The sequence below is a fragment of the Acinetobacter sp. YH12251 genome, from assembly GCF_013417465.1.
GTDB classification, from domain to species: domain Bacteria; phylum Pseudomonadota; class Gammaproteobacteria; order Pseudomonadales; family Moraxellaceae; genus Acinetobacter; species Acinetobacter amyesii.
On sequence record NZ_VPDZ01000017.1, the window covers coordinates 1 to 57,671 of the forward strand.

Below are 57,671 nucleotides of genomic sequence, written 5' to 3' on the forward strand. Positions count from 1 at the left end.
TTAAGCACAGAAGGATTTGATCTTCTATGCTCAATTTAGTTGGTCTACCTTTAGCAGGAACATGCATTTTCAGTTGTTCAACCATTAAATCAAAGGTTGACCATGATATGCCGGTGTATCGCTTAAACTGTGTTTCAGAAAGCTTCTTTGAATCGATATAATTCATCCGCAGATTATGCATGAATATTTAAAATTCTTCGGTACAAATAATCAGCAAGAGACTGTTCGTTTTTTGATTTATGAAAGAGGCTTTATAGTTATACCATTAAAAAATTACTAGATTAAACAAACAATGAGAATGCATATTTTTTTAAATTCCTTACTTACGATGTATTGTTCAATTTCAATATTTATGGTCATTTTTATATATTTTTTATCTAATTGGCAAATATGGAAAAAACATTTTACATTCATTGGCTTAATATCATTTTTAATACTGGCAATTTGTTTTTACTTTAAATATAACGAAAAATTGAATGATGATGATATTTTGTTCAAGCAGTTACCAATGAAAGTACGGTTACCAATAAGTACTTCAAATCTACTATTTTTAAACCTAAATTTGGGTTTTATCTTATTTATATTGGCAGTGCTTACAATAGTAATTACAGCTAATATATGGTTTATTACACTTTGTATTTTTATTATTTGGAATGCAATAATTTATCATCCTCATATTTGGTTTGTAGATTCTATTGATTTAAAACAAGATATAAAAAATAAAACAAATGAATTTGAGAGTGTAAGACAGGAGAAAGGTGATTTTGAATATTTTAATGATGGTTTCACTTACACTACAACTGGGCCTGAAATAAGCACTAAAACTATATTATGGAAAAATATTCAAAGTATAGATGTCGTACGCCAAGATCTTGGAACCATTGATGAGATTCAGCTCTATATATTGTGTTCAAATACAATCATTTATATTACCGAAAATACACCGGGTTATTACTATTTCATTGATCAACTGCATCAGAATTTTCCAGAAATAGATGAAATTTGGCAAATTTCAATCATTGCAGATGATTCAGGGCAACCATTCAATATTTTAAAAAAAGGCAATGGTCTCTGATATGAAAAGCTATTTAGCCATCTATGACATTGGCGCATAATTTGCTTGCTTCTACCTAATTTTTTTACTGTTTGATATAACAAATTAGGAAGTTGAAGTGACTACAGGCTACTTACGTGGACAAGACTTAATTGACCAGATCCAACAACAGGATTATTCCAGAGACCTAATTGGATATCATGGCGATGTACCTCAAGTCGTATGGCCTAATCAGGCACGTATCGCAGTGCAGTTCGTGTTGAACTATGAAGAAGGTGGAGAAAACCACATCGAACATGGGGATGCAGGATCAGAACAATTCTTATCCGATATTATTGGAGCGGCCAGTTTTCCTGCCAAACATATGTCGATGGACTCGATGTATGAATATGGCTCCAGAGTCGGTTTTTGGCGGATTCATGAAGAATTTAAAAAACGTGATTTACCCATGACAGTCTTTGGCGTTGGTATGGCTTTAGCACGCAATCCTTATATCGTCGATGCGATCAAACAAGCCAACTATGATGTCGTTTCACATGGTCAACGCTGGTTACATTATCAAGATATGCCGATAGAGCTGGAACGTCAGCACATGGATCAGGCGATTAGTGTGCATGAAGCTTTATTTGGAAAGACGCCTATTGGCTGGTACACAGGGCGTGACAGTCCCAACACACGTCAGCTATTGGCTGAATTTCCGCAAATTAAATATGACTGCGATCACTATGGTGATGATTTACCTTTTTGGAGTCATTTGACGAATGAAAGTGGTCAAACCCGTCCACATTTAATTATTCCTTATACACTCGAAAGCAATGATATGAAGTTTTGTTCACCGGGTGGTTTCAACAGTGGTGAACAATTTTATCAATACCTTAAAGACGCTTTTGATGTGCTATATGCAGAAGGTGAAAGCGCGCCAAAAATGTTATCGATTGGGATGCATTGTCGTATTTTAGGGCGACCAGGCCGTTTTAAAGCACTACAACGATTCTTAGATTATGTGCAATCACATGAAAAAGTCTGGATCTGTCGCCGTGGTGATATCGCGGAACATTGGTATACACATCATGCAGTCTAAAAAAATATTTGGATAAAGAGGAGTTTAGCTCCTCTTTTTTTAGGCCTGTACTTCGGTAACTGATATCATAGACCTAGGTTGGCACTGATATTGCAAAACTAAATTTGAACAATCATTCAATAATTTTAGGCGATTTTATAGTGCAACTTGTTGAATTTAATAAAGCATCCGAAGCAGATGTAAAAACTTTTTTAAAGCACTGTGTGCAAATTGAAGGCTGGGCAGAACACATTGTGGCGCAGCGCCCTTATACCTCTGTCACGCATATCACAGAGCAAGCAGTAAAAGCTGCAAATGCTTGGACTTGGGATGAAATCAAAAATGCTCTAGATAACCATCCACGGATTGGTGAAAAAAAGGCACAGGCTGAATTAAGTAGTTTGGAGCAACAATTTTCTAATCGAGAACAGTCTGAAATTTCAGCAGATGAAGAAACTCAATTTGCATTGCTCAAAGGCAATATGGCGTATGAGAAAAAGTACGGTTATCTCTTTTTAATCAAAGCTTCAGGCCTCAGTAGTGAAGATGTACTGCAGGCGCTGCAATATCGATTATTGAATGATCCTGAAACCGAAAAACGAATTGTTCATCATCAATTGGCTGAAATTGCCTTATTAAGATTAAAACAGGAGCTTAGCATATGATTAGCTCACATATTTTAGATACCAATCTGGGTAAACCTGCAGTGAACGTCAGCATTCAATTATTTAATGCACACGGAGAGTTGCTAGGTTCAGCCCAAACCAATGCTGATGGTCGCGTTAATGATTTTGCGCTGAAGGACTTTACAGCAGGGGCTTATAGCCTTGAATTTGCGACAGCTGAATATTTTCAAACTTTAAATACAGAAACCTTTTTTCCAAAAGCTGTGATTCATTTTTATGTAAAAGATTCCTCACAGCATTTTCATATTCCATTACTCATCAGCCCATTTGCATATTCAACGTATCGTGGCAGCTAAGAGCAAAGTTAAAAAATAAGGGATATAAAAATGGCAGAACAAGATAAAACAGTTTCACCAGAACATGAATATTTAGGCGCAGGGAAAAGCCTTGCCTATGGTCTACAGCATGTATTAACCATGTATGGCGGTATTATCGCTCCGCCATTGATTATTGGTACAGCCGCGGGACTTGAACCTGCGCAAATCGGTTTATTGATTGCGGCAGCGCTTTTTGTGGGTGGCTTGGCGACCATACTACAAACCGTAGGTGTAAAATATATCGGTGCAAAATTACCCTTAGTTCAAGGGGTTTCATTTGCAGGTGTGGCGACGATGATTGCCATAGTAACCGCAGGCGGTGGCCTTTCTGCTGTTTATGGCGCGGTGATTGTTGCATCCCTAATAGGATTTTTCCTAGCACCTTATTTTTCAAAAATTATTCGTTTTTTCCCACCGATTGTGACTGGCTGTGTGATCACTGTGATTGGTCTTTCATTGCTGCCTGTAGCGGTACGCTGGATGATGGGGGGGAACAATAAAGCACCAGACTGGGGAAGTGCTGAGAACATCAGCTTGGCATTTTTGACTTTGGGTATTGTGATTGCGCTGAACTTAACCCGTAATGCAACCATCCGACGTTTATCTATTTTGTTAGCCATCGTTTTCGGTACAGTGCTCGCTTATGCCTTTGGCTTTGGAGATTTTTCTAAAGTTGCAAATGGTAACTGGATTCAATTTCCAAGCTTCTTTGCTTTCGGTATGCCAACTTTTGAGTTAAGTGCCATTATTGCCATGCTGATCGTGACTTTAGTCATTATGACTGAAACGACGGCAGACATTATTGCTGTCGGTGAAATTGTTGGTACTAAAGTAGATGCTGAGCGTATTACCAATGGCTTACGCGCTGATATGCTATCTAGTGCAGCAGCACCAATCTTCGGTTCATTCATGCAAAGTGCTTTTGCACAAAATGTCGGTTTAGTAGCGATTACAGGCGTGAAAAGTCGCTTTGTTGTCGCAGCGGGTGGGATGATCTTGGTCGTATTAGGCGTTCTGCCAATTATGGGGCGACTGATTGCAGCGATTCCAGTCCCTGTCTTAGGCGGTGCAGGTTTAGTTTTGTTTGGAACAGTTGCGGCAAGTGGTATTCGTACCTTGGCGAAAATTGACTATAACGAGCAAAAGAATCTCATCATAGTTGCGACTGCGATTGCAGCAGGAATGATTCCAATTATCGATCATTCTTTCTATGCAAACTTCCCGAAATGGGTGCAAACACTCTTTCATTCAGGCATTAGTTCGACTTGTTTGATGGCGATTATTTTAAATATTGTGTTCAATCATCTGAATTTATTTAAAAATAAAGAAGTGACTATGAGCAAAGATCAGGTTAAAAAACCAAGCATGGCGATAGATGTGCAACATTAATCATGGCAGATTTTAAGTCTTAAACCTCACGATGATTCATAAAATAAAAACTTTATAGTTTAAAAAAGCCCTCGAAGTAGAGGGCTTTTTTATTGCGATATTTTTTAATTAAACTATATCAATAGGTTAAATAAAGAATGTATTAACAGATGGTTAAGTGATTTTTAGTCTATTTAACTGTAAGTATTTAAGCTAAAAATACATTAATTTGAAATGTGAATAGGCGTTGGGAACTGAAACACATCACAATTATGCCCAGCGCCAATACGATCGATAACGGCAAAGCTACTCGGTGCTTCGAGTGTTAGGAGAGGATGATGCCATGTTCCTGCACGATAATTGACTCCTTGGCTACCATCAGTAATGAAAGCATATAGCTGTGTAAGATCGGGACTGTGATCATCTAACGCAGGTGCAACAACCACTAAAAAAGCCTGTGCTTGCATTGGAATAAAAGCTTGCGAGCCGTTGGGATGACGCTCCAACATCGAAATCGTAAAAGGCAACTCAGTAGTTTTGATATTTCTAAAGAGGCTAATTCCAGCAACCGCATCACCTGAAATTTCTGTTTCTACGAGGGCATGATATCGCTCTGTATGTGCGTCATTGATGTGGAAAAAATCATGTCCAGTCGTACAAATAACCTCACCAAAAGGCGCAAAGCCTTCAATACTTAGAGCTTGTATTTTTATGCTGTGTGTCATGTTTAGATATCTTATAGGGCATTTAATTAAAAAAAATTGAAACCATACACATAGGAAGCACGAAGGCTTCCTATTTGATTAACACTGCAATTAAGGATGTATTTTTCCCCATAACCGTATGCGACTAATCCCCCCGTCAGGAATCATATTGATGCGGATATGCGATATTTTTTCATGCTTTAAAATCTCACTAACGAAGCTATGAATATGATCCATCTGCATGTCTTGTGCGTCGAGCAAAAACGGCCAGAACATACTTTGCGGAATCAGTTGAGGGTCAGTGGCATCTTCTACATAAATCGCTTGTATGGAAACCTGCGCAGGGAAGTTGCCTTTAAAATGGGCAGTATCAATATCAATTTTCTCTATTGCACCAGATTGGCCCAAAGCCAAAATGCACCAGTCAAAACCTGGTGCACGGCGACGTTTAGTTTCCCAACCATCTCCCATATTGATGCCGCGACCAGGGTTAATTATGTTTCGTGGATGTCCAAAATGAGCATCACTATAAGCAATAACACGTCCACCATTTTCTAGTGCAACGAGGTCTAATGTGCTCATACTGTCTTGAATTTGAACCTGAACTTCACCATAGACTTTAAATCGTGCAATACCGCCGTCTGGATATATATTTAAACGCACATGGGTAAAAACCTGATCAGTTGAGACCTTCAATATATGGTGTTGGCTCGGGCCCAATACGGTATTGCCTAAGATATTGACCCATGCTGCCTGTGCTAGTTCACCACTCGGTGCAAAGCAGGCTTCAACTGATGCGGAAGCTGGATAATTCCCAGTAAAGAATGTTGTATCAATATCTAAGGCTTGAATTCGGCCAGCAACACCGAGTTGGATAATTGCCCAATCATAACCTGCATGGCGTTTACGACGCGTTTCCCAACCATCCATCCATTTGCCATGCTCATCAAATTTATCTTCGACAAAGATAGGTGCATTAAATTGAAGCATGCGTTTTGCTTCTGCAAAAAAATCATCTGAACATTCAAGTATTTTTGCACCAATACGGTCATCTGCTAAATTTGTAAGTGTCTGTAATTGTGCAGGAATATCAAAACTTGGTGCGAGTAAAGTCGCCATATATAAAATCCATTCACTATTTTCATTTAAAACATATGCATTTTGTTTTTAGTGTTAAAAATTTAACATTTGATAAAAACTAGCATTTACACGTGTTTAGAAGCACAGCCTGTGCCAACTTTAGAATTTTTTATTGTTTGTTTGAAAAAATGGCATGCTTTTCGCTTTTTAGGAGAAAGATATTTAAAAAAACACAGGGGAGTTATAGATGGACATTACAATTATTGGTGCAGGTATGGCGGGCCTAACGACTGGGATCGCTTTGAAAAAATTTGGACACCAAGTAACCATCTATGAACAGGCAGAACAAATTTTACCTGTTGGAGCCGCCATTTCTTTATGGTCTAACGGTGTCAAATGTTTGAACTATTTGGGGCTAACCGAACAAGTCGAAAAGCTCGGTGGCAAGATGGATCATTTAGCCTATATCGATGGCTTAACGGGCGATGTTATGACGCAGTTTAGTCTGTTTCCTTTAATCGAAGAAGTTGGACAGCGACCTTATCCCGTTTCACGTGCTGACTTACAAAATATGCTTATGGATGAATTTGGTCGTGAGAATATTCATCTAGGCAAAAAAATGGTGAGCTTCTCAGAACAAGATGATCAAGTGATCACACATTTTGCTGACGGAAGTGAGGTTCTGGCTGATTTATTGGTTGGCGCCGATGGTACACATTCATTGACACGGGCGTATGTATTGGGGGAACAAGTTGAGCGCCGCTATGCAGGTTATGTCAATTGGAACGGTTTAGTCGATATTTCAGAAGAATTTGCTGCGGCAGATCAATGGACGACATTTGTAGGAGAAGGTAAACGTGTTTCGCTGATGCCCGTTGCCGACAATCGATTCTATTTCTTCTTTGATGTCCCTTTAGCAGCAGGCTTAGAAAATGACCGAACACAATATAAGGCTTTATTTAAAGAATACTTTAAGGGCTGGTGTGAACCGGTTCAAAAGCTAATTGATGCTGTAGATGCCCAAAAAACCAATCGGGTAGAAATTCATGATATTGAACCTTTTGCAGATTTCTACAAAGGTCGTGTGGTGATTGTGGGTGATGCAGCACACAGCACAACGCCGGATATTGGACAAGGCGGCTGCCAAGCAATGGAAGACGCAATATATTTAGCCCGTTCTTTGCAAATCAATACTTTAGGGTTGCAAGATTCATTGCGTCGTTATCAAAATAAACGTAATGAACGTGCCAATGAATTGGTTCTGCGAGCGCGTAAGCGTTGTGATGTAACCCATATGAAAGATGTAAGCGTAACGCGCGAATGGTATGCAGAACTGCGTAAGGAACAAGGCAATCATATTATGAAAGGTATTATCAGTAATATTGTAGGTAATCCATTGGATTAAAAAAATAAACTAATAAAACTTTAGCTTTCAGCAGCCAGTACGGGTTATTCGCACTGGCATTTTTTTTTCAAAAAATTAAGTGACAAAAAAAGCCTAAATAATGGTTTTAGGGGTTCAAAGATTTTAAATTGATCTTAATTTCTTCCATTTTTTCCACCAAAAGATTAATCATGATCTGAGAAATTCGAGAGGTTTGGCGCTTCGATGCGACACATAAAGCGATGGTCAAACTGTGTAAGCCTTTTTCACGGATTGGTTTAAAAATAATCTTATTATTCTCAAGCAGTGGCAAAGCATCCATGTATGACATCAAACTGATGCCTAATTGTTGCTGAACCAATGACAATATCATTCTAATGTCATTACATTCGATCTTTTGAATCGGACTAAACTTATGATGTTTATATAAAGTCTGTACATATTCACTAATAATGAGTGGTTCACTCGGTAAAATATGCCGTTCATTTAACGTATCTGAAAGATAAATTTTATCCATTCCACCCAGGGTATGATGCGGCGACATCACAAAGCCTAACGGAATTTCTATAAAGGATAAAATCTCTAATTGGCTATGGCTTTTGGGATTTAAGATAATGCCAAAATCTAATTCTGCATCGACGATTTTTCTGGATATATCATCACTGCTATTCATGTTGATGTTGAGGTTGATCCACGGATAAGTTTCAGCCATCTTTTGAATGCAGTCGACGACAAAACTGTCATTCAAAGCCGCAATAAAGCCCATTTCAATGTTTCCACGGTTTAAACCTTGGATTTCATCAAATCGAGTTCGTGTCAGTTGATATTCTTTTTGCCATTTTAATAAATCGGCATACAGTAATTCACCTGCAAGCGTCAGTTTTAAGCCCTGAGGTAATCGTTCAAATAGGGCAACCCCCAGTTCTTCCTCTGCCAAAACGATTTGTCGATGTACTGCCGAAACTGAAATAAAAAGTTGTTCAGCAGCTTTGCGTAGACTCCCAGTGCGTGCAACCGCCATAAAATATTCAGAAAATCTAGAAAAGGTAATCGACATACAGGCTTCAATCTCTATCGCGTGATCAGCGAATCATAATGTTATGTATTTTAAGCGATATTCATGCCAGCTTTATCAAATCAAGCAGTATTCAACACTTAATGTTCTAAAAAACAGAACAATCTATGCAAATCATTCTAATAGACAGAAATGTGTTTGGATTTTAATTTCGACTTAGAAAATAAGGATTTAGTAAATTTTGATGATGCTAAATGCTGAAGAAATATTGAAAATGTCGAGATGAACTATGAATGCCATTCCAGTACTCAATTTATTTACCCAACCTCAGTGCAGTACATTTGATGCTAACGACTGGAATATTTTGGCGCAGCATTGGTATCCCGTTGCACGTGTAGAAGATGTTTCGACTGAACCGCAACAAGTGCAATTACTCGATGTAAAAATGGCGTTATATCAAACTGAAAGTGGAAAAATTCATTTGGTTCGTGACATTTGTCCACATCGAGGGGTGCCATTAACTAAAGGCTGGGTCAAGGGTGAAGACATTATTTGTCCATATCATGGTTTACATTATAACGGCGCAGGAAAGTGTGTAAAAATTCCCGCACAGCCAGAGCTGACTCAAATTTCAGAGCGTTTTTCATTAACTAAATTTCCAGTTGTATTGAAATATGGATTGGTGTGGACCAGTTTATTTAACCGAGACGAATCTACGGCCAATTTTCCAGATTTAGACACGTGGGATACCGAGCAGCACCAATCGATATTGCCACCTTATGTAGATATTGGTGGTTCAAGTGGGCGTCAGCTCGAAGGCTTTATTGATGTTGCACATTTCGCATGGGTGCATCATGAGAGCTTTGCAGACCGTGAAAATCCTAAAGTACAAAAATATTCCACAGTACGTACGGACTATGGACTACATACAGAATATCTCAGTGATGTGAGTAATTATCCGCATGACTTACAACATTTAGCGCCAGAAGATTTTTTATGGAAAAGAGCATTTGATGTCTATCCACCATTTTCAGCAATTTTAACCATCGATTTTCCTGAAAATGGGGTGTTGAAAATCTTAAATGCCTGTTGTCCTGTATCGCATAATAAAACCCGTTTATTTGTGCCTTTAACTCGTAATTTTGATACCACTGGCGATTTGCAAGCGGTCTATGATTTTAATGCACAAATTTTTGCTGAAGATCAGGACATGGTGGAAAGTCAAAAACCTGAGGAATTGCCACTGGATATCAGTATGGAGGCGCATTTCGAAGCAGATCGCTCATCCACAACGTATCGTCGCATATTAGCCGAATGGGGGCTAAGCAAACGTTATACGGTTTAATTTTATAGTCGAATAATTTCATTCTAGGTTTTCATACAAAAAAGCGACTCAATCGAGCCGCTTTTTGAATTTGTACACTAAGGATTAGTTTACACGTATCCATGTTTGGCTGCGTCCAAGCGCAGATACACCAATATAGCCACGACCATTTAAGGTCTTACCGTCATTCGACATTTTGGCATTGAAGCTATAGGTTTTACCATTTTTCGGGTCAGTAATTTTACCGCCATCATAGGTATTTTTACCGGTATTTTTCAAACCATTCACGATTTGTACACCGAGTAATGGTTTATTGTGGAATTTACCAACACATTTTTGGCAGTTTTCTGCTTCACCCGTGGTGAGTACATCAACGATTTTTGCAGATAAAACGCCATTTGAGGTTTCGTTAAATTGAACTACAGATAAAGGTTTTTTGGTTTGGTCATCGATGGTTTTCCATTTAGTACCATGCAATGGATCAGCAGCCAATGCTAAGCTAGACACCAGTGATAAACCGATTAGGCTAAGAGTTGTTTTTATCATTTTAGAACCTCTATTGAACATAGTAAGAGATGTGCATCCCTGATCTTCCAAAAGGTGGATACACAAGACTTGGAAAATTACAAAGCATCAGCCTTGCTGTCTTCAAGGGCTATATTCACAAAAAAATAAGTATATATTGTGGATTTTATATACTGATTTTGAATATCTAGAATCTGGATCGTGTAGAAAAATAGAATAAATGTTGAGCTTTGTTTATAACATTTGGGGTTTGTATCACTTTTATAAATATCAAACGCAGTTTGAATTAAAAGAATTGGAGCTACAATCCGTAAAAAGTATTAGCTAAAAAGCTCATTAAAGCTTTTAATTTTTTGCTCTAATCATGTCGAATTACATTAATTTGTTTGAAGAAATAACGCTAAATAGCTATGTATAGCATTCATATTTTAGAATTAAATAAAATCATTTCATTCATAGATTAGAACTCGTTAAGCTTGTGCTATGAATAATACGAAAATGCGGCTTGATCACTGAACTGGATTAAGTGTGTATAGGAATAACGATGAAAAATTTTAACAACAAAGTCGCAGCCATTACTGGAGCAGGTTCAGGTATTGGACAGCAATTAGCCATTCAACTGGCTCAATCAGGTGCGCATCTAGCATTAAGTGATCGGAACCTTGACGGTCTTGCACAAACGGCTGAAATGATTAAGCACACCGGTGTGAAAATAACTCAGACCCAGTTAGATGTATCTGATCGTGCCGCTGTCGAGCAATGGGCGGCTGCAACCCAAGCTGAATTTGGTCAGGTCAATTTGATCTTTAATAATGCGGGTGTCGCGCTAGCCAGTACAGTAGAAGGTATGCATTATGATGAAATTGAGTGGATTATGAATATCAATTTCTGGGGCGTGGTGTATGGGACAAAAGCATTTTTACCGTACTTAAGACAAAGTGGCGATGGACATATTGTGAATATTTCCAGCTTATTTGGTTTGACAGCTCAACCGACTCAAAGTGCCTATAATGCAACTAAGTTTGCAGTCCGTGGTTTTACAGAATCTTTACGTCAAGAATTAGATTTGGAAAATGTCGGAGTGAGCGCTACCTGCGTGCATCCGGGTGGAATTCGAACCAATATTGCAAATAGCGCACGTATGAGTGACAGTATTCGCGCGTTGGGTATGAATCCAGATAGAGCCACGAAAGCCTTTAATAAAGTGCTGAAAACACCGCCTGAAGTTGCAGCAAAAGTGATTTTAGATGCAGTGAAACAGAATAAACGTCGTGTTTTAATCGGCAATGACGCCAAAATCATTGATTTAATTCAGCGGATTGCACCTACACGTTATGCCCAAGCCATAGATCTGCTCAGTGGTAAGAAAAAACGTAAATAATTCAAAGATCAATAACAAGGGATGATGCAACATGATCCCTTTTTTTGATTCTGTATTGTCAAAATATTTATTTGAAAATGTATTTCTAATATGAATTTAGCAGTATTAAAGAAGATGCACTTTTGAAATCACAAAAATTTAGCATAAGTTCAATTGATTAAAAATTTTGAACTATTTAGAAGTAAAATATGAGAAAAAATGATATTTAAATAAAAAATGAACATTTCACCACAAAATATAAGACTATTTTAGCTTGCTAACAGAATTGTATTAAAAACGTCCTAAGGATTGGACTACACAGGTGACTTAAATGGAATTAAGACATTTAAAATATTTTGTCATGGTTGCACAAGAACTTAATTTTAGCCAAGCGGCCTTAAAACTTTATACGGCTCAGCCTTCTCTTAGCCAACAAATCAAAGACCTCGAAGAGTTTATTGGCGTACAGTTATTTATTCGCTCTAAACGTAAAGTTGAACTAACCGATGAAGGAATTGTTTTTTTGGAACATGCCAAAAATATTTTGGAATGTGCCGATAAAGCAGTAGCGATGACGCGCCAAGTCAAAAAAGCCAAAGACCAAAAAATCACCATTGGCTTTGTACCAGTTGCAGAAATGAAAATTTTCCCTTTTATTATTCCGAAACTCACAGAGATGTTTCCTGACTTAAAGGTTGAACTTTTAAGCTTAAATGACACTCAAATCATCAGTGATTTACATAATGGACGTATTGATATCGCCATTTCTAGGGTAGATGTTAATAACCATGAAATTTCGAGTCAGTTAATTTTTGAAGAGCCTTTAATTTTCTTGATGAATAATCAGCATCCATTTGCAAATCAAAATAAAATATCCGTCAAATCTTTAGAAGAAATTGATTTTATTATTCCTGCTGAGGAAGTGTCGTCAGTTCTACATCACAAGATTTTAAAATTTGCAGAAGACAAAAAGATCAACTTAAAAATCATCCAGCGCGCCAGTAATATTTTATTCAACATTAATTCAATCAATATCACGCAGTCATGTACGATTTTACCGAGTTATATTGCTGATATTGCTTATGAAAACATTATTGTCAAAAAGTTAGATACGGACCTTCCAACTATCAACTTATATATGAGTAAGCGCAGTACAAATACATCACCTAGTGTGCAAGCATTTATTAATTTAATTAACGATTTTTTTCATTTGAAGTTTGATTGAAGTTTATCATTTAGTTAAGTGATTCTATTCAATAAATAATCTTCTCAGGGGGGTAAAAACCTTTAGATTTACGCTGCTGATAAAGTTTATGTTGGTTCAAATTAGATGGTTTTTTTTAAACTAAGGCTAGGTGGCGATTACTTCATCATAAAAATTGAATCTGTGCGTTGCTATGCTTATTTGCCTAAAGGGTTCGCTGGATTGCCAAAGTTGTAGAGCTTTTATTGACTGCTGTGGGATTAGATGTTCAATAAGCTTTTGAAATCGCTCATCGAGAATTGCCTGAATTAACCGAAGTCTAAATGAAAGCATTTTATTTTTGATTAAACAAAGAAGATGTAATTTTCCATCTTCTTTGTATTAGCAATGCGTTTGGATATTATGAACTTTTAGAATCTTGAGTCGTTGTCATCGGCGCTTGTGTAGTTACACGGTTGGTCAAAATGATATGTGCCGCAACACCGATACAAATCCCCCAAAAAACTGAGCTTAGCCCTAAAAAATGCATACCTGAGGCTGTCGCTAAAAAGGTGATCAGCGCTGCATCACGGTTGGCCTCATTTTTCATTGCAACCGACATATTTGTTCCAATCGCACCTAATAACGCTAGACCTGCAAGTGCGGCGACCAACTCTTTAGGTAATAGGCTAAATAACATGACAATGCTCCCTGCAAATAAGCCGCCTAAAATATAAAAAATACCATTGGCAATACCGGCTATATAGCGTTTTTCTTTAAGTTCATGTGCATCTTTGCCCATACACATGGCTGCAGTAATAGACGCTAAAACAATGGTAATGCCTCCGACACATGCGACAACGAGCGAGGCAATACTGGTTGCTGTGATAATCGGCTTGGCTGGCGTGTCATATCCACTGAGTTTCATGATCGCCATCCCCGGAAGGAATTGACCACTCAGACTGACTAAGATTAAGGGAATCGCCAAATTTAAAGTTGAGTTCCAAGTCCAAATTGGGGCAATAAACTGCGGTATAGCGAGTTGAAAATTCACATTAACAGGATTGATTTTCCCTAATGTAAAACTCAGGACAACACCAGTTAGCAAGACCCAAATCATCGCGTAGCGTGGCGATAGTCTTTTAGAAATCAGAAAGACCAATAACATGCCAAAGACAATGATCGGCATACTATCTGTAGCAGTGAACAGTCCAAGCCCAAACTGAAATAAAATACCTGCCATCATTCCCGCAGCGACATCTTGAGGAATCCATTTTAGGAGTTTGTCAAAATAGCCGGTGATTCCAATCAAAAATATAACGATAGCAGACGTGATATAAGCCGCTATGGCTTCATTCAGCGAAATATTCGGAAAGAGGGTGACTAAAAGAGCCGTACCGGGCGCTGACCACGCGGTAATCACCGGGGTTTTATATTTAATAGAGAGATAAATACCCGCCAGTGCCGCGCCAATAGAAATCCCCCAAATCCATGAAATCATCATGGCTGGGGAAACTTGGGCTTTTTGTGCGGCTTGGAAAAAAATAATCAATGGGCCTGAATAGGAGATCAGCACGGCTAAAAATCCTGCAACCGTCGCTGAGATCGACCAATCTTCTTTTAATGTTTTTAACAGGGGTGCCATCGCTTTTGCCTCCATGCGACTATGTCAATGAGCCTGTTGAATTTAACCAATGACGGTATAGCGTTAACCTTGATCTCCACCACCAACAGGGACGACTGTTCCTGTCATATAAGATGAATCATCGGATGCCAAAAATAGGATGGCATTGACTTGTTCCTGAATTGTGCCATAGCGCCCCAAGAATGTACGGTCAATGGTTTGATCGACCACGTCTTGCATCCATTGTTTTTCATGATCTGACAATGGGTTGGCGTTTCTTGGTACTTTCCGTGGTGGTGCTTCTGTGCCACCTGTGGCTACGGCATTGACTCGAATACCATCTTTTGCATGCTCAAAAGCGAGTGCAGCGGTTAAGCCATTGACCCCACCTTTTGACGCTGAATATGGCACACGGTTAATACCACGGGTTGCAATAGAAGATACATTTACAATCGTCCCTTGCTGATTTTTAATCATTTCAGGTAACACGGCTCGGCAGCACCACATAGTTGGAAATAATGAACGATTAACTTCCTTAACGATTTCTTCTTCTGAAAACTCTTGGAAGGGCTTCATCCAAATCGCACCTCCGACGTTATTGATCAAGATATCAATTCGGCCATATTTTTTAATGGCTTGGGTAGCAACTGATTGAGCGCCTGCATATGTTTCAAGATTGGCTTTAACAATAATGGCATCGCCATTATGGGCTTGAATATCGTTCAGCGTATCTTCAACAAAATCTGAGAGATCTGCCAATACCACTTGAGCGCCTTCCCGTGCCACTTGTAGTGCGACTCCACGACCGATACCTTGAGCGGCACCGGTTACAATCACAACTTTATTGCTAAATCTGGCTTGTTCTGACATTAAACTATTCTCCCTTAATTCGCTGAGAATTTTTCAAACAAGAAGTTTGCAGGTTTAACGCCTTCTGTATCTAACCAGCCACGTACAGCTTCAACCATCGGCACAGGACCACAGAGATAAATATCTACATCGCCGTTGTTTAACCAATCTTTTTCAACATGACTGGTCACATAGCCTTTACGTTCATGCTGTGACTCAGGGTGAGCGACCACAGTACGGTATTCGAACCAAGGGAGTTTGCTTTGTAATTCATCGAGCTTGTCTTTTGCCACGATGTCAAAGTCATTGGTTACGCCAAATACAAGACGAACAGGTTGTTCAGAACCTTTTTCTTCAAGCACTTGTAACATGGACATAAACGGCGCAATACCTGTACCACCTGCAAGCATGACCACAGGGCGGACGACATTACGCAGATAAAAACTACCAAAAGGACCTTTGAAGGTCATTTTGTCGCCGGCTTTCGCATTGGCACTCAGGAAGGTACTCATTTTTCCTTCAGGGACATTACGAACCACGAAGCCTGTTAAACGATTGCCCGGCTTTGAACTAAACGAATACGAACGAGTTTCTTCAGTCCCCGGAATGCCGACATTGACGTATTGACCTGCCAAGAAGTTAATGTCAGGTTGATCTTCATCCAGTTGAATATCAAAGGTAATCGTAGAATCCGACATATTTTTAACACGAGACAATGTGCCTTGAAACTCATGAATTTCAGTTTTACACACGTCAGATGATGCACTGATTTGGAAAACCGCATCTGAACTTGGACGACATTGGCAAGCTAAAATATAACCTTGCTCAGCTTCTTCGGGGGTTAAAGCGTCTTCGATATAAGATTCTTCAGGCATGTCGTAAGTACCTGACTCACAAAATGCACGGCATGTCCCGCATGCGCCATCACGGCAATCTAGAGGGATATTGATTTTTTGACGATAGGCTGCGTCGGATAAGGTTTCACCTTGAGCAACACTAATAAAACGAGTAACGCCATCTTCAAATTGAAGTGCAACATTATGGTTTGACATGGCTGAATATCCTTTTGAAAATCTGGTATAACGTGTCCTTTCAGCCAAATATCCTTCTGGCTGAAAGTTAAACCTTGCTTAGTGAAATAAGCTTTTAGAGGTGATAAATATCAATAACTTGGTTGATATAATCGTTTTTAAGAACTACATATTTGCTGAGGATTTTTGGCTGCTCACCTGAAAAATCAATTTCATAACGTGACATGCCAAAGTAGCTATAGTTGGTTTTGTAGCGGAAACTTAAGGTGTTCCAGTTAAAACGCACCGTTACTTTGTCGCCATCACGTTCAATAATCTCGACGTTATTAATGTTATGGCTGGTTCGTGTATCCGGCATCGTGGCAGATGAACGCTCAGTTTTAATGCGGAAGACACGGTCTTCTAAACCTTGACGGTCTGGATAATAAATCAAAGAAATCTCAGACTGCGGATCTTCCGTTAGGCGGTCATCGTCATCCCAAGCAGGCATCCAAAATGATGCAGATGGGGCATAGCACTCTAGCCATTCATCCCACTTTTCATCATCTAAAAAACGCGCTTCGCGGTAGAGGAACTGAGATACAGCTTCAATGCTTACGCTGTCTAAATGTGCAGTTGCATTCATGCGACATCTCCTTGTTCATTTGCGACTTGTTGTGCCAATTCTTTTTCTTCAGCGATGGCATGTTTCATGGTTTTTAACCAATATTGATGCTGAGCAAGGTAAAGACCTTCATCTTCGGTTTTGATGCCACTTAATAGTGGTTTTAGACCAATTTCATTGGCTGCATCATCCGGTCCATGAATCCAGTGTTTTGAACCACGGCACATGTCGTTCCATTCCAGTTCAATCCCTGCATAACCTGCTTGGCAGGCACGGAATTCTTCTAAATCATCGGGTGTTGCCATGCCTGAGGCATTAAAGAAGTCTTCATATTGACGAATACGACGTGTACGTGCTTCTGGCTCTTCACCGACAGGGGCGATACAGTAAATGGTGACTTCAGTTTTATTGACAGAAATCGGGCGTAAAACTCGAATTTGTGAACCGAATTGATCCATCAAATAGACGTTTGGATAAAGACATAGGTTACGTGAACGCTCGATCATCCATTTCGACATCGGTGCGCCGAATTTTTCGGTATATTCATCGGCTTTGCTAAAGTTTGGACGGTCTTCTGGGTTTGCCCATTGGGTCCATAACAACATGTGACCACTGTCAAAACCATAAGAACCACCACCTTGCTTGCCCCAAGAACCCGCACTCATAGCACGAATATTATCTGCCGCTTGTGCTTCTTTACGGTGCTGAGTGGTCGCTGCATAGTTCCAATGCACGGCTGATACGTGATAGCCATCTGCGCCATTTTCAGCTGTAAGTTTCCAGTTACCTTCATAGGTATAGGTAGATGAACCACGTAAAACTTCCAAACCGTTTTTCGACTGACCTTCGATCATGTCGATAATTTTGGTGGTTTCACCTAAGAATTCTTCAAGGCTTGGCACATCAGGATTTAAGCTACCAAATAAAAAGCCTTTATAACTTTCAAAGCGCGCGACTTTTTTCAAGTCATGTGAACCATCTTGGTTAAAGCAATCTGAATAACCAGCTTCAGCAGGGTCTTTAACTTTGAGCAATTTACCTGAGTTATTAAAAGTCCAACCATGGAATGGACAGGTGTAGGTTGCTTTGTTGCCTTTTTTATAACGACATAACTGTGCGCCACGGTGTGAGCAGGCATTGATCATGGCATTCAGTTCACCATTACGGTTACGTGCAATGATGATCGGCTGGCGACCGATATGAGTCGTGTAATAATCATTGTTATTTGGAATTTGGCTTTCATGTGCCAAATACACCCAGTTACCTTCAAAAATGTATTTCATTTCAAGATCAAACAACGCTTGATCGGTAAATACTGAGCGGTGCAGTTTAAATTCACCAGTGTCAAAATTATCGACAAGAAGTTCATCAATACGATCTAGATGGCTGGTGTTAATTACAGGAATACGTGGCATGTCCATTCTCCGACTGTCCAATGAGGGGATAGTCACCGAGTTGTCAGACTTAGATGAGACAGCTCGGCTTCCTTAGATTGAGTAATTAAGCGCTAGCGCGTCGACGATCTACTTCAGTATTTGGTGCAGCAGCTTGTTCTTTAACTAACTCAACATTAAAGCTAATGTGCTTAAACGGTTGGTTTAGACCACGACGTGCAATTTCAGCTTCGTCTGTGATATCAACAGCAGTTGCCACCAGACCATCACGAGTTGCAAAGGCAAAGTCGTCCCAAAGGTATTTATCACCTTCGATGTTGAATTGAGTAGTTAGCTTGCGGTAACCCGGTGCAGAGATAAAATAATGTACATGTGATGGACGGTTACCATGACGGCCTAGTTTGTCTAAAACAAATTGAGTTGTACCTTCTGGAGGGCAGCCATAACCAACGGGCATCGTAGTTTGTGCAACATATTTACCGTCTTGGTCAGAAAGAATCGTACGGCGAAGGTTAAAGTCAGATTGAGACTTATCAAAGAAAGAATAGTTACCTAGGCTGTTGGCATGCCAAATTTCAACTTTAGCGCCTTCAATGATGTTGCCTTCGGTATCTGTTACCGTACCTTCAATAAACAGAGTTGGAATTTTATCGGTTTCCGTACCATCATCCATACGAGCAAAGCCCACTGATTCAGGTGCGCCAGCCACATATAAAGGGCCTTCAATGGTACGTGGTGTACCACCTGTAATACCTGCTTTCGCATCAGCTTCATCGGCACGTAAATCTAGATAGTGCTCTAAACCTAAACCAGCGGCTAAAAGACCTAATTCGTTCGCTTGACCCGCGTCTGTAAAATACTCTAGACCTTTCCATAGTTCAGTTTGAGTAATATCTAGATCTTCAATCGCTTGGAATAAATCACCCAATAAACGTACCACAACTTGCTGTACACGTTGGTCAACAGGCCCTGTCGCTGTATCTACGTTCATTTGTTTAACCAGAACATCAATCTCTTGACGGTTCATACTATATCTCCTTAAGTATGCATTTAAGTTTGGGTGGCTATCACTCGATAAAAGAGGTCTTTGGCTGCCACGTTCCTTGTTTGGTTGTCTAACAATACTTTTTAAGTTGTTTCGTGTAGCGGCTGAAGCCTCTTTCAGGTAATGCGCTGCACGATGTTTTTGATCTGTTGGATGGGATTAAATTTGCTTAATCCTGTCTATGTGATATACCTTAAAAGAATAAAATCTTCACGTCGAAGATCAAATTTGCATTTTATTATACTTAATAGGTATCGATAACCATGGAACTAAGACACTTAAGATACTTTGTCGCGGTGGTTGAAGAGCAGAGTTTTACCAAAGCGGCAGAAAAACTATATATAGCTCAACCACCTTTGAGTCGGCAGATTCAAAATTTGGAACATGAGCTTGGAATTCAGTTATTTGAACGAGGTAGCCGTCCGCTTAAGACTACAGAAGCAGGTCAATTTTTTTATCATCATGCTTTAAAACTTTTGTCTAATGCAGAAGAAATTAAATCAATGACGAAACGAATCGGTTTGACAGAACGGACCGTGACAATCGGTTTTGTGAGCTCTTTATTGTTTGGTTTACTCTCGAATATTTTGTATTTATTTAAACAACAACATCCACATTTAAAAATAGAAATGGAGGAAATGGCGACCACTGAACAAATCAAAGCATTAAAAGAAGGCCGTATAGATGTCGGCTTTGGTCGATTGCGTATTTCAGACCCTGCGATCAAACGGGTTTTACTGCGTGAAGAACGCTTAGTGGTAGCCTTACATGCCAGTCATCCTTTTGCACAAAAAAAGGAAGGTATATATCTTGCAGATCTGATCGATCAGCAATTGATTTTTTACCCAAATCACAATAAACCGAATTTTTCGACCCAAGTGCGTGGCATATTTTCAGAGTATGGTTTGGAACCTAAAAAAGTACGTGAAGTACGTGAATTACAACTGGCCTTGGGCTTTGTTGCAGCGAATGAAGGGGTTTGTATCACCCCAATGAGTGCCCAAAGTGTGCAATTAACACATTTAACCTTTGTTCCTATCTTAGATGAAGCCGCGATTAGCCCTGTATTTATGGCTGTACGTCATATGGATGAAAGCGAAGATATTCGTGGTTTATTTGATAGTGTTTATCAAGTATATGATTTAGAAGCGATTCCTTATGATCGTGCTGTGTTTTGAGTATGCTGTCGCTAGACGTTCAGATGAACTGCACATATGAAATGATCTATTTAAATAAAGCGGAATCAAGGGATTAATTTGTATTCAACTTTTTAGGTATACAAACATGCCTAATCGGTTTTGGACATTAAGCACCAACTTATTCATTGTGAAAAGCGAATTTTACAAGCTTCACAATTAGGAGGTGGGCTATGCAAAACCAGAAAATTAATATTAATACCTTGGTTGATGAAGCCAAATTTACGCCATTTCATTGGGGTGTTTTGATTTGGTGTCTTTTGATTATTATTTTTGACGGTTATGACTTGGTGATCTATGGCGTTGCCTTACCGTTGTTGATGCAAGAATGGTCCTTATCTGCGGTACAAGCCGGCTTACTGGCAAGTACGGCTTTATTTGGCATGATGTTTGGTGCCATGTGTTTTGGCACACTGTCGGATAAAATTGGTCGCAAAAAAACCATTATGATCTGTGTCGGTATCTTTAGTGGTTTTACCTTCTGCGGCGCTTTTGCAAGTACTCCCGTTGAGTTTGGTATTTTACGTTTTAAATAAAGCGGAATCAAGGGATTAATTTGTATTCAACTTTTTAGGTATACAAACATGCCTAATCGGTTTTGGACATTAAGCACCAACTTATTCATTGTGAAAAGCGAATTTTACAAGCTTCACAATTAGGAGGTGGGCTATGCAAAACCAGAAAATTAATATTAATACCTTGGTTGATGAAGCCAAATTTACGCCATTTCATTGGGGTGTTTTGATTTGGTGTCTTTTGATTATTATTTTTGACGGTTATGACTTGGTGATCTATGGCGTTGCCTTACCGTTGTTGATGCAAGAATGGTCCTTATCTGCGGTACAAGCCGGCTTACTGGCAAGTACGGCTTTATTTGGCATGATGTTTGGTGCCATGTGTTTTGGCACACTGTCGGATAAAATTGGTCGCAAAAAAACCATTATGATCTGTGTCGGTATCTTTAGTGGTTTTACCTTCTGCGGCGCTTTTGCAAGTACTCCCGTTGAGTTTGGTATTTTACGTTTTCTTGCCGGTCTAGGCATCGGTGGCGTTATGCCGAACGTTGTCGCATTAATGACAGAATACGCGCCAAAACGTATACGCAGTACCTTGGTTGCACTAATGTTTAGTGGTTATGCCATAGGTGGTATGGCTTCAGCGTTATTGGGTGCTTGGTTAGTGCCTGTATATGGCTGGAAAATCATGTTTTATATTGCGATTATTCCATGTCTTGCATTGCCTTTAATTTGGAAATTCCTCCCTGAATCATTGATGTATTTAACCTCAAAGCATCAAACAGATACGACTCGAACAATTGTCTCTAAAATTGCTCCTGAACAAGTCCTCACAACGGATACTCAATTTGTACTCAATGAAGTTTCTGAAGAAGACAAAGCACCGTTAAAAGCATTATTTCAACAAGGGCGTAGTTTCAGTACGTTTATGTTCTGGATTGCATTTTTCATGTGCTTATTGATGGTTTATGCACTTGGAAGTTGGTTACCAAAATTGATGATCCAAGCTGGCTATTCGCTTGGTGCAAGTATGATTTTCCTCTTTGCACTGAATATTGGTGGAATGGTAGGTGCTATTGGTGGTGGTGCTTTGGCAGACCGATTCCATATCAAAAAAGTACTGAGCATCATGTTCATGTGTGGCGCATTGGCTTTAATCTTACTAGGCTTTAACAGTCCGCAAATGGTTCTGTATACCTTAATTGCTGTAGCAGGTGCAGCTACCATCGGTTCGCAAATCCTACTTTATACCTTTGTCGCACAATACTACCCAACCACAGTACGTTCTACAGGTATGGGTTGGGCATCGGGGATTGGACGAATTGGTGCAATCGTTGGACCGGTACTTACTGGTGCGCTGTTAACCATGAATTTGCCGCATCAAATGAACTTCTTGGTGATAGCCATTCCCGGTGTCATTGCTTCTTTAGCAATATTTATGGTGAATTTGCAAGCGTCTGTAGAGGCATCTACTCAAGGTCAATCGCCAAAACTCAATACGCAAGCTATCAAAAATCCAGCGAATTAAGCCGATATTTAAAGATTTAACATTACCCCAAAATTTTAAGTTTCTAGGCCCTGATGCACAGCATGAGGGCTAGTGGGAAATTGTGACAAAAAATAAGGAAAGGGCATAGCCCAAATCGAGGTCAGGATGAAAACTCAAAAGCTAAATTTAGTCAAAAAAACCTTTAAAATGAAACCGATGATACTGGCTTGTGCAGCCGCGTTCCCCATGTGGACACATGCGGCAGTCAGCGAGGCTGAAGTTGAACAGTTGCGTGAAGAAGTCAAAGCGTTAAAAGCCATGATGCAGCAATATATTCAACAACAAAACACCTTGTCGAGTGAAATCAAAGATGTAAAACAACGACCTGTAGTTGCTGCACAGACTCAAACACCGAGCCTGAGTTTAAATACCAAATCGGGCGCTGAGTTTAGCTTGTATGGCAATGTGCGAGCAGATGCATCTTATCAGGCAGAAGGCGGCAGCTTATCTCGCCTGTATAACCAAATGAATAGTGTTCCGCTAGAAGGGAATGCTGAAAGTTCAGATCGTTTAAAAGTAACACTTGCTGCTACACGTTTAGGACTAGACTTTAAAACGCCGACTCAAGTGGGCGATGTAGGCGGTAAAATTGAAGTCGACTTTTTGGGTGCAAATGATGGACTGAGGATTCGTCATGCCTATTTAACTTATGGTGATTGGTTGGTGGGGCAAACATGGTCTAACTTTGCTGTACCTGATTATATGCCTGAAACCATTGATGCATTGGGCTATGTCGGTGGTGCTGTTAAACGTACACCGCAAGTTCGCTATAGTCACAAATTTAGTCCAGAGACAAATCTTGTACTCGCTGCAGAAGATTCTAAGGATGACAGCTCAATTATGCGTTTGCCTGCATTAACAGCGCGGTTAAACCATAAAATGACAGATACACTCATGTTGAGCGCACGTGCGATGGGTGCTGAAAAGAAAACGGATACGGATACAGAAACCGCATGGGGACTTGGTCTGGGCGCAAAGCTAGATTTGACGGATAAAACAGTGCTCAAAGCGGATTATTACCATGTCAAAGGCGACAGTAGTTTTGTGTCATGGACCAACCAAGGTTTTGTGACCAATGCAGATAAAGACATCATCGCCACCAATGAATTTGACTCGATTACAGTAGGTTTAACTCAACAAATTTCAGCACAATGGCGCGGAACATTGGGCTATGGTTATATGAAAGCAGATGGTAATGCAGATTATGTCAACTCATTAGTTGATAAAACCAAGGCCAATAAAAACTTGTGGCAAGCATGGGCAAATGTATTTTACAGCCCTGTTAAGCCGATTAGTTTAGGTCTGGAATATGTCTATGGTGAACGTGAAGCTTTTGGCGCTGCACCAAATGGCAGTACTGAGGGGGAAGATAACCGAATCAATGCAGTCGCGATGTACAACTTCTAATGCTATTACAGAGAATAGTTTAATTTAAATTGCCTTAGAAATTTCAATATCAATTTAACGAGAGCGTGATTGAAATTATATTCAGGTTTTAACATCTGACTTTCCGACAATCTTTCAATGCGTGCTCTCAATTCATACTAGCCCTTGATCTTCACTGATTGAGGGCTTTTATCTTATTTAGAAACTTATATTTTTTGACTAAAAAATATAATTATCTGTTTTATTTCATTTAACAAATCATTTGAATATAAAAATACGAAGAAGGATATTGATAAAAATCATGAATTTTGAAATATTTTGATACATACATGACGATAAAACACACTACAATCCTTGCCGTAAATTTCGTTTCACTTAGAAGACGCAATCATGGATGTCCCTCAATTTTCCAAATATAACAACACGTCACTTAAGCTTTTAAGCCTGATGATGCTTACTGCAATGGCACAATATAGTGTTGCAGATAGCAATGTATTACCTGAAATCACCATTAACGTTGAACAAAGTTCAATGGATGAAAAAATAAAAAAAGCACTGACTAAAGTAAATGGTGCAACCAATGCGATCGTTGCAGCAGACATTCAAGATGTACCCAAGCGAACAAATGCTGATTTATTTAAAAATCAACCGGGGATATACGCGGCATCTTCAGGAAATGAAGGGGTGAAACTGTCGATACGTGGCTCGGGGATCAATCGTGCACCGGGGGCGCATGCTTCAGGGTTGTATATAACCTTAGATGATTTGCCATTTACAGGGCCAGGAGGAACACCTTATGAACTGCTTGAGCCGCTGTGGGTAGACCATATAGAGGTTTTACGAGGGGCTAATGGTTTAACACGTGGCGCATTAAGCTTGGGTGGTCTAATTAACTATGCAAGCCCAACAGGAAAAAATGCAGCAAAACTGTCAGTGCATCATGAAATGGGCAGCCACGGTTATCAAAAAAGTGAAATCAGTTCAGGACAACAAATCGGTGACTTAGACTATTATCTTTCCTTAACACAAAGTGATGATGACGGTTTTCAAGATCATGCTTCAAGCCAGAGCAAAGGTTTATCGGCCAATGTGGGATATAAAATAAACCCTAACCTAGATACACGTTTTTATCTGCGTTACCGAGAGACTGAACACCAAACGCCGGGACGTCTAACCCAACAACAGATTGAACAAAATCCAAAACAAGCAGTAGCCCAAAATATCTCGCTGAATAATAATCGTCCGCAGCCGGGAAGTCTTTGGTTGGCGAATAAAACCAATATGACTTTGGACTCGGGCGATCGTTTACAGTTGGGTCTGGCCTATCATCATTATCCGATGGATTTGCAAGAAGGTTTGTATAGTACCGATGTTGACTATGACGATATTATTACCTTATTTAACTACCAATTTGACCGAACGCTATGGGGGCATGAAAGCCAAAATACTTTAGGTTTTCGTAGTACCACGCATTTGCCAGATGGTCAGGTCGTTGAACGCTTGCGTGTAGCGCAAGGCGCCTATGCTGCGGGTACAGAAACGCGGCATTATACCTACCAAGGTGGTGACTATGTTTTACATTATGCCAATGCCTTGGCACTACACCCACAGTTTTGGCTCGATAGTCGAGTTGCATTGGCGTACACCCATCGTGAAAGTGAAGTGACATGGCCTGTGCAAAGTCATAAAGAAAATATTCGTGAATGGAATGTCCTGCCATCGCTAGGTTTTCGATATCAAATCCAACCTGAAACACAGCTCTTTGCCAATGTCAGTCGAAGCTTAGAAGCACCACATCCTTGGGCTTTAATTTGGGGTTCGGATCAAAAGTTCCCCGACGAAAGTGGCGCAGCGACGGGACGCCAAAATGCTCCGATTCATTTGAATAGTCAGACAGCGAATACTCTTGAACTAGGTGGGCGTGGTCAACATGCACTGGGTGAGTGGAATATTGCATATTACTATTCACAGGTTAAAAATGAACTGTTGGCTGTTGAAATCCAACCAGAGCCTAATCCGATAATTTACGAATCGAATGCTTCAGACACCATCCATCAGGGGCTAGAACTCGGTTTAAACAGTTCACTTTGGCAAAATGATGTATATGGACAAGTTCAACTGAAACAAGCCTATACTTTGAATGATTTTCACTATAAAAATGATGCGGTATTTGGAAAAAATGAACTTGCAGGTATACCAAAACACATCTATCAGGCTGAACTGAAATACGAACATCCTTTAGGATTTTATGTTGCGGTGAATACACTTTATGCCGCAAAGGTCGCAACCGACTATGCCAATAGTTTCTACGCAAAAGATTGGCAAATTTGGGGAGCATCATTCGGCTATATGCAACCACAAAAACAGTATTTGGCTTGGTTGGATTTCAGAAATATGGCCAATAAAAAATATGCATCTACCGTGACACCGGGCTATAACGATGCCGGCAAAGATCCTGCTCGTTTAACACCGGCTGAAGGTCGGGCGGTATATGCAGGACTGACGTATCATTTTAATTAAGCATCTTATATTCAAATACAGCGAACAATTGAAAAGCCTTATGCTGCGGATTTGAAAATAAAAAAGGGAGCCAATCAGCTCCCTTTTTTTAAATCTTTGATTGAGTTGTTAAGCAGTACGAGGCATATCTTGAATACGTCGCCATGGCTGAGCTTCTTCAATTTCATACGCCAGTTCAATTAAGGTTTTTTCATCACCGACATCGGCTGAAATTTGCATACTGATTGGAAGTCCGTCGTTTTGCGTTTCTCCCATAGGAATCGACATACCCGGCGCACCCACCACATTTTGAATAGGTGTAAATGTTACATAGTTCTGTATACGCTCAAATAACTGGTCAAACGGTAATTGAGGTGACAAATAGCCAATTTTAGGTGTGGTATGTGCAAGTACAGGCGATAGCAAAACGTCATAATGCTTAAAGATTTCACGATATTGCTGCTGCATTTTCTTTAATCGATACAGAAATAGCGGGGTTTTATAAAAGTTCTTTTTATACAACTTCGATAAACCAACGGTTAACTGATCTAACTCTTTTGGATTAAAGTCAGCGCCAAAGATTTTCTTGCCAAAGGTACTCAGTAAAAAGGACAACATCCCCCAATATTCACTGAAATCTTCAACAAAGCTTAAGGAAAAAGGTAATTGAAGTTCTTCAACATGATGGCCTAATTTTTCTAAGAGTGCTGCGCTATGCATTAACGTTGCAGTTGTTTCGCTATCTATTTGCCCTGTAATCGATTGCGGGACTAAGCCTATGCGTAGTCGACGTTTAGAAGGGCCATGAATCATGCCTATTCGTGGCAGTTTTTTATTGTAATAACTTGACTCCATTCCTGCATAAAAATGCGCTGTATCTCGTATGCTACGGGTTAAAACACCTTCACTGATGATATTAATCGGAAGAGAACCTGCTGCTTCACTGTCATAAGTACGGCCACGGCTAGGCTTTAATCCAATCAAACCGCAGCATGCAGCAGGGATACGAATCGAACCACCGCCATCATTGGCATGGGCAATCGGAACTACACCGGCTGCAACGAGAGCTGCGGAACCCCCTGAAGATGCACCGCAGGAATAACCTAAATGCCAAGGGTTATAGGTGGCTGATCCATCTTTATATTCGGTGCTGGCATTTAGACCAAATTCAGGGAGCTTGGATTTTCCTAATACGACAAAACCTTGATCTAAGATTTGTTGGCTAATTTGAGGATTACGATCGGCTGGTTTTGAACCTATGGCCTTTGAACCATGGCGTGAGGGCAAGCCTTGATAATCTAGATTATCTTTAAAGAAAAAAGGGACGCCCGCAAAAAGACCATGTTCAACATATTGATTTTGCTCTAAAGCACGCTGAAAACAGTCCAATTCAATGGCATTTAGATACGGATTGACTTGTTCCGCACGTGCAATGGCCGCTTGTGTTATTTCCTGTACAGAGGCTTCTTTAGATTTGATGAGCTGTGCAATCCCCACAGCATCTAGATCTTTGAGTACATCCGAACTAAAGGCATGTATGCGTTGACTGTGTTTTTGATCTTCCATGAACTAACCTATTTGTTTTTTGAATTTTGGTAAATGTTGAATGAATTCGTTGTTATCTCAACAACAAATATATGTATTTGAACAATATCTGTTTGAGCATAATAATGACAATAAAAATTGTCAAATATTCATCTGATCTGAGGAAAGTGCAGAGATTGTACTAAGGAGGGCATCTAAAGCCTTTTGAATCTCATCCTTCCATGCAAAGGAACAATTTAAACGGATATATTGAGTTTTGGCTTCTGATACGTTAAATAAACGGCCTGGAGCAACGCCGATCTGCTGGTGAATTAGGGCTTCATAGACCGCCATACTTTCAACGTTTTCTGGTAATTTTAACCAAAGAAAATAACCGCTTGGATGATATTGTAATTTGCATCCAGTCGGTAGACGGCTTTCTAAATAACGATAAAACTGTAATTTATGTTGTTGTAGACTTTTTCTTAGGACCCGTAAATGTTTTTCATAATGATAATTTGAAATAAATTCCACCAAGGCATTTTGCAATAAGGTATTAACGGAAATAGTGCTCATAAGCTGTAAGTGTTGAATCGCTTGAGAGTATTTACCTGCATGCACCCAACCTACTCGAAATGCAGCGCCTAGCGTTTTAGAAAAAGATGAACAGTGTAAGACCATATTATTTTGGTCAAAGTATTTCATTGAAACAGGTTTCTTAGACGCATAATGCATTTCTTCATACACATCGTCCTCAATTAAATGCACATGATATTGGTGTAATAACACGGCAATTTTTTGCTTGATTTCATCACTCACTGTAAAGCCCACAGGATTATGCGAATTCAGCATCAGCCAACAAATTTTGACGGGATAAGTTTTTAAAATATGTTCAAATGCGGTTAAATCAAAACCGTCTTGTGGATGTTCAGGTAAGGTCACCACTTTAAGGCCTAAGCGCTCTGCAGCTTGCAAGGCGCCATAGAAAATATTTTGCTGTAACACAATATAATCACCCGGTGAGGCAATGGCCTGTAAGGAAAGATTCAGTGCATCCATACAGCCTGAGGTAATCACAATATCCTCTGGATCTGTGGCAATGCCTTGCATGCAATAACGCTGTGCAATCAACTTACGAAGGGCTAAATTACCGGGTGGAAGATTATCAATGGCATCGTAACTTTTGGGATTTCGGGAAATTTGCCCCATGATTTGGGTTAACTTTTTAGAAAAAACAATGTCTTGAGCTGGAAAAGCTGATCCCAAGGGAATGATTTTTTCATCTTGTATTGATTTTAAATACTTAAATACTAGTGAGTTAATTTCAACAGGAGTGTTTAAGGACACGATTTGAGCGTGTTCAGCCTCTATTTCGACTAAGCCTTGCGCCACATAGTAGCCTGATTTTTCACGTGCATAGATTAAGCCACGCGATTCTAACTCCTGATAAGCATTCATGACCGTGATTAAACTAAAGCCGGACAACTGCACTTGTTCACGCAAAGACGGGAGCTTTTCGTGAGCTTTTAAAGTGCCATTTTCAATCAGTTGACGTAGGTGCTGAGCAAGCTGTTCCGATTTATACATAGTCATCAACAAGATAAAGTTCTGTTATAAATATATCAGTAAATGAAACTTTATATTAAATTTTTATAACAGATGAGTCTGTACTGTTATAAGTTTTTTCAAAATCACTGTATCTAGTTTTAAGTTTGAATTTTTTATAAGGTGCATTGACCACAACACTTGTGGCGTCAAATGGTATGGAAGTTAGGGAGTTGAATATGTTTAAAGCCAGTGAATTAGAACTGTTACAACATTTACTGGTGGATGTTCCATTGACAGATTCAACGCTGCATCTGTTGCAACAACAGCATACTAATTTAGAAGCGGTACTTTTGCGCAGTCGAATTTTGCGTCAAGTACAGCAAGTGGGCTATGTCAGTATTTGTCAGGAGCATATGAATGCCAAGGCTGAAAATGCGGCTTTTTTATTTGCACCCTTTATCTTAGCGAATTTGAATCAGAAGGTGATCTACGCTGCACCGCAAAGCCCTGAAAATATTGCGATATTGAATCGTTATTATCATGCTGAGGCTAAACTTAGCGCATTTAAAGTTGATGATGTTTTATCGGGACTCAATGTCTACATTGAGCTACATAATGAACAACTATCGCCAGCAGAATACTTCTATTTTAGTTTGATCAATAGCTTATGTAATCCGAAAGTTTCCAGAATCATTTGTATTACACATCTAGATATCGACTTAGAAAAATTAAAACAGCTCGCTGAATTTTTAGATGTTGAAATCCATGTCTTGGCGGATAAAGCTGAACCGATTGATTTTGATCTAAATAAAATCAATATGTTAAAGCTGCTATTTAAAGACAAAGATCAGCAATATATCGATTTATGCCAAAAGTTTTCGTTTATCAATGCGAAAATTTTACAACGATTAGGTTTATATGAATTTGACCGTGCGCAAGTCTTGGTAGAAGACATGTTTTATTCAGAACACATCTTTGAAAAAATGTCGGTCTACGGTGAATATATTCAAACGCATCTACAGCACCAAGTGAAAAAGCAGAGTCCTGCATAAGCGATAAAGATGACTAATTAAGTTTATAGCTGTGAATTGATCACTTTAAAAATGCAAAAAGCTTGTAAATCTAGACTTACAAGCTTTTTTTAAATTCAAATTTAAACCAATTTATTTGGCCCAATGATCCGATTAATACTTTATGAACTGATCATGAGCAAACATGAAATGTAAGATATACATGCAATAGCGAGTTGCAATAAGTGAATAGATTATCGCTTAAGGTAGATAGGAATTATCTGCACCAACAACAAACGCTACACCAATACAGAATAAAAGCACATAGATCGAGAACCAAATAATGGCACGTTTAAAGGCCTTATCTGAAATTTCACTGTCTGCATATTTTTGCGGTTTGTTAGGCTCTTGATTGCTCATAAGATGTACTCTAAATCCCTAATGGTTATAAGTGATTATTGGGGTATATCACTTGAAAGCATAGATACAACATTCATCTAAATTTCTATAACAGTTATAGTTTAGAAGCAGCCATCCTGACTTAATCCATTAATAAACTATGATATTGATCGGTTCTTTTTCTCAAAAAGTCCCAGACCAGCTTAATGCGCGGCTCATGCTGTAAATCGACTAAGGTCAGCATCCAAAAGGTATGCACAAAACGAACATCTTGCGCCAAGACTTGTTCTAATTCGGGTTTTTCCTCGGCCAAAAATTTGGGCAATATTGCCAATCCTGCACCCGCACTCACGGCAATTTGTTGTGCCAAAATACTGCTACTTCTAAAGTTGGCATTAAGCTGAATAGGTAAGCGCTCTAAACAATACAGTTCAGGGCTATAGACCAAATCATCTATATAGTTCACAAAAGTATGTGATTTTAAATCTTCTAATGTATGAATGGGTTGCATGTTTTTTAGGTATTCTTTACTGCCATAAATTTTTAAACAATAGTCTGCTAGTCGAGTAATGATATAGGGGCCGGATTTCGGCCGATCAATTGAAATAACAATATCTGCTTCACGATGTGAAAGCTTGATCATTTTCGGCACTGGAATAAGGTCAATAGTCAGTAGAGGGTATTTTTTGGACAATTCTGCCAAGAGCTGTGTCAAAAATGCTGTTCCAAATCCTTCGGGTGTGCCAATTCGCACACGACCTTGCATAGGTTGGTTAGGTTTTTCGATTTGTAAAAATGCCTGTTCCATTTGTTCAACGCGAGGAACCAGTGCCAAACCGTCTAAAGTGAGCTCATAACCTGTGGCTTCACGTTTAAATAATGGCGTGCCTAAAGCCAGTTCTAGCGCATGTATACGTCGAGAAACCGTACTGTGCTCAACACCGATAATACGGGCGGTATTGGTTAGGGTTTTCGCACGAGCCAAAACCAAAAAATACTGTAAATGATCCCAGTCTACTTTCATTGTTATTGTCATCCCTGTGCATATTTGCACATCAATCGTGCGTGAATCTCTATTGGTAGTCAAAATTTTCTTTGCTAGTTTGAAGTGAATTGGAAAATATAAATATAAGGCTTTTGGATATTTTCTAAGTCAGTACAAAACAATAAGTGCCTATGGAGAGGTCATGAACACAATGTCAAATATTCAGTCAGCGACGGCTAAATTATTAATTAACGGTAAATTTGTAGAGTCAAACACTACAGAGTGGCAAGACATTCTAAATCCTGCAACTCAAGAGGTTTTAGGTCGTGTTCCAATGGCGACTATGGAAGAAGTGGATGCAGCGATTGCTTCAGCGCAAGAGGCTTTTAAAACTTGGCGCTTAACGCCTGTTCAAGCACGTATGCGCATTATGCTGAAGCTACAAGATCTAATCCGTAGCAATATGAAAGAGATTGCCCGTGTACTGACGGCTGAGCAAGGAAAGACACTTGCAGATGCTGAAGGTGATATTCAACGTGGTTTAGAAGTCGTTGAGCATGCGTGTTCGGTTGGCACACTTCAAATGGGCGAATATATAGAAGGTGTTGCACGTGGTGTGGATACCTATACCTTGCAGCAACCTTTGGGTGTATGTGCAGGAATTACGCCATTTAACTTTCCTGCGATGATTCCACTGTGGATGTTCCCAATGGCCATCGTCTGTGGAAATACCTTTGTTTTAAAGCCATCTGAACAAGATCCATTATCGACCATGATGCTTGTCGAACTTGCGATTGAAGCCGGTATTCCAGCAGGTGTATTAAACGTAGTGCATGGTGGTAAAGACGTTGTTGATCGTTTATGCACACATCAAGCTATTAAGGCCATTTCATTTGTAGGCTCTACAGCCGTTGGTACACATGTATATAACCTTGCAGGACAGCATGGAAAACGTGTGCAGTCGATGATGGGGGCCAAAAACCATGTGGTGGTAATGCCGGATGCCAATAAAGAACAAACTTTAAATGCCCTCGTTGGTGCAGCATTCGGTGCGGCAGGTCAGCGTTGTATGGCTTTGTCGGTTGCTGTCATGGTTGGTGAAAGTAAAGAATGGGTCAATGAACTGGTTGAAAAAGCCAAAACGCTGAAGGTCAATGCAGGGCATGAGCCGAATACCGATATTGGCCCAGTTATTTCACCTCGCGCAAAAGCACGTGTACTGGATTTAATTCAAAGCGGTGTAGAGCAAGGTGCGGAGTTGCTGCTGGATGGTCGTGATGTTCAAGTCATTGGCTATGAGCAAGGAAACTTTGTCGGAGCAACGATTTTTAATCAAGTTTCAACCGATATGCGCATCTATACCGAAGAGATCTTTGGGCCCGTGTTAGCCATTATTCATGTCGATACTCTAGAGCAGGCAATTGAATTAATTAATGCTAATCCATTCGGCAACGGTGTCGGACTATTTACACAAAGCGGTGCAGTCGCACGTACATTCCAAAGCGATATCGATATTGGTCAAGTGGGTATCAATATTCCAATTCCTGTACCTGTACCTTTCTTTAGCTTTACAGGATCGCGTGGTTCAAAACTGGGGGACTTAGGTCCATATGGTAAGCAAGCGGTTCAGTTCTATACACAAACCAAAACGATCACCAGTCGTTGGTTCGAAGATACACAAGAAAAAGGTGAAGTGAATACCACCATTAACCTACGTTAATTTAGGAGTTCAAGGATGAATATTGCCTTTATCGGTTTAGGAAACATGGGCGGAAAAATGGCCCAAAACCTACTCAAAGCAGGTTTTACGGTTTACGGTTTCGACTTAAGCGAAATTGCGATTCAGCATTTTACTGAAGCAGGTGGCATCGTTTGCCAAAACCCACAAGATGCAGCGAAACAAGCAGATGTTGTGATTAGCATGTTGCCCGCTGCCAAGCATGTTAAAGAGGTGTACTTGGGAGAAAATGGTGTATTAGCGGTAATGAAAGCAGGAAGCTTATGTATCGATAGCAGTACCATTGATCCGCAAACCATTAAGGATATAGCCGAGACGGGTGCTGCACATCAGATAAAAATCTGTGATGCACCTGTTTCAGGCGGAACTATTGGTGCTCAGGCAGGTACATTAACCTTTATGGTCGGTTCAGATGATCAAACCTTTGAAAAAACCAAAGCGGTATTGGGCCACATGGGTAAAAACATTGTGCATTGTGGTGATGTGGGTGCAGGTCAAATTGCGAAAATTTGCAATAACTTGATTCTTGGTATTTCCATGGCAGCCGTTGCTGAAGGTATGGCGCTCGGTGCGCGTCTGGGGATTGATCCTCAAGCCTTAGCAGGTGTGGTGAATAGTTCGAGCGGACGTTGCTGGAGTTCGGATGTATGTAATCCATGGCCGGGTATCTCAGCAAATGCACCTGCAGGACGTGGCTATACCGATGGTTTTGCAACTCAGCTGATGTTGAAAGATCTAGGATTAGCTGTAGAAGCCGCAGGACAAGTCAAACAGCCAATTATTTTAGGTGGACTGGTTCAGCAAATGTATCAACAGTTGTGTTTACAAGGTAATGCACACTTAGATTTTTCCAGCATCGTGCAGCAATACTTACCTAAGGACGCTGAATAATCGCATTGAACTTTTAAATCTAGCCTAGGGATGGCTAACAATACAAACACTCGTGTCGGAATAACAATAAATTGAGACTGAGGTAGAGAAGATGTCGAATTATCAAGATGTTGCAAAGGCATTTGACTTAAATCATGCTGCCAAAGAAATGCTATCAGGCTCTTTAGAGCAATTAAATGCATGTTATGAATGCTGCGACCGTCATGCGATTGATCAAAATAAGGTCGCACTATATTGGCAAGGTAAAGATGGGCGGAAAGAACAATATACCTTTGCAGAGCTGCAACAGTGGTCGAGCCAATTTGCCAATTTTTTAAAGTCACAGGGTGTGCAAAAAGGTGATCGTGTATCGGGTTTATTACCCCGTACAGTTGAATTACTTGTGGTGATTTTAGGGGCTTGGCGAATAGGTGCTGTATATCAACCGCTATTTACCGCCTTTGGCCCCAAAGCCATTGAACATCGTTTACACCTTGCACAAAGCAAATTGGTGATTAGCGATGTTGGTAATCGTAGTAAATTAGATGAAGTTGCACATTGTCCCCAAATCGTTACTGTTGCAGATCGAGCGGGTCAAGGGATTCAACAGGGAGATTTAAACTTTTGGGATGAAGTAAACGCACAGTCTACAGATTGTGAAATTGTCCTACAGAGCATCAATGATCCATTTCTTCTAATGTTTACTTCAGGTACTACAGGTCCTGCAAAACCCTTAGAAGTACCCCTTAAAGCCTTAATCGCTTTTGGTCAATATATGAAAAATGCGGTAGGACTGCGTGAAGATGATTCATTTTGGAATATTGCCGATCCGGGTTGGGCTTATGGTTTGTATTACGGAATTACTGGGCCACTTTTACTTGGACATGCAACACTCTTTTACGAAGGTGGTTTTAGCATTGATAGTTTGTGTCAGATCGTAGATGACTACAAAGTGACGAACCTTGCAGGCGCACCGACAGCGTATCGAATGATGATGGCGGCTGATCCTGAACAAATGGCAAAACTCAAAGGGAAATTTAGAGTCGTGAGTAGTGCTGGAGAGCCGCTTAACCCTGAAGTGTTCCGTTGGTTTAAACAAGTCCTCGATGCACCGATCTTTGACCATTATGGTCAGACTGAAGTTGGTATGGTGGTGTGTAATCACCATGGTTTACAACATGATATTCGCGCAGGTGTCGCAGGTTATGCCAGTCCAGGATATCGCGTGGCGGTTGTTGATGAACAAGGGCAAGAGCTAGCTGCAGGAACGCCAGGAGTACTGGCTGTCGATATCAGTCAATCACCGATGATGTGGTTTGGTGGCTATAAAGAAAGTCGTAAGTCACCCTTTGTAAAGCACTATTACCTCACGGGTGATACCGCAGAATTACACGCAGATGGCAGTATGAGCTTCGTTGGTCGTAATGATGATGTGATTACAACATCAGGTTATCGTATTGGGCCATTCGATGTAGAAAGCGCTTTACTTGAACATGATGCAGTGATTGAAGCTGCGGTCATTGGTGTGCCTGATCCGGATCGGACAGAAATCGTAAAAGCTTTTGTAATTTTAGCTGAGCATGTCACAGCGTCCGAAGAATTAGCAGAGCAGCTGGGGCAATTTGTGAAAAAGCGCTTATCTGCACATGCTTATCCACGATTGGTGGAGTTTGTTCAAGAACTGCCGAAAACCCCAAGTGGAAAAATTCAGCGTTTCTTATTAAGAAATCAAGAGATTGCGAAACAATCCACGCAGCATGCAAGTTAAATGACGTAACGATTAACTCTAAATTAATGCCGAACAATCAGGATCAAAATCAAGCTTTCATTCAGTTCTAGTCATTTTCAAACTGGATGGAAGCAATTGATTGATGTACAGGAAGATAAGATGCAATTTACCGAAGAACAATTATTAATTCAGGACATGGCACACAGTTTCGCGCAGGAAAAAATTAAACCTCAAGCGGCTGAATGGGATAAACACGGAACCTTTCCCAAAGCGGCTTTAGCGCAGATGGGAGAACTGGGTTTATTGGGTATGTTGGTATCAGATGAATGGGGTGGTTCAGATACAGGTAATCTTGCCTATGTTATGGCTTTAGAAGAGGTTGCCGCGGCCGATGGGGCAACATCAACCATTATGAGTGTACATAACTCAGTAGGCTGTGTTCCTATTGCTAAATTTGGCACAGAAGAACAAAAGCAGAAATATTTAGTGCCTTTAGCACAAGGCAAAATGATCGGTGCATTTGCATTAACTGAGCCGCATACGGGTTCAGATGCTGCTGCCATTAAAACTCGTGCAGTAAAAGATGGCAATGAATGGGTGATTAATGGTGCTAAGCAGTTTATTACCTCGGGACATAATGCAGGGGTCATTATTGTCTTTGCTGTGACTGACCCAAGTGCAGGGAAAAAAGGCATGAGTGCTTTTATTGTCCCAAGAGAAACACCTGGTTATGAAGTGATTCGTACTGAAGAAAAGCTTGGATTACATGCCTCAGATACTTGTCAAATTGCACTCACAGACGTGCGTGTGCATGAAAGCCTAATGTTAGGAAAAGAAGGTGAAGGTTTGAAAATTGCCTTATCAAATCTAGAAGGCGGTCGTATTGGTATAGCGGCGCAAGCAGTTGGTCTTGCACGTGCAGCATTAGAAGAAGCAACCCGATATGCCAAAGAGCGTATTACTTTTGGAAAGCCGATCTTTGAACATCAGGCAGTTGCGTTCCGATTGGCAAGTATGGCAACAGAAATAGAGGCCGCACGCCAATTGGTCTATCACGCGGCACGTTTAAAAGAAGCAGGACAGCCTTGTTTAAATGAAGCGTCTATGGCCAAGCTTTTTTCGTCTGAAATGGCTGAGCGTGTTTGCTCCGCAGCATTACAAGTCTTTGGAGGCTATGGCTATCTCAAAGATTTCCCGATAGAGCGTATATATCGTGATGCACGTATTTGCCAAATCTATGAAGGCACAAGTGATATCCAACGTTTAGTAATTGCTCGCAGCTTATAACGTGGTCATTAAGACATTTAAAACGACAAGGCTTCAGACGAAGCCTACTTATAAATATTGAACATATATAGGGATATCACATGCAATTTGAAACGATTCTGCTCGAAAAAAACAATGGTGTTGGACTCATTACTTTAAATCGTCCTCAGGCCTTAAATGCGTTAAATAGCACATTAATTCAAGACCTTAATTTGGCGTTGGATGATTTAGATCGAGATCCTGCCATCGGTTGTATGGTTATTACAGGTTCAGAAAAAGCCTTTGCCGCTGGCGCAGATATTAAAGAAATGGCTGAACTGAGTTTTCCGAATATTTATTTGGATGATTTTTTTCATCTGGCAGATCGAATTGCTCAGCGCCGTAAACCTCTAATCGCAGCTGTCAGTGGTTATGCGTTAGGTGGAGGCTGTGAGTTAGCGCTCATGTGTGACTTTATTTACTGTGCCGACAATGCAAAATTTGGTTTACCAGAAGTGACATTGGGAGTAATCCCAGGGATAGGTGGGACACAGCGTTTAACGCTTGCTATTGGTAAGGCCAAAGCCATGGAAATGTGTCTGACTGCGAGACAAATGGGCGCAGCAGAAGCAGAGCAGAGTGGTTTAGTTGCTCAAGTCTTCCCTAAAGAGGCGTTGGTCGAAAAGACCTTAAAAGCTGCTGAAAAAATAGCCGAAAAATCTGTAGTCGCAACCATGATGATCAAAGAGTCAATTAACCGTGCATTTGAAGTCAGTTTGCAAGAAGGTTTACGTTTTGAACGTAGAACATTCCATTCGATTTTTGCAACTCAAGACCAAAAAGAAGGCATGCAAGCATTTGTTGAAAAGCGCCAAGCCAATTTTAAAGACAATTAAAAATAAAAAAGGATGATACGGATATGAGTACAAATAACTTAATGATTGAAGAACATGGACATTTAGGCCAAATCAGTTTAGATCGCGTGGCAAGTTTAAATGCCTTGTCTTTGAATATGATCCAAGGGATTCAACAGCAATTAGCACTATGGGCTGATCAAACCAATATTCATGCTGTACTTATTCGCTCAAATAGTCCCAAAGCATTTTGTGCAGGTGGAGATATTCGCTATCTCTATGATAGTTATATGAATGGTAAAGAAGATCATCAAGCTTATTTTCAAGCTGAGTATGAAATGCTGAATACCATTCGTGCGTATGAAAAACCCATTATTGTCATACTCGATGGCTATGTACTTGGCGGTGGATTTGGCTTAGCCCAAGCATGTCATGTGCTTGTCAGCAGCGAAAAGTCTAGATTTGCCATGCCTGAAACTGCCATTGGATTTTTCCCAGATGTGGCTGCGACACACTTTTTATCACGTTTGGATGATATTGGTGTGTACATGGCAACTACGGGCGATCAAATCAGTGCCAGCGATGCGTTATACCTAGATTTGATTGACTACCATGTTCCGAGTGAGCAACTTGTTCAATTAGAAGAAGATTTAAGAAATTCTAAGCAACTAAGTAAGGAAAATATTGAACAATTGATTGCGAAATATATTACTCGACCAGCGGAAAGTGAACTTAGTCAGAATGCAGATTTAATTCGTAAGCATTTTGGTTTTGAGAGCATTGATGCCATTGAAAATAGTCTTGAAAATGAACAGCATAATGATGCTCAAGCGTGGGCGTTAAAAATACGCAATACCTTGGAACAACGATCTCCAATCGCGAAAAGGATCAGTTTGCAACTCCAACATTTAGGTCGAAGTCTTTCACTAAACCAATGCATGCAAATTGAACGACATTTGCAAGATGTTTGGTTTCAACATGGCGATATTGTCGAAGGTGTTCGCGCATTAATTGTGGATAAAGACAAGCAGCCAAAGTGGCAACAATCTAGTCCGACTTTAGACAAAATAATGGAGGAAATATCTATTTAATCAGTGATTTAAAAAACTTTAACGGTTCAAACCATTGGTCAATATTCATACTTAATTTCTTATTCGATATGAACAAGTGACTCATCATAAATTAAACATATATAAGATCTGAAAAATATTGATTTTCAAGAAGAAAATCATCATACAAATCAAGCATCGTGAAAATGCAATATAGAAATATCTTGCAGAATAAGGAAGATTACAATGCAAAATGTACAGGGAAACACAGCTCCACCTGCTAAGTCCTCGCATCGTTTAGCGGGTATTTCCAGCATGGTGGGTACAACCATCGAATGGTATGACTTTTTTATCTATGGTGCTGCCGCAGCACTCATTTTCAATCGACTTTTTTTCCCAAATCTTGATCCATTAACTGGCGTATTGGCAGCATTTGCCACTTATGCTGTAGGCTTTATTGGTCGACCACTTGGTGGCATTGTTTTTGGTCATTTTGGCGATAAAATCGGTCGTAAATCAATGTTATTGGTCACATTAATGTTGATGGGTATTCCAACGGTGATGATTGGGTTGTTACCGACATTTGAAACCATTGGTTATTGGGCAACGGTCTGTTTAATTATTTTAAGATTTATACAGGGCATGGCCATGGGTGGAGAATGGGGCGGAGCAGTTCTCATGGCTGTAGAACATGCGCCAGCGGGTAAAAAAGGATTTTGGGGAAGTTTACCGCAAGCCAGTACAGGTGGTGGTTTATTGCTCGCTTCCGTGGCTTTAGGTTTAGTCTCAATGTTACCTGAAGAAGCGTTATTTAGCTGGGGTTGGCGTCTACCATTTTTAGCCAGCATTATTTTACTGGCTGTAGGTTGGTATATTCGTGTAAAAGTACCTGAATCACCAGACTTTGAAAAAGTTAAAGCTCAAACCAAATCAATTAAAGTTCCAGCAAAACAAGTGTTTAAAAATCATCCTAAGCAGTTGATTACGATTATTTTATCTCGAGCTGCTGAAAATGCTTGGTTCTATTTGGCATCGACATTTGCTTTAGCCTATACCACCACACAGCTAAATATTCCTAGGCAAGATATCTTGTTTGCAACGATTTGTGGTGCTGCAGTCATCATGGTTATTACGCCAATTTTTGGACATTTGTCTGATAAAGTTGGGCAAAAAAACATGTTTAGATTTGGTTTATGCGTATTGGCTATATACAGCTATCCATTTTTTGCGATGTTAAATACCAAGGATCCTGTATTGGTTTGGACGGCCATTGTGATTGGTATTGGCGTGGTTTTTCCTTTGATGTATGCGCCGCAGTCACAGTTATTTTCACGCCAATTTCCAGCAGAAATACGTTATAGCGGTATTTCAATCTCAGTTCAATTTGCAGGCGTGCTAGGTGGCGGTTTAGCACCATTAATCGCGACGAAATTGCTGAGTATTGGTGATGGAAGCCCTAATTTAATTATTGCCTATATTTCAGGCTTTGCAGTGATTGCGATTATTGCATCATCATTCTTAAAGCCGGATCAAATAGAGCGAAAGGCAAATGCATTTAGCAGTGAGGACATCAAATCTTCCTAAATCAACAATCAGGAAAACAGTAGACTGATTTAAATATAGAAATACATATGTACAGCCATAACAACAATTGTTATGGCTTTTTTTGTTTAAGGATTGTGCCAGAACAAATTTATTTTTAGCGTAGCTTAGGAACATAGCAATTTGAATACAGTTGATGTGCAAGAGCCGTGAATTATCATCTTTGTAAATAAAGTTGAAGCATTTCGTATAATGTATATTATGTTAAATAAAGTATTATGCAAACCTAAACATGATACTGACCTATTGTCTGGCTTACGTAATTCTCTGATTCTCTAATTGGCACAAAAACTATTCTTATTTTCTCACATTGATCACTTGTTTAATGCTTTAATTGTCACATGACGTTTTTCTTAGGATTTACTATAGTACATCGAAAAATGACCCTATTTTCCCAGAGTTATCTTGTTATGCGTCATATTAACGTCAAGCAATCCTCCCAGCATATTTGAAAAATTTGATAACATTTTAAAATATGCTTTACCCCATGTATATAACCATGGCAAACCAATGATGCATACATCATAATCGATAGTAATACCACGATCGTGTTTCGGATAGCCATTGGCGTCAAAGATATCCAAATCAATCCAGCTATAAGTCGATATCACATCCTGACTAAGTAAAGTCGCAATCTGCTCGTACAAAATTCCGTCTTGGGCTTGAAATTATAAAATTTTGGGCGCTGTGGAGAAGTTAAAGTCACAACAGGTATTTTGTTTATAGATAATCACAATGCTGATCTTGCTATGCGGTGTAAGGATACTTTTGAACCGCTAAATTGAGCCATGAATCATCATAGTATCTCCTTGTACTAAGGCCCTAGTGATTACTCGGACCTGCCCTGACCTTTAATACAACCGACATCCCTCCTTCCCATTTCAGTCCATTGCACTGCAATTCACTTAATAATTCAACTGCTGAGATGTTGTTTAAACTCGTATAGTGTTGTTGAAAAAGTTACATTTATTTTCTCTTTAAATTTACAAACGTGTATTGTGTTATGCATCTTCATGCTGATTTTTCAAAACCAATTATCATCACTCCGCAAGATTACCATTGGGTCAAATCTCCAGGCGGTCAAGTCAATCGTATGATGCTTGACCGAATTGGTGCAGAAAAAGCGCGCGCAACCAGTGTGGTTGAATTTTCGCCACAGACTCCATTCACTGAACATACGCACCCCCTTGGTGAAGAGGTTTTGGTCTTAACCGGAACATTTACTGAAAATGAGGATCAATACTATCTTGCAGGATGGTATATGCGTAATCCACATCAATCTAGCCATCGGGTATCGAGTGAAATGGGTTGCCAAATTTTTGTCAAACTCATACAAATGACAGAACATGAAGTGACTCCAACACGCATTAATACTCATGACCCAAAGCATTGACGTATTCAGCAAGGCCGAGAAATCTGCTCCTTATTGAAATCAAATGTTGAACAGACTTTTTTGGAAAAATTAAAACCCAATCAATGCATGGCTGAAAGTGCTGAACATGGCATTGAAATTTTTATCCTTACAGGTGCGTTTAGCTCAGCACACCATGTATATCCTATGGGAACCTAGATGCGCTTCCCTTCAGATTATGATATTGATCTAAACGCCACCGAATTAGGTGCAACGCTGTATATCAAAAGCGGGCATTTACAACATGCCAGAGACGTTTGGACAGATGAATTGAATATGTGAAGAGCTTATATCTGTTGCTTTAAGACATGATCTGCCTGAAAATTTTTATAGGTTAAACGTTCCGCTGTGTCATGGGGTAAAGGTTCTACCACTTGCAGACTGTTGAGACAACGCTCGGTTAACTCAATGTACTGCGCCGTACCATGACGTTTCCAAGCAATTTCTTGATCGGTTAAGGCTCTCACCACCCGTGCAGGACTGCCCAATACCAGCATATTATTAGGAATATCTGCTTTTGCCTTAACTGTACTGTTGGCACCTATAATCACATTTTCCCCAATCACAGCTTCATCGAGAATCACACTATTCATGCCAATGAGGGCATTCTTGCGTACCACACAGCCATGCAAAATAGCACCATGCCCCACATGACCATACTCTTCCACTAAAGTCACACTGTTTGGAAAGCCATGAATGGTACAAGAGTCTTGAACATTGGCATTTTTTTGAATATGAATACGGCCAAAGTCAGCACGTAAGGCAGCAAAAGGTCCAATATAAACCCCTGCCTCAATAATCACATCGCCAATCAACACGGCGTTTGGGTGTACATAAGCCTGAGGATCGACCACAGGAATCACGCCATCAATGGCATAGCACGGCATTGTTCTATCCTTGTTGTTAATTTTAAATTAGACGCTAATTTAATAGCTCAAATCTGGCTGTTTTAAACCACCAAAACGTTTATAGAACTGTGGGTGTGCGGGCGGCATACTGCCTTCAGCCGTACGTGCAACATTTAAGAAAAACTCGTCGCCTGCCATAAACACCGCCTGATACAAATTGGTACTTAAATTACGTGCAATTAACGACAGCCAGTCCGTCGGTAACAACTCAAATGGTAAATTTGGATCTTTGAGTAAAATACGACGGAACTGATGAATCAATAAGATACGAATTTGAAAGGCTTGGACAGCATCTATGTCTTCATCTTGCTCGACAAAATAGAAAAACTCACGAAAATCACTAATGAATTTTTCATAGCGTTGATGTAATTCTTGAATGGGCCAATTCACAACCACCATACGTTTAATCGTAGGATAAGATTCTTGCCAAAGTTCTAGGGTTTCGGCACGAAACACCACCACTTGATCGGTCATTTGATGACTAAGTAATAAATTTTGCAGCTTTTGTTGATCACAGCCTGGATAAGCCATGACATTAGTTGCAATATTGGCAAACCCTAACCACTCGAGTTCTTTCTTCAACACCAATTTGTTTTCAAGTTCAACTGAGCTCAGTAGCACCAAGTCCCACTTTTTATCCCAATCTTTATGACTAAAGCCATAAATTTTCTGATCAGCCATGATAAAACGCTGACGACTACTTTCCGTAATACGGTAATAACTGGTGCGCCCAATTTTCTCTGAACTGAGCCAGCCATTTTGTACCAAACGAAAGACCGCAGTACGCACTGAACGTTCATTCAAGCCAAATACGTCCATTAGCTGAATTAAGCTCGCAAGACTGATGACACCTCCACGGTGATAAATGCTATCACCAAAAATGGTCATGACCAATGAAGTCCCACTGAGCGCTTCACGTTGAATAAACTCATCAATAATTTGTTTTAATTTAGGATTCATTGCGTTTTCATTTACCTGTGAATTGCCTGATGAGCCTAGTCATCAGGCATGTTCATTTAAGCGGATTGTCGAATATCAAACACGCGCTGCGCTTTGCCTTCAGAGCGAGGTAAACTTCCTTCATTCAGCACTTCAACACTCACACTAATCCCCACCATGGTTTTAATTTGTGATTTCAATTGGTTTGCAAGCTGTGACGCCAATTGAGGACTGCTATCTTGACGCATTTCAGTGCGAATATGCAATGTATCCAAGTGACCTTGCTTACAAATATGAATCTGATAATTGGCAATTAATTGTGGAATTTGCAAAATTTGCTCTTCAATTTGCGATGGGAACACATTCACACCACGAATAATCATCATGTCATCACTGCGACCGACAATTTTATCCATACGACGCATGGTACGTGATGTGCCTGGCAGTAAACGTGTCAGATCACGGGTACGATAACGAATCACCGGCATACCTTCTTTGGTAATTGTCGTGAAAACCAATTCACCGAGCTCCCCATCTGCAACAACTTCACCTGTTTCTGGATTAATAATTTCAGGATAGAAATGATCTTCCCAAATGGTTGGGCCATCTTTTGATTCTAAACATTCCATTGCCACCCCAGGACCCATGACCTCAGATAAGCCATAAATGTCTAAGGCATCAATACCTAAACGCGTTTCAATTTCTTTACGCATTTCATTGGTCCAAGGTTCAGCACCAAATACACCGGTTTTAATAGAACAGTCTTTGGCTGAACCAAACTTTTTCTCAAGGGCTTCAATGATATTCAAGCAATACGATGGTGTCACCATGAGTGCTGTTGGTTTAAAATCGTGAATTAACTGCGCTTGTTTGTCTGTTTGCCCGCCTGACATTGGAATGACAGTAGCACCCAAACGCTCTACGCCATAATGTGCACCTAAGCCACCGGTAAATAAACCATAACCATACGACACTTGAATGGTGTCTTTACTGCTTAGCCCTGCAGCACGCAGCGATCGTGCGACTACGTCCGACCAGATATTGATGTCATGTTCGGTATAGCCAACCACCGTCGGTTGACCTGTGGTTCCCGATGAAGCATGTACGCGCACAATTTGCTCTTGAGGCACCGCAAACATGCCAAATGGATAATTGTCACGTAAATCTTTTTTGGTGGTAAAAGGAAATTTTGCTAAGTCCTCAAGATGTTTAAAATCATCCGGATGTACACCTGCTTCATCAAACTTTTGCTTATACACCGTGCTGTTATGATAAGCATGATTGAGCGTCTTTTTTAAACGCTCAACTTGCAGTTGACGTAATTCATCTACAGATGCGGTTTCGATGTGTTCCATTGCATTTTTATTCATTGTCTTACTCCTTACGCAGTCATCGCGACAGCTTGTTTTATGTCAATCAATTACGTCCTGAATTGATATTTTCGAGTATTAAGGCAACACCTTGCCCAACGCCCACACACATGGTGCAAAGCGCATATTTCCCTTGTTGAATTTTCAGTTGATGCATTGCGGTAAGGACTAAACGTGTACCACTCATGCCAAGTGGATGGCCCAAAGCAATGGCACCACCATTTGGATTGATACGTGCATCATCATCCGCTAAACCCAGTTCACGAATCACAGCTAAAGCTTGTGCTGCAAAGGCTTCATTGAGTTCAATCACATCCATTTGCTCTAAAGTTAAGCCCGTTTGTGCTAAAACTTTACGCACTGCAGGTACAGGCCCAATACCCATATAACGTGCTTCTACACCGGCACTTGCAATCCCTAAAACTTTCACTTGGGGAGTTAAACCATGCTGCTCAGCAAAGGCGTTATTACCTAAGAGTAAACATGCAGCACCATCATTGACACCTGATGCATTGCCTGCTGTGACTGAACCTCCTTCTTTACGAAATGGTGCTTTAAGTGCATTTAAAGCCTCTAGTGTGGTTTCTGCACGTGGATGTTCATCTAGAGCAACACGCACTACACCTTTTTTGCTTTTAATCTCGACTGGTAGAATCTCACGCTCAAAGCGACCTTCAGCCTGTGCTTTTGCGACTTTTTGCTGACTGTTGTAGGCAAATTGGTCTTGATCGGCACGGCTGATATTGTATTTTTCTGCCACGTTTTCAGCAGTTTCAGGCATGCTGTCGACGCCAAAATTGGCTTTAAATAGCGGATTGATAAAACGCCAACCAATAGTGGTATCAAAAATTTCAGGTGTACGGCTAAATGCACTCGTCGGTTTAGACTGAACAAAGGGCGCACGTGACATGTTTTCCACCCCACCCGCTAATACAAACTGCGCTTCACCCGATTTAATCGCACGTGAAGCAAGCCCCACTGCATCTAAACCTGAAGCACATAAACGGTTTACGGTAATGGCAGGTACACTATCAGGTAAACCGGCAAGCAAGCTTGCCATCCGTGCCACGTTACGATTGTCTTCACCCGCTTGGTTGGCACAGCCGAGAATCACTTCATCGACCTCCGTCCAAGGCAAATTTGGATGTTGTTGCTTCAAATACTGAATCGGCAATGCAGCCAAATCATCTGTACGAATACTACTTAAACCACCGGCATAGCGCCCAATTGGGGTACGAATCCCATCAAAAATAAATACGTCTTGCATCATTTTATCCTTAACTGGCAGCGCGTAATGGCTGCTGCGTTGACACATGTCCTTGTGCCGCTTTTTTTAATAAATATAGATTAGGACGATAACGCTCTTCACCATAAATACGATACAGATTTTGCAAAGTCTGTAAAATAATGTTGTATCCTAATTCTTGTGCCCATTGGAATGGTCCTTTAGGATAATTCACAGCAAATTTCATGGCTGCATCAATGTCTTGTTCAGACGCAATTTGATGTAAAACGGCCTCGCATCCTTCATTGACCAACATGGCAATAGTGCGCAGTACATATAATCCTGGATGATCCTGAGACCAAATCGGAATAATATTTAGACCGATAAACAACTGTTCAATCGTTTTTTGATCTATCGCTGTACACGCTGGTGAAGCTGTAACTGCAATGGCTTTGGCTTGTGACCAATCGCCATGCCAATCCATCAGTACCACTTTTTGTGTTGCATAATCAATCTCGGCAGATTGCCCCATTGATAAACGTAAAGACACATCACCGATGAGAATTTCAGCCATTGGCGCCGCTTCAATACGCAGATTAATATGTAAAGATTGTTGCAATAGCTTAATCAAACCCTGTGAATGTGACCAATCACCTTTGACCACCACCTCAATTTTTTCAGGTGATTTACTGTAAATCACAGGGAGTTGATACACTTTTTTAGAATGTTCTGTTCGATAGTCATAAAACCCCTGTTGAGTTTTGCGACCGAAACAGCCTGCATCGACTAATTCTTTTTGAATTAAGGATGGACGATAACGCGGTTCATCAAAAAAGGCATCATAGACACTCTGTGTGACAGAAAAATTAATGTCTTGGCCAATTAAATCGGTCAGCTCACACGGCCCCATCGAAAAGCGTCCACACTCACGCATGATAAAATCAAGTTGCTCAGGCGTGGTCGCATTTTCCTGCAGGGCACGAAATCCTTCCGCATAATAAGGACGTGCAATACGATTGACGATAAACCCTGGGGTGGATTTAGCACGTACTGGCACTTTTTTCCATGCTGTCATCAAGCTGACTAAAGCATCAGAAATTGCTGGGTCTGTTTTTAAGCCTGCAATCACTTCCACTAACTTCATCACTGGTGCTGGGTTAAAGAAATGCAAACCAACCACGCGTTCTGGATGTGGAATATTGGCAGCAATCGCAGTAATCGAGATTGAAGATGTATTGGATGCAAAGATCGTCTCAGGCGAGCAGATATCAGCAAGCTGTTGAAATAGCTTTTGTTTAACGTCTTTGTTTTCTACAATCGCTTCTACAATCAGTTGGCTGTCTGCTAATTCGTGTAAATCCGCTGCCACGTTTAAATTGGACAAGGTCAGTTGCAAGAGATCAGCCGCCATTTTTCCGGTATCTACACGTTTTTGTAATTGCTGTTTTAGTGCAGCAAAAGCACTTTCTACACGTTGTGGATCGACATCATACACATGGGTCGGATGACCATGCATGGCCGCCAATTGTGCAATGCCGATGCCCATGGTACCGGCACCAATCACTGCCACAGGGGCATGCTGTAAGTGAAGTTCTGCCATGATTTAGCATCCTGTATATTGTGGTGTACGTTTTTGCATAAAGGCTTGTACGCCTTCACGATAGTCACTGCTACGCCCTGCTAAACGCTGTAAATCACGTTCTAAAATCAATTGCTCATCGAGGCTATTAGCTGCTGCAGCATGAATGGCTTTTTTAATCAATGACAAACCATAAGTGGGTTGTGTCGCTAAATGTTCTGCCAATTTGCTGGCTTCGGCTTTCAGTTTTTCGTCTTCAACCACTTGCCAAATCATGCCCAATTGTTGTGCTTGCTCAGCAGGAATCTTATCGCCAAGCATAGCCAAAGCCATTGCTTGTGCACGACCAACCAAACGTGGCAAAAACCATGTTCCACCCGAATCTGGAACTAAACCTAAACGACAAAAGGCTTGAATAAAGGATGCTGATTTTGCAGCCAGTACAATGTCACACGCCAAAGCAATGTTGGCACCTGCACCCGCTGCTACCCCATTCACTGCACACAGCACGGGTTTCGGTATTTCAGTAATCAGTTTGATCAGTGGGTTATAATACATTTCAATCGAGCGGCCTAAATCAGGTGCATCGGCATTCGGATCAACCACGCGGTCACTTAAATCTTGTCCTGCACAAAAACCTCGACCTTCCGCAGAAATCACCACTGCACGAATCTCAGCATTTTTTGCCCATGCTTTGAGAACTCCTGAGACTTCTTTGTGCATAGTTTCATTAAAGCTATTAAGTTGCTTTGGACGGTTAAAGGTTAAATAACCGACTGCATTTTTTTCTTCGACAATAATTGTTTGGTAATCCATTACACACCTCTAAATGCGGGTTGTCTTTTTTCTAAGAAAGCTTGAATGCCTTCCTGACGATCTTGGGTTGCTGCCAACCACACAAAATGTTGACGCTCGAGTTTTAAACCCTGGCTTAGGGTCACTTCATGAATACTTTTTAGCGACTGTTTAATAACACGAATCGCCAAGGGTGCTTGCTTGGCAATTTTTTCTGCCAATTCAACGGCATATTGCACCGTTAAAGCTGTTGGGCAAATTTGACTGCTGATCCCGTGCTGAAATGCGGTCTGTGCACTGATCATTTCACCTGTCATCGCCCAGCGCATACACAATTGTTGACCGACCAATCGTGCCAAACGCTGTGTTCCACCTGCCCCGGGCAACATGCCTAAACCAATTTCTGGTAAAGCAAATTGTGCATTTTCACCACTCAACACAATGTCACCATGCAATGCCAATTCAAAACCTGCACCTAAGGCATAACCGTTGACAGCCATAATTAAAGGCTTGGAAAATTCATCAATGCGCTTCCACAACTGTGGTCGTTGATCTTGCTGAATATTCACTACATCAAGCTGTGCCAATTCATTTAAGTCTGCGCCTGCAGCAAAGCATTGTGAATGACCTGTAATCACGACTGCACGCACTTCACGGTCTTTATCTAAGGTTGTTAAATAATCCGCGAGCTCTTGCAATGTGGCATTGTTTAAGGCATTGCGTTTTTCAGGGCGATTCAGTTCAATGAGCACCACACCGGTTTTTGGAGAACTACTTTTTAGATATTGCATGTCCATACCTTCATTCCACACAGCGTTATTCATCAAAACTTAAGCGTACATTGGCAGTGGTTGGACGGGCTTGGCAGCTCAAGACATAACCTCTTGCAACTTCATCCTCTTCAAGGCTGTAGTTGATGGCCATTTCGACTTCACCTTCAAGCACCTTACACTTACAGGTGGCACACACCCCACCTTTACAGGCATAAGGTAAATCTGCACCTGCACGTAATGCGGCATCGAGGATACTGTCATCTTCTTTTGATACCTCAATGATCAACTCACGACCATCTAAAATAATGTTGACCTTTTCTTCACTACGTTGCGCAACTTGTTGTGCTGATGCTTTTGTAGTCGTACCTGTATTAAAGCGTTCTGTATGAATCTTGCTGCGCTCAATCCCTAGCGTCGGCAAAATTTCCTCAACGGCCGTCATCATCTCTTCTGGACCACAGGCAAAGCAGTGATCAGTATCTGTACGAATCAAACCGGCTTTGGCCAACTGCTGGAGCTTTTCAGCATCAATACGACCGTTAAAGATCTCGCTGTCATTCAATTCACGTGAAAAAATATTCACCAATTGCAAACGCTGATGAAAGCGATCTTTAAGATCCATGATTTGTTCAGCAAACATGGTTTGTTTCCATGAACGATTGCCATAAACCAGTGTAAATGTGGCATCTTGCTGACGATTCAGCACTGATTTCACGATGGATAAAATTGGCGTAATTCCACTGCCTGCAGCAAAACCTAAATAATGTTGTCCACCGACTTTTGCTGCTTTTTGGAAAAACACCCCTTGAGGTGGCATCACCTCTAACACATCCCCTGCTTTGAGGTGTTCATTCGCCCACGTTGAAAATTGACCTTGGTCAATTTTTTTAATGGCAATACTCATATCTTCTTGCACATCGCTACAAATCGAATAGCAACGACGAATTTCACCTTGCTCTGTGAGATGGCGAATAGTCAGGTGTTGACCTGGTTGATATTGAAACGCTGAGGCTTGTTCATCTTGCACAGCAAAAGAAATACAAATGGCATTTTCCGTTTGCGGCTGGATTGATTTAATGGTTAAGGGAATAAATTGACTCATTGTTAAAATCCTTCTTTTATTTTGTTGCTGTGCTGTTCAGCGCACATCGATGTCCATCAGGTTAAATACATTTAAAGTAATCAAAGGGTTCTAAGCAGTCTTGGCAGCGGTATAAGGCTTTACATGCAGTAGAACTAAACTCGCTTAACAGCTGTGTATGTGCACTGCCACAATGTGGGCAAGCCACGCCATCCGTCAGCGCCACATGCGTACCACACAGATGAGATGAACCTTGTGGTGGTGCAATGCCGTATTCGCGTAGCTTTTCTTTACCTGATTCACTCATCCAATCCGTGGTCCATGCCTCAGATAAATCCACCACTACTTTGACAGGGTGAATGTCATGCGCCAACAACGCTGTTTTGATTTCGTCTTTGAGTAAATCAGTGGCAGGACAACCGCTATAGGTTGGGGTCAAACGCACCACAATCTCTTGGCTTGCATTGATTTCTACACCACGAATCATGCCCAAATCCAAGACCGATAACACCGGAATTTCTGGGTCAGACACCTGTTGTAAAATCTCCCAACATTGCTGCTCAACGTGTTGAATTCGGTTCATGTCACTCACTCCCTGTGAACGCTGTGATTACCACACCATCTCTGGATAGCTGCGTTGTAAATATTGCAACTCGGCAAGGACATAACCTAAATGTTCAGTATGCAAACCTTGCTTGGCTCCGCTACGGTAGGCTCCCTCTTGTGGTAGTTGTAGCTCGAAACGCGTTAATTCCGATTGAATAAGTTCTAACCATTTCGCAGGCAATATTGTTAAGTCAGGAATAATGCCGGCTTCTACCAATTGTTTTTCATCGTTGGTCAGTGCAAATAGCTCTTCGGTGAAACGCCACAATTGATTTAAACCATGTTGCACCTTGTCATGTGCTTCTTGCGTACCCAGACTTAAGCGCTCCATCCAAGCTGTTGAAAAACGTTGGTGATATTTCACTTCTTTGAGAGACTTAATCGCAAAGGCAGACAGTTCGGCGTTGTTGCTATTGCTTAACGCGGCAAATAACAAGGCATGATAATGATCCATTAACCATTGACGTACGATGGTCTGTGCAAAGTCGCCATTGGGTTGTTCACAGAGCAGTAAATTGCGATATTCACGCTCAGTTCGGAAGTACGCTAAACGATCTTCATCACGTCCTAAACCTTCAATACTCCCTGCCAGTGAAAGCGCAGTACGTGCCTGACCTAATAAGTCCAAGCCTATATTCGCAAGTGCGATATCAAGCTCAAGTTCAGGTGCATGCCCACACCACTCTGCTAAACGATGTGACAAAATCAGTTGGCTGTCACCAATGTGTAATAGAAATTCGGATAAAACTTTATTGGTCATGCTGTGATCCTCCAATTACATATGCTCAATGCCGTGTGGAATGTTGTAAAAGGTTGGATGACGGTAAACCTTATCCAAATGTGGTTCAAAAAACTCCGCTTTTTCATCTGGTTGTGAACAAGTAATTAACTCAGATTTGACCACCCAAATACTGATACCTTCGTTGCGACGGGTATACACGTCACGCGCATTTTGTAAGGCTATTTCATCATCCGGTGCGCGTAAGCTACCCACATGTCGATGGCTTAAACCTTGTTTGCTACGTACAAAGACTTCGTATAAAGACCAATTGTTTTTGTTATCCATGATTAAACTTCCTGTATGTCATTGATGACTTAAATGCTTATGCAATTTTGCGCGTATCATTGAATTGCTGTTGTTTTTTGGCATAGCTTGCTGCTGCATCACGAACCCATTTGCCGCCTTCCCATGCTTTACGACGTGCTTCAATACGTTCATGGTTGCATGGACCTTTACCTGCGATCACATTAAAGAATTCAGTCCAATTCACTTCACCAAACTCATAATGACCGGTCTCTTCATTCCACTTCAGGTCTGGATCTGGCACAGTTAAACCAAGCTGTAAAACTTGTGGCACGGTGTTATCCACGAATTTTTGACGTAAGGCATCATTACTAAACAGCTTAATTTTCCAATTCATGCTTTGTTCACTGTTCGGTGAATTGTCATCACTTGGACCAAACATCATGAGTGCAGGCCACCAAAAACGATTGACTGCATCTTGTGCCATTTGTTTTTGTTCAGGTGTGCCTTCTGCTAAACGCATCATGGCTTCAAAGCCTTGACGTTGATGGAAACTTTCTTCTTTACAAATACGCACCATGGCACGTGCATAAGGACCATACGAGGTACGGCATAAAGCAACCTGATTGACAATCGCCGCGCCATCGACCAACCAACCAATGGCTGCGACATCTGCCCAACTTAAGGTTGGATAATTAAAGATTGATGAATACTTCATGCGGCCTGCAATCAGTTTATCCATCATATCGTCACGATCTGCGCCTAAGGTCTCAGCTGCGCTATAGAGATATAACGCGTGACCTGCTTCGTCTTGTACTTTGGCAAGTAATACCGCTTTACGTTTTAAGGTGGGCGCACGGGTAATCCAATTGCCTTCTGGCAACATACCAATCACTTCAGAATGTGCATGTTGTCCAATTTGGCGAATTAAAGTTTTACGATAAGCGTCTGGCATCCAATCCTTTGGCTCAATCGATACATTATTGACAATGTTGTCATCAAATCTTTGTTGTTGCGTGTTCATGTTGTCTCACTTATCCCAAGTGTCGTTAGATTTAAATTAATACGATACAAAAAATAATTCAATTGCTTTTTATTGGTATCATATAAATATTTTTAACATCTATTAATAAGATATTGTTTTTATTTAATTAATATTTTTTTCATACTAAAAAATAATTTTTTTAACAGGGAATTTGATTGACAATCTGTTTTTTTGAATGCAATTTATGAAACACATATTATAAATTTAATATTAACAACGTATCATAAATGGAGTTATATCGATGTTGGATCTTGAGCAAAATTCACAAGACAATACCATTTCAGTGGATGGCAAATATGAGCCATCGGAATCTTTACTGCGCTTAAGTTCATTGGTTCTTGGACAAGAACACGTTGCATCAGCAGACTTACGTACAGTATTTCACGCCATTTCAGGTCAAGCCATTTACCAAGTCAGTAGTCATGGCATTGACACTCAAGCCGTGGTGCAATATGCCAAAACGCATGGTTCAAGTGTTGCCAATTGGACCTTTCATCAACGTGCCAATGCATTAAAGCAAATTGCACAGTACTTATTGGAACGTAAAGAAGACTACTATGCCCTTGCCGCAGCAACGGGCTGTACCCGTAAAGATGCGTGGATTGATATCGAAGGTGGTATCGGTACATTATTTGCCTACTCAAGTTTAGTCCGCCGTGAGCTGAGCGATGAAAAAGTTTGGATTGAAGATGATTTTATTCAACTGTCTAAACATGGTTCATTTGGTGCTAAGCATTTACTGAGTCCCAAAGCCGGCGTAGCAGTACATATCAATGCCTTTAACTTCCCGATTTGGGGCATGTTGGAAAAAATTGCACCGACATTATTGGCGGGTGTGCCGTGTATTGTAAAACCTGCAACAGAAGGTGCTCAGTTGACCCATGCAGTGGTGAAAGCCATTCATGAAAGTGGTTTCTTGCCTGAAGGTGCATTACAGCTGATCTGCGGTCAAACCTACGATCTCTTCGAGCATTTAAATGAACAGGACACCGTGACATTTACTGGTTCTGCCTCAACGGGACAAAAATTACGTGCACATCCGCATTTAAATGCCTATTCCATTCCATTTAGTATGGAAGCCGATTCAGTCAACAGTGCCATCCTGACAACCCAAGCCTCAGATGAAAGCATTGATTTGTTTGTCCGTGAAATTTTCCGTGAAATGACCACCAAAGCCGGACAAAAATGTACCGCGATTCGCCGGGCATTTGTCCCTACGGCTTTATTAGAGACGGTGCAACAGCGTTTGATTGAGAAACTAAAAAAAGTCGTGTTGGGTGATCCAAGCCAAGAAGGTGTGACGATGGGTGCTTTGGCGAGCTATAAACAAAAGCTCGATGTTGCAGAAAAAGTCGAAATATTGGCACAAGATGCTGACATTATTTTTGGCAGTCATTTACGCCAAGATATCACGGTAAATGGTGCATATCATGAAAAATCAGCCTTATATCCACCTACAGTTTTACTTTGCCGTCAACCGCTTGATGCACAGTACGTCCATCAGGTTGAAGCGTTTGGCCCAGTGGTGACACTGATGCCGTATAGCACAGAAAGCGAGTTGGCAACCTTGGTTGCAAAAGGTGAAGGCAGTTTGGTGGCGTCCATTGTACGCAATGCGGATGAAAATATTGAAAGCTTGGTCGCAAAAATTGCACCATGGCACGGTCGTCTGCATATTTTAGATACGGAAAGTGCGCGTGAAAGTACTGGCCATGGTTCACCCCTACCACTTTTAGTCCATGGTGGACCTGGGCGTGCGGGTGGTGGTGAAGAATTAGGAGGCTTACGTGCGGTGAAACACTATATGCAACGTACAGCATTACAAGGCTCACCAAATGTGTTGACCCAAATTGGTCATCGCTGGACAGCAGGTGCACAAGTCTTTGAAGATCGCGTGCATCCATTTAAAAAGTCATTTGATGAACTGCGTATTGGTGAGCGTTTACTAACAGCACGACGCACCATTACCGAAGCAGATATCGTTAATTTTGGTGGTTTGAGTGGCGACTATTTCTATGCACATATGGATAAAATTGCCGCTGCAGAATCATTGTTTGGTGAACGCGTTGCGCATGGTTACTTTATTGTATCTGCAGCAGCCGGTTTATTTGTAGATGCCGCAGCAGGCCCTGTTATTGCCAATTACGGTATGGATAATTTACGTTTTGTAGAGCCCGTCAAAATTGGCGACACCATTCAAGTGGAACTGACCTGTAAGCAAAAAACACCAAAAACCTTGCGTGATTCAGAACAAAAACCTCACGGCGTGGTGGTGTGGGACATTAAAGTGAAAAACCAACGTGGTGAATTGGTTGCAACCTATGACATCTTAACGCTTGTCGAGCGTGATGCATAATTTCGACTCAACCAAAAAAGGAATCAATATGATTCCTTTTTTTTATATTATAGATTTATCTGTATCTTTTTTTGTAAATAACATTGACGAATAATGAATTTCAACCTAAATTCGATTAATGATACTTTTTAAAACTAAAATAAATAATAAATGTATCAAATATATTTCAATAATAGCTTTGCACAGGAAGTTGCAAAATGAATGACAAAACAATGGTTTTAGAAACAGTTGGTTGCATCAAGCAACCTGCCATTTTAATCAAAGTAGGTAGTTATATGGACATGAATAAAAGGAATTTCGCATGAATAATTCGCAAATAGAAATGAATACACCAGAACTTGCAATGGATATCCCCGAACAATCGAGGACACAGAAAATTGCTTTAGCAACCATCGTTGGTACCACCATCGAGTGGTATGATTATTTTATTTATGCTGCTGTTGCAGGTTTAGTTTTTAACCAACTTTTTTTTACACCTGCCGGACCTGCTTTCGGAACCCTATTAGTCTTCGCCTCGATTGGTATTAGTTTTATTTTCAGACCCTTTGGTGCCTTTATTGCAGGTTACTTTGGCGATAAATTAGGACGTAAAGCTGTACTCGCTATGACTTTGCTTTTGATGGGTGGGACGACGACCATGATTGGTTTACTTCCAACCTATGAGAATATTGGTATCGCAGCTCCGATCATTTTAATTTTATTGCGTATTTTACAAGGTATTTCTGCAGGTGGTGAATGGGGTGGAGCTGTATTAATGGCTGTTGAACACGCTCCTACCAAAAAACGTGGCTTATTTAGTTCATTTCCACAGTTAGGTGTACCACTAGGTTTGTTACTTGCATCCTTTGTTCTGGTGATTATGACCGCTTATGTTTCTCCTGGTGACGCATTTTTAGAATGGGGATGGCGCGTACCATTTTTACTCAGTATTATTTTATTTGGTTTAGGCTATTGGATTCGTCGCTCAGTTGAAGAAAGTCCAGTGTTCGAACAATTAAAAGAGCGTAAAGGCACAGCAAAAAAACCAATACGGGAACTATTTTCTGAGTATAAAAAACTTATTTTAACAGCTTCCCTTCTTACTGCTGGTACAACTTCACTTGGTTATATGACAGCAGGCGGTTTCATTCAAAGTTTTACTACTAATCCAAATGGCATGGCATTAGATCGACCAACAATTTTGAGTTTAGTCTGTACTTCTGCAGTCATTTGGACATTCTTTACTTGGCTTTCAGCAGTCATGTCCGATAAATT

The 57,671-nt window shown here is 40.5% G+C and carries 49 protein-coding genes and 3 pseudogenes (1 of these 52 running past the window's edge); 25 read left to right on the forward strand and 27 right to left on the reverse strand.

Features of this window, described 5'->3' with window-relative positions; all coding sequences use genetic code 11:
• Nucleotides 1–508: 508 nt before the first annotated feature.
• The 5 genes from FTV27_RS14300 to FTV27_RS14320 all read left to right on the forward strand — a co-directional run bounded on the left by FTV27_RS14300 (nt 509) and on the right by FTV27_RS14320 (nt 4,506).
• Entirely contained in the window at nt 509–1,075 is a 567-nt protein-coding gene (locus FTV27_RS14300) for a hypothetical protein (RefSeq protein WP_180079079.1), read from the forward strand.
• Between the two features lie 97 nt (nt 1,076–1,172).
• On the forward strand, nt 1,173–2,135 hold the full coding sequence (gene puuE / locus FTV27_RS14305) for an allantoinase PuuE (protein ID WP_180079080.1): 963 nt from the start codon (nt 1,173–1,175) through the stop codon (nt 2,133–2,135).
• A gap of 140 nt (nt 2,136–2,275) precedes the next feature.
• Nucleotides 2,276–2,779 carry a 2-oxo-4-hydroxy-4-carboxy-5-ureidoimidazoline decarboxylase gene (gene uraD / locus FTV27_RS14310; protein ID WP_180079081.1) on the forward strand — a complete coding sequence of 168 codons (504 nt, stop codon included), beginning with the start codon at nt 2,276–2,278 and terminating at the stop codon, nt 2,777–2,779.
• Nucleotides 2,776–3,096 carry a hydroxyisourate hydrolase gene (gene uraH, locus FTV27_RS14315; protein ID WP_180059856.1) on the forward strand — a complete coding sequence of 107 codons (321 nt, stop codon included), beginning with the start codon at nt 2,776–2,778 and terminating at the stop codon, nt 3,094–3,096. The genes uraD and uraH overlap by 4 nt, the downstream gene beginning before the upstream one ends.
• A gap of 30 nt (nt 3,097–3,126) precedes the next feature.
• Nucleotides 3,127–4,506 carry a nucleobase:cation symporter-2 family protein gene (locus FTV27_RS14320; protein ID WP_180079082.1) on the forward strand — a complete coding sequence of 460 codons (1,380 nt, stop codon included), beginning with the start codon at nt 3,127–3,129 and terminating at the stop codon, nt 4,504–4,506.
• A 203-nt stretch (nt 4,507–4,709) separates the two neighbouring features.
• Here FTV27_RS14320 and FTV27_RS14325 read toward each other — a convergent pair whose 3' ends face one another.
• Together FTV27_RS14325 and alc are read right to left on the reverse strand one after the other, a co-directional pair.
• Nucleotides 4,710–5,210, reverse strand: a complete 501-nt coding sequence (locus tag FTV27_RS14325; RefSeq protein WP_180035231.1) for an ureidoglycolate lyase — start codon at nt 5,208–5,210, stop codon at nt 4,710–4,712.
• 90 nt (nt 5,211–5,300) lie between these two features.
• On the reverse strand, nt 5,301–6,308 hold the full coding sequence (gene alc / locus FTV27_RS14330; RefSeq protein WP_180079083.1) for an allantoicase: 1,008 nt from the start codon (nt 6,306–6,308) through the stop codon (nt 5,301–5,303).
• Between the two features lie 208 nt (nt 6,309–6,516).
• Here alc and hpxO point away from each other — a divergent pair, with 208 nt between their 5' ends.
• On the forward strand, nt 6,517–7,674 hold the full coding sequence (hpxO, locus tag FTV27_RS14335; protein ID WP_180079084.1) for an FAD-dependent urate hydroxylase HpxO: 1,158 nt from the start codon (nt 6,517–6,519) through the stop codon (nt 7,672–7,674).
• A 106-nt stretch (nt 7,675–7,780) separates the two neighbouring features.
• Here hpxO and FTV27_RS14340 read toward each other — a convergent pair whose 3' ends face one another.
• A complete protein-coding gene (locus FTV27_RS14340) occupies nt 7,781–8,710 on the reverse strand; it encodes a LysR family transcriptional regulator (RefSeq protein ID WP_180079085.1) in 930 nt (309 codons plus the stop codon).
• A 247-nt stretch (nt 8,711–8,957) separates the two neighbouring features.
• Here FTV27_RS14340 and FTV27_RS14345 point away from each other — a divergent pair, with 247 nt between their 5' ends.
• The gene (locus FTV27_RS14345) at nt 8,958–10,013 is read left to right on the forward strand and encodes an aromatic ring-hydroxylating dioxygenase subunit alpha (RefSeq protein WP_180079086.1); all 1,056 of its coding nucleotides are present in this window, start codon (nt 8,958–8,960) and stop codon (nt 10,011–10,013) included.
• 84 nt (nt 10,014–10,097) lie between these two features.
• Here the strand turns inward: FTV27_RS14345 and FTV27_RS14350 are convergent, their stop codons facing one another.
• A complete protein-coding gene (locus tag FTV27_RS14350) occupies nt 10,098–10,538 on the reverse strand; it encodes a DUF2147 domain-containing protein (RefSeq protein ID WP_180079087.1) in 441 nt (146 codons plus the stop codon).
• Nucleotides 10,539–11,061: 523 nt separating this feature from the next.
• On the opposite strand from FTV27_RS14350, the gene FTV27_RS14355 reads away from it, so the two are divergent.
• Nucleotides 11,062–11,898, forward strand: a complete 837-nt coding sequence (locus tag FTV27_RS14355) for an SDR family oxidoreductase (protein WP_078193339.1) — start codon at nt 11,062–11,064, stop codon at nt 11,896–11,898.
• A gap of 310 nt (nt 11,899–12,208) precedes the next feature.
• Nucleotides 12,209–13,102 carry a DNA-binding transcriptional regulator HcaR gene (hcaR, locus tag FTV27_RS14360; RefSeq protein WP_180079088.1) on the forward strand — a complete coding sequence of 298 codons (894 nt, stop codon included), beginning with the start codon at nt 12,209–12,211 and terminating at the stop codon, nt 13,100–13,102.
• Nucleotides 13,103–13,481: 379 nt separating this feature from the next.
• Here hcaR and benE read toward each other — a convergent pair whose 3' ends face one another.
• The 6 genes from benE to catA all read right to left on the reverse strand — a co-directional run bounded on the left by benE (nt 13,482) and on the right by catA (nt 19,589).
• Nucleotides 13,482–14,705 (reverse strand): benzoate/H(+) symporter BenE, encoded by a 1,224-nt coding sequence (gene benE / locus FTV27_RS14365; protein ID WP_180079089.1) that lies wholly within the window; start codon nt 14,703–14,705, stop codon nt 13,482–13,484.
• Between the two features lie 63 nt (nt 14,706–14,768).
• Nucleotides 14,769–15,554, reverse strand: coding sequence for a benzoate diol dehydrogenase BenD (benD, locus tag FTV27_RS14370; protein ID WP_180079090.1), 786 nt, complete (start codon nt 15,552–15,554; stop codon nt 14,769–14,771).
• 14 nt (nt 15,555–15,568) lie between these two features.
• Nucleotides 15,569–16,585 carry a benzoate 1,2-dioxygenase electron transfer component BenC gene (gene benC, locus FTV27_RS14375; protein WP_180079091.1) on the reverse strand — a complete coding sequence of 339 codons (1,017 nt, stop codon included), beginning with the start codon at nt 16,583–16,585 and terminating at the stop codon, nt 15,569–15,571.
• A 94-nt stretch (nt 16,586–16,679) separates the two neighbouring features.
• On the reverse strand, nt 16,680–17,189 hold the full coding sequence (gene benB, locus FTV27_RS14380; RefSeq protein ID WP_180079092.1) for a benzoate 1,2-dioxygenase small subunit: 510 nt from the start codon (nt 17,187–17,189) through the stop codon (nt 16,680–16,682).
• Nucleotides 17,186–18,583, reverse strand: a complete 1,398-nt coding sequence (benA, locus tag FTV27_RS14385) for a benzoate 1,2-dioxygenase large subunit (protein ID WP_180079093.1) — start codon at nt 18,581–18,583, stop codon at nt 17,186–17,188. Before benA ends, benB begins: the two co-directional genes overlap by 4 nt.
• Before the next feature lie 85 nt (nt 18,584–18,668).
• Complete coding sequence (gene catA, locus FTV27_RS14390) at nt 18,669–19,589, reverse strand: catechol 1,2-dioxygenase (RefSeq protein WP_078193335.1); 921 nt, start codon at nt 19,587–19,589, stop codon at nt 18,669–18,671.
• 281 nt (nt 19,590–19,870) lie between these two features.
• On the opposite strand from catA, the gene FTV27_RS14395 reads away from it, so the two are divergent.
• The 5 genes and pseudogenes from FTV27_RS14395 (at nt 19,871) to FTV27_RS14415 (ending at nt 26,773) form a co-directional block, all read left to right on the forward strand.
• A complete protein-coding gene (locus tag FTV27_RS14395) occupies nt 19,871–20,785 on the forward strand; it encodes a LysR family transcriptional regulator (protein WP_180079094.1) in 915 nt (304 codons plus the stop codon).
• A gap of 191 nt (nt 20,786–20,976) precedes the next feature.
• Nucleotides 20,977–21,333 (forward strand): annotated as a pseudogene (locus FTV27_RS14400) (MFS transporter); the annotation flags it as partial.
• A 139-nt stretch (nt 21,334–21,472) separates the two neighbouring features.
• Nucleotides 21,473–22,846: an MFS transporter gene (locus FTV27_RS14405; RefSeq protein ID WP_180054691.1), complete on the forward strand. Its 1,374-nt coding sequence runs from the start codon at nt 21,473–21,475 to the stop codon at nt 22,844–22,846.
• Nucleotides 22,847–22,972: 126 nt separating this feature from the next.
• Nucleotides 22,973–24,274 (forward strand): DcaP family trimeric outer membrane transporter, encoded by a 1,302-nt coding sequence (locus FTV27_RS14410; RefSeq protein WP_180079095.1) that lies wholly within the window; start codon nt 22,973–22,975, stop codon nt 24,272–24,274.
• A 369-nt stretch (nt 24,275–24,643) separates the two neighbouring features.
• Nucleotides 24,644–26,773 (forward strand): TonB-dependent receptor domain-containing protein, encoded by a 2,130-nt coding sequence (locus tag FTV27_RS14415; RefSeq protein WP_180079096.1) that lies wholly within the window; start codon nt 24,644–24,646, stop codon nt 26,771–26,773.
• Nucleotides 26,774–26,881: 108 nt separating this feature from the next.
• Here the strand turns inward: FTV27_RS14415 and FTV27_RS14420 are convergent, their stop codons facing one another.
• Together FTV27_RS14420 and FTV27_RS14425 are read right to left on the reverse strand one after the other, a co-directional pair.
• Nucleotides 26,882–28,318 carry an amidase gene (locus tag FTV27_RS14420; protein WP_180079097.1) on the reverse strand — a complete coding sequence of 479 codons (1,437 nt, stop codon included), beginning with the start codon at nt 28,316–28,318 and terminating at the stop codon, nt 26,882–26,884.
• A gap of 120 nt (nt 28,319–28,438) precedes the next feature.
• Nucleotides 28,439–29,863: a PLP-dependent aminotransferase family protein gene (locus FTV27_RS14425; protein WP_180079098.1), complete on the reverse strand. Its 1,425-nt coding sequence runs from the start codon at nt 29,861–29,863 to the stop codon at nt 28,439–28,441.
• 197 nt (nt 29,864–30,060) lie between these two features.
• On the opposite strand from FTV27_RS14425, the gene FTV27_RS14430 reads away from it, so the two are divergent.
• The gene (locus FTV27_RS14430; RefSeq protein WP_180079099.1) at nt 30,061–30,876 is read left to right on the forward strand and encodes a hypothetical protein; all 816 of its coding nucleotides are present in this window, start codon (nt 30,061–30,063) and stop codon (nt 30,874–30,876) included.
• Nucleotides 30,877–31,095: 219 nt separating this feature from the next.
• Here FTV27_RS14430 and FTV27_RS14435 read toward each other — a convergent pair whose 3' ends face one another.
• Nucleotides 31,096–31,254 (reverse strand): hypothetical protein, encoded by a 159-nt coding sequence (locus FTV27_RS14435; RefSeq protein WP_180079100.1) that lies wholly within the window; start codon nt 31,252–31,254, stop codon nt 31,096–31,098.
• A gap of 121 nt (nt 31,255–31,375) precedes the next feature.
• Complete coding sequence (locus tag FTV27_RS14440; protein ID WP_218949575.1) at nt 31,376–32,257, reverse strand: LysR family transcriptional regulator; 882 nt, start codon at nt 32,255–32,257, stop codon at nt 31,376–31,378.
• Between the two features lie 163 nt (nt 32,258–32,420).
• On the opposite strand from FTV27_RS14440, the gene FTV27_RS14445 reads away from it, so the two are divergent.
• The 7 genes from FTV27_RS14445 (at nt 32,421) to FTV27_RS14475 (ending at nt 41,287) form a co-directional block, all read left to right on the forward strand.
• Entirely contained in the window at nt 32,421–33,938 is a 1,518-nt protein-coding gene (locus FTV27_RS14445; RefSeq protein WP_180051039.1) for a CoA-acylating methylmalonate-semialdehyde dehydrogenase, read from the forward strand.
• Nucleotides 33,939–33,953: 15 nt separating this feature from the next.
• Entirely contained in the window at nt 33,954–34,847 is an 894-nt protein-coding gene (mmsB, locus tag FTV27_RS14450; protein ID WP_180079102.1) for a 3-hydroxyisobutyrate dehydrogenase, read from the forward strand.
• Nucleotides 34,848–34,938: 91 nt separating this feature from the next.
• On the forward strand, nt 34,939–36,594 hold the full coding sequence (locus FTV27_RS14455) for an AMP-binding protein (RefSeq protein WP_180079103.1): 1,656 nt from the start codon (nt 34,939–34,941) through the stop codon (nt 36,592–36,594).
• Nucleotides 36,595–36,714: 120 nt separating this feature from the next.
• Nucleotides 36,715–37,842 (forward strand): acyl-CoA dehydrogenase family protein, encoded by a 1,128-nt coding sequence (locus tag FTV27_RS14460; RefSeq protein ID WP_180079104.1) that lies wholly within the window; start codon nt 36,715–36,717, stop codon nt 37,840–37,842.
• A gap of 80 nt (nt 37,843–37,922) precedes the next feature.
• Nucleotides 37,923–38,696 (forward strand): enoyl-CoA hydratase, encoded by a 774-nt coding sequence (locus tag FTV27_RS14465; RefSeq protein WP_180079105.1) that lies wholly within the window; start codon nt 37,923–37,925, stop codon nt 38,694–38,696.
• A 23-nt stretch (nt 38,697–38,719) separates the two neighbouring features.
• Nucleotides 38,720–39,745 (forward strand): enoyl-CoA hydratase/isomerase family protein, encoded by a 1,026-nt coding sequence (locus tag FTV27_RS14470; RefSeq protein ID WP_180079106.1) that lies wholly within the window; start codon nt 38,720–38,722, stop codon nt 39,743–39,745.
• A gap of 204 nt (nt 39,746–39,949) precedes the next feature.
• Nucleotides 39,950–41,287: an MFS transporter gene (locus FTV27_RS14475; RefSeq protein ID WP_180079107.1), complete on the forward strand. Its 1,338-nt coding sequence runs from the start codon at nt 39,950–39,952 to the stop codon at nt 41,285–41,287.
• Nucleotides 41,288–41,691: 404 nt separating this feature from the next.
• On the opposite strand, the pseudogene FTV27_RS17375 reads toward FTV27_RS14475, so the two are convergent.
• A pseudogene (locus tag FTV27_RS17375) lies at nt 41,692–41,904 on the reverse strand (hypothetical protein); the annotation flags it as partial.
• A gap of 404 nt (nt 41,905–42,308) precedes the next feature.
• Here FTV27_RS17375 and FTV27_RS17380 point away from each other — a divergent pair.
• Nucleotides 42,309–42,998, forward strand: a pseudogene (locus FTV27_RS17380) (cupin domain-containing protein).
• Between the two features lie 5 nt (nt 42,999–43,003).
• On the opposite strand, the gene FTV27_RS14485 reads toward FTV27_RS17380, so the two are convergent.
• From FTV27_RS14485 to paaA, 12 genes are all read right to left on the reverse strand, one after another.
• Nucleotides 43,004–43,603 (reverse strand): gamma carbonic anhydrase family protein, encoded by a 600-nt coding sequence (locus FTV27_RS14485; RefSeq protein ID WP_180079108.1) that lies wholly within the window; start codon nt 43,601–43,603, stop codon nt 43,004–43,006.
• A 39-nt stretch (nt 43,604–43,642) separates the two neighbouring features.
• On the reverse strand, nt 43,643–44,584 hold the full coding sequence (locus FTV27_RS14490; protein WP_180023690.1) for a PaaX family transcriptional regulator C-terminal domain-containing protein: 942 nt from the start codon (nt 44,582–44,584) through the stop codon (nt 43,643–43,645).
• Nucleotides 44,585–44,640: 56 nt separating this feature from the next.
• Entirely contained in the window at nt 44,641–45,933 is a 1,293-nt protein-coding gene (paaK, locus tag FTV27_RS14495) for a phenylacetate--CoA ligase PaaK (RefSeq protein WP_180079109.1), read from the reverse strand.
• A gap of 46 nt (nt 45,934–45,979) precedes the next feature.
• Nucleotides 45,980–47,200, reverse strand: a complete 1,221-nt coding sequence (gene pcaF, locus FTV27_RS14500) for a 3-oxoadipyl-CoA thiolase (protein ID WP_180079110.1) — start codon at nt 47,198–47,200, stop codon at nt 45,980–45,982.
• A gap of 10 nt (nt 47,201–47,210) precedes the next feature.
• On the reverse strand, nt 47,211–48,758 hold the full coding sequence (locus FTV27_RS14505) for a 3-hydroxyacyl-CoA dehydrogenase (RefSeq protein ID WP_180079111.1): 1,548 nt from the start codon (nt 48,756–48,758) through the stop codon (nt 47,211–47,213).
• A 3-nt stretch (nt 48,759–48,761) separates the two neighbouring features.
• Nucleotides 48,762–49,553, reverse strand: a complete 792-nt coding sequence (gene paaG / locus FTV27_RS14510) for a 2-(1,2-epoxy-1,2-dihydrophenyl)acetyl-CoA isomerase PaaG (RefSeq protein ID WP_180023687.1) — start codon at nt 49,551–49,553, stop codon at nt 48,762–48,764.
• A complete protein-coding gene (locus tag FTV27_RS14515; RefSeq protein WP_180079147.1) occupies nt 49,553–50,323 on the reverse strand; it encodes an enoyl-CoA hydratase-related protein in 771 nt (256 codons plus the stop codon). Before FTV27_RS14515 ends, paaG begins: the two co-directional genes overlap by 1 nt.
• Before the next feature lie 25 nt (nt 50,324–50,348).
• Nucleotides 50,349–51,407, reverse strand: coding sequence for a 1,2-phenylacetyl-CoA epoxidase subunit PaaE (gene paaE / locus FTV27_RS14520; protein ID WP_180079112.1), 1,059 nt, complete (start codon nt 51,405–51,407; stop codon nt 50,349–50,351).
• 61 nt (nt 51,408–51,468) lie between these two features.
• Nucleotides 51,469–51,969, reverse strand: a complete 501-nt coding sequence (paaD, locus tag FTV27_RS14525) for a 1,2-phenylacetyl-CoA epoxidase subunit PaaD (RefSeq protein ID WP_180035205.1) — start codon at nt 51,967–51,969, stop codon at nt 51,469–51,471.
• Nucleotides 51,970–51,996: 27 nt separating this feature from the next.
• Complete coding sequence (paaC, locus tag FTV27_RS14530) at nt 51,997–52,752, reverse strand: 1,2-phenylacetyl-CoA epoxidase subunit PaaC (protein ID WP_180079113.1); 756 nt, start codon at nt 52,750–52,752, stop codon at nt 51,997–51,999.
• Nucleotides 52,753–52,767: 15 nt separating this feature from the next.
• A complete protein-coding gene (gene paaB / locus FTV27_RS14535) occupies nt 52,768–53,058 on the reverse strand; it encodes a 1,2-phenylacetyl-CoA epoxidase subunit PaaB (RefSeq protein WP_078193737.1) in 291 nt (96 codons plus the stop codon).
• Nucleotides 53,059–53,095: 37 nt separating this feature from the next.
• Complete coding sequence (paaA, locus tag FTV27_RS14540) at nt 53,096–54,040, reverse strand: 1,2-phenylacetyl-CoA epoxidase subunit PaaA (protein ID WP_111884663.1); 945 nt, start codon at nt 54,038–54,040, stop codon at nt 53,096–53,098.
• Between the two features lie 262 nt (nt 54,041–54,302).
• On the opposite strand from paaA, the gene paaZ reads away from it, so the two are divergent.
• Together paaZ and FTV27_RS14550 are read left to right on the forward strand one after the other, a co-directional pair.
• The gene (gene paaZ / locus FTV27_RS14545) at nt 54,303–56,417 is read left to right on the forward strand and encodes a phenylacetic acid degradation bifunctional protein PaaZ (RefSeq protein ID WP_180079114.1); all 2,115 of its coding nucleotides are present in this window, start codon (nt 54,303–54,305) and stop codon (nt 56,415–56,417) included.
• Between the two features lie 301 nt (nt 56,418–56,718).
• On the forward strand, nt 56,719–57,671 hold the 5' portion of the coding sequence (locus FTV27_RS14550) for an MFS transporter (RefSeq protein WP_180079115.1). 433 nt of this gene lie beyond the right edge of the window; 953 of the gene's 1,386 nt are visible here — the first part of the coding sequence; it begins with the start codon at nt 56,719–56,721; its stop codon lies off the right edge, out of view.

Coding starts and splice junctions, on each gene's coding strand:
- paaG (WP_180023687.1), bottom strand. CDS start 49,553: ATGGATTACCAAACAATTATTGTCGAAGAAAAAAATGCAGTCGGTTAT.
- FTV27_RS14465 (WP_180079105.1), top strand. CDS start 37,923: ATGCAATTTGAAACGATTCTGCTCGAAAAAAACAATGGTGTTGGACTC.
- FTV27_RS14445 (WP_180051039.1), top strand. CDS start 32,421: ATGAACACAATGTCAAATATTCAGTCAGCGACGGCTAAATTATTAATT.
- FTV27_RS14455 (WP_180079103.1), top strand. CDS start 34,939: ATGTCGAATTATCAAGATGTTGCAAAGGCATTTGACTTAAATCATGCT.
- paaE (WP_180079112.1), bottom strand. CDS start 51,407: ATGAGTCAATTTATTCCCTTAACCATTAAATCAATCCAGCCGCAAACG.
- paaK (WP_180079109.1), bottom strand. CDS start 45,933: ATGAATAAAAATGCAATGGAACACATCGAAACCGCATCTGTAGATGAA.
- paaA (WP_111884663.1), bottom strand. CDS start 54,040: ATGAACACGCAACAACAAAGATTTGATGACAACATTGTCAATAATGTA.
- paaB (WP_078193737.1), bottom strand. CDS start 53,058: ATGGATAACAAAAACAATTGGTCTTTATACGAAGTCTTTGTACGTAGC.
- benA (WP_180079093.1), bottom strand. CDS start 18,583: ATGCCACGTATTCCTGTAATTAACACCAGCCATCTAGATCGTATTGAT.
- FTV27_RS14300 (WP_180079079.1), top strand. CDS start 509: ATGAAAGTACGGTTACCAATAAGTACTTCAAATCTACTATTTTTAAAC.
- benE (WP_180079089.1), bottom strand. CDS start 14,705: ATGGCACCCCTGTTAAAAACATTAAAAGAAGATTGGTCGATCTCAGCG.
- alc (WP_180079083.1), bottom strand. CDS start 6,308: ATGGCGACTTTACTCGCACCAAGTTTTGATATTCCTGCACAATTACAG.
- FTV27_RS14415 (WP_180079096.1), top strand. CDS start 24,644: ATGGATGTCCCTCAATTTTCCAAATATAACAACACGTCACTTAAGCTT.
- FTV27_RS14470 (WP_180079106.1), top strand. CDS start 38,720: ATGAGTACAAATAACTTAATGATTGAAGAACATGGACATTTAGGCCAA.
- hpxO (WP_180079084.1), top strand. CDS start 6,517: ATGGACATTACAATTATTGGTGCAGGTATGGCGGGCCTAACGACTGGG.
- FTV27_RS14430 (WP_180079099.1), top strand. CDS start 30,061: ATGTTTAAAGCCAGTGAATTAGAACTGTTACAACATTTACTGGTGGAT.
- FTV27_RS14435 (WP_180079100.1), bottom strand. CDS start 31,254: ATGAGCAATCAAGAGCCTAACAAACCGCAAAAATATGCAGACAGTGAA.
- FTV27_RS14355 (WP_078193339.1), top strand. CDS start 11,062: ATGAAAAATTTTAACAACAAAGTCGCAGCCATTACTGGAGCAGGTTCA.
- benC (WP_180079091.1), bottom strand. CDS start 16,585: ATGTCAAACCATAATGTTGCACTTCAATTTGAAGATGGCGTTACTCGT.
- benD (WP_180079090.1), bottom strand. CDS start 15,554: ATGTCAGAACAAGCCAGATTTAGCAATAAAGTTGTGATTGTAACCGGT.
- hcaR (WP_180079088.1), top strand. CDS start 12,209: ATGGAATTAAGACATTTAAAATATTTTGTCATGGTTGCACAAGAACTT.
- FTV27_RS14490 (WP_180023690.1), bottom strand. CDS start 44,584: ATGAATCCTAAATTAAAACAAATTATTGATGAGTTTATTCAACGTGAA.
- FTV27_RS14320 (WP_180079082.1), top strand. CDS start 3,127: ATGGCAGAACAAGATAAAACAGTTTCACCAGAACATGAATATTTAGGC.
- mmsB (WP_180079102.1), top strand. CDS start 33,954: ATGAATATTGCCTTTATCGGTTTAGGAAACATGGGCGGAAAAATGGCC.
- benB (WP_180079092.1), bottom strand. CDS start 17,189: ATGAATGCAACTGCACATTTAGACAGCGTAAGCATTGAAGCTGTATCT.
- FTV27_RS14340 (WP_180079085.1), bottom strand. CDS start 8,710: ATGTCGATTACCTTTTCTAGATTTTCTGAATATTTTATGGCGGTTGCA.
- FTV27_RS14395 (WP_180079094.1), top strand. CDS start 19,871: ATGGAACTAAGACACTTAAGATACTTTGTCGCGGTGGTTGAAGAGCAG.
- FTV27_RS14440 (WP_218949575.1), bottom strand. CDS start 32,257: ATGAAAGTAGACTGGGATCATTTACAGTATTTTTTGGTTTTGGCTCGT.
- FTV27_RS14325 (WP_180035231.1), bottom strand. CDS start 5,210: ATGACACACAGCATAAAAATACAAGCTCTAAGTATTGAAGGCTTTGCG.
- FTV27_RS14515 (WP_180079147.1), bottom strand. CDS start 50,323: ATGCAATATCTAAAAAGTAGTTCTCCAAAAACCGGTGTGGTGCTCATT.
- catA (WP_078193335.1), bottom strand. CDS start 19,589: ATGAACCGTCAAGAGATTGATGTTCTGGTTAAACAAATGAACGTAGAT.
- FTV27_RS14425 (WP_180079098.1), bottom strand. CDS start 29,863: ATGTATAAATCGGAACAGCTTGCTCAGCACCTACGTCAACTGATTGAA.
- FTV27_RS14460 (WP_180079104.1), top strand. CDS start 36,715: ATGCAATTTACCGAAGAACAATTATTAATTCAGGACATGGCACACAGT.
- FTV27_RS14410 (WP_180079095.1), top strand. CDS start 22,973: ATGAAAACTCAAAAGCTAAATTTAGTCAAAAAAACCTTTAAAATGAAA.
- paaZ (WP_180079114.1), top strand. CDS start 54,303: ATGTTGGATCTTGAGCAAAATTCACAAGACAATACCATTTCAGTGGAT.
- paaC (WP_180079113.1), bottom strand. CDS start 52,752: ATGACCAATAAAGTTTTATCCGAATTTCTATTACACATTGGTGACAGC.
- FTV27_RS14350 (WP_180079087.1), bottom strand. CDS start 10,538: ATGATAAAAACAACTCTTAGCCTAATCGGTTTATCACTGGTGTCTAGC.
- FTV27_RS14485 (WP_180079108.1), bottom strand. CDS start 43,603: ATGCCGTGCTATGCCATTGATGGCGTGATTCCTGTGGTCGATCCTCAG.
- FTV27_RS14475 (WP_180079107.1), top strand. CDS start 39,950: ATGCAAAATGTACAGGGAAACACAGCTCCACCTGCTAAGTCCTCGCAT.
- pcaF (WP_180079110.1), bottom strand. CDS start 47,200: ATGCAAGACGTATTTATTTTTGATGGGATTCGTACCCCAATTGGGCGC.
- FTV27_RS14345 (WP_180079086.1), top strand. CDS start 8,958: ATGAATGCCATTCCAGTACTCAATTTATTTACCCAACCTCAGTGCAGT.
- uraH (WP_180059856.1), top strand. CDS start 2,776: ATGATTAGCTCACATATTTTAGATACCAATCTGGGTAAACCTGCAGTG.
- FTV27_RS14420 (WP_180079097.1), bottom strand. CDS start 28,318: ATGGAAGATCAAAAACACAGTCAACGCATACATGCCTTTAGTTCGGAT.
- FTV27_RS14505 (WP_180079111.1), bottom strand. CDS start 48,758: ATGGCAGAACTTCACTTACAGCATGCCCCTGTGGCAGTGATTGGTGCC.
- paaD (WP_180035205.1), bottom strand. CDS start 51,969: ATGAACCGAATTCAACACGTTGAGCAGCAATGTTGGGAGATTTTACAA.
- FTV27_RS14405 (WP_180054691.1), top strand. CDS start 21,473: ATGCAAAACCAGAAAATTAATATTAATACCTTGGTTGATGAAGCCAAA.